The organism is Lactobacillus sp. PSON (assembly GCF_052615405.1).
Genome location: NZ_JBQXFW010000005.1, coordinates 115,344 through 173,014 on the forward strand (window position 1 = coordinate 115,344; position 57,671 = coordinate 173,014).

The 57,671-nt window shown below is 33.8% G+C and carries 59 protein-coding genes (2 of these 59 cut by a window edge); 6 read left to right on the forward strand and 53 right to left on the reverse strand.

From position 1 onward, the window contains the following. The 6 genes from clpX to rpsO form a co-directional block, all read right to left on the reverse strand. Window positions 1-483: the start of an ATP-dependent Clp protease ATP-binding subunit ClpX gene (clpX, locus tag ACTHPI_RS04480; RefSeq protein ID WP_445352981.1), read on the reverse strand. Its footprint begins 789 nt before the window's first position; the window shows 483 of its 1,272 coding nt (coding positions 1-483); the start codon lies at window positions 481-483; its stop codon lies off the left edge, out of view. A gap of 124 nt (window positions 484-607) precedes the next feature. After that, the gene (gene tig / locus ACTHPI_RS04485; RefSeq protein WP_445352982.1) at window positions 608-1,936 is read right to left on the reverse strand and encodes a trigger factor; all 1,329 of its coding nucleotides are present in this window, start codon (window positions 1,934-1,936) and stop codon (window positions 608-610) included. Window positions 1,937-2,082: 146 nt separating this feature from the next. After that, window positions 2,083-3,273 (reverse strand): elongation factor Tu, encoded by a 1,191-nt coding sequence (gene tuf / locus ACTHPI_RS04490; RefSeq protein WP_144355161.1) that lies wholly within the window; start codon window positions 3,271-3,273, stop codon window positions 2,083-2,085. A 183-nt stretch (window positions 3,274-3,456) separates the two neighbouring features. Then, on the reverse strand, window positions 3,457-4,293 hold the full coding sequence (locus ACTHPI_RS04495; RefSeq protein WP_445352983.1) for a tetratricopeptide repeat protein: 837 nt from the start codon (window positions 4,291-4,293) through the stop codon (window positions 3,457-3,459). Between the two features lie 2 nt (window positions 4,294-4,295). Then, window positions 4,296-6,056 (reverse strand): ribonuclease J, encoded by a 1,761-nt coding sequence (locus tag ACTHPI_RS04500; RefSeq protein ID WP_445352984.1) that lies wholly within the window; start codon window positions 6,054-6,056, stop codon window positions 4,296-4,298. A gap of 167 nt (window positions 6,057-6,223) precedes the next feature. Further along, window positions 6,224-6,493 carry a 30S ribosomal protein S15 gene (rpsO, locus tag ACTHPI_RS04505; protein WP_445352985.1) on the reverse strand — a complete coding sequence of 90 codons (270 nt, stop codon included), beginning with the start codon at window positions 6,491-6,493 and terminating at the stop codon, window positions 6,224-6,226. Between the two features lie 205 nt (window positions 6,494-6,698). On the opposite strand from rpsO, the gene rpsT reads away from it, so the two are divergent. Next, window positions 6,699-6,950, forward strand: a complete 252-nt coding sequence (gene rpsT / locus ACTHPI_RS04510) for a 30S ribosomal protein S20 (protein ID WP_445352986.1) — start codon at window positions 6,699-6,701, stop codon at window positions 6,948-6,950. A 41-nt stretch (window positions 6,951-6,991) separates the two neighbouring features. Here rpsT and holA read toward each other — a convergent pair whose 3' ends face one another. From holA to typA, 9 genes are all read right to left on the reverse strand, one after another. Further along, window positions 6,992-7,978 carry a DNA polymerase III subunit delta gene (gene holA, locus ACTHPI_RS04515; protein ID WP_445352987.1) on the reverse strand — a complete coding sequence of 329 codons (987 nt, stop codon included), beginning with the start codon at window positions 7,976-7,978 and terminating at the stop codon, window positions 6,992-6,994. A gap of 4 nt (window positions 7,979-7,982) precedes the next feature. Then, window positions 7,983-10,253, reverse strand: a complete 2,271-nt coding sequence (locus ACTHPI_RS04520; protein WP_445352988.1) for a DNA internalization-related competence protein ComEC/Rec2 — start codon at window positions 10,251-10,253, stop codon at window positions 7,983-7,985. Next, window positions 10,222-10,908: a helix-hairpin-helix domain-containing protein gene (locus ACTHPI_RS04525; protein WP_445352989.1), complete on the reverse strand. Its 687-nt coding sequence runs from the start codon at window positions 10,906-10,908 to the stop codon at window positions 10,222-10,224. The genes ACTHPI_RS04520 and ACTHPI_RS04525 overlap by 32 nt, the downstream gene beginning before the upstream one ends. Window positions 10,909-10,965: 57 nt before the next feature. Continuing rightward, on the reverse strand, window positions 10,966-12,003 hold the full coding sequence (locus tag ACTHPI_RS04530; RefSeq protein ID WP_445352990.1) for a SepM family pheromone-processing serine protease: 1,038 nt from the start codon (window positions 12,001-12,003) through the stop codon (window positions 10,966-10,968). Beyond that, complete coding sequence (gene coaD / locus ACTHPI_RS04535; protein WP_445352991.1) at window positions 11,996-12,487, reverse strand: pantetheine-phosphate adenylyltransferase; 492 nt, start codon at window positions 12,485-12,487, stop codon at window positions 11,996-11,998. The genes ACTHPI_RS04530 and coaD overlap by 8 nt, the downstream gene beginning before the upstream one ends. Continuing rightward, on the reverse strand, window positions 12,487-13,038 hold the full coding sequence (rsmD, locus tag ACTHPI_RS04540) for a 16S rRNA (guanine(966)-N(2))-methyltransferase RsmD (protein WP_445352992.1): 552 nt from the start codon (window positions 13,036-13,038) through the stop codon (window positions 12,487-12,489). The genes coaD and rsmD overlap by 1 nt, the downstream gene beginning before the upstream one ends. Then, entirely contained in the window at window positions 13,035-13,379 is a 345-nt protein-coding gene (locus tag ACTHPI_RS04545) for a YlbG family protein (RefSeq protein ID WP_445352993.1), read from the reverse strand. Before ACTHPI_RS04545 ends, rsmD begins: the two co-directional genes overlap by 4 nt. Further along, a complete protein-coding gene (locus ACTHPI_RS04550) occupies window positions 13,376-14,560 on the reverse strand; it encodes an FtsW/RodA/SpoVE family cell cycle protein (RefSeq protein WP_445352994.1) in 1,185 nt (394 codons plus the stop codon). Before ACTHPI_RS04550 ends, ACTHPI_RS04545 begins: the two co-directional genes overlap by 4 nt. Window positions 14,561-14,660: 100 nt before the next feature. Continuing rightward, complete coding sequence (typA, locus tag ACTHPI_RS04555) at window positions 14,661-16,505, reverse strand: translational GTPase TypA (RefSeq protein ID WP_445352995.1); 1,845 nt, start codon at window positions 16,503-16,505, stop codon at window positions 14,661-14,663. Window positions 16,506-16,754: 249 nt separating this feature from the next. Between typA and def the strand changes: the two genes are divergently transcribed. The 4 genes from def to ACTHPI_RS04575 all read left to right on the forward strand — a co-directional run bounded on the left by def (window position 16,755) and on the right by ACTHPI_RS04575 (window position 20,585). After that, complete coding sequence (def, locus tag ACTHPI_RS04560; protein ID WP_445352996.1) at window positions 16,755-17,309, forward strand: peptide deformylase; 555 nt, start codon at window positions 16,755-16,757, stop codon at window positions 17,307-17,309. Between the two features lie 394 nt (window positions 17,310-17,703). Further along, window positions 17,704-17,928, forward strand: a complete 225-nt coding sequence (locus tag ACTHPI_RS04565) for a DNA-dependent RNA polymerase subunit epsilon (protein WP_144355147.1) — start codon at window positions 17,704-17,706, stop codon at window positions 17,926-17,928. 6 nt (window positions 17,929-17,934) lie between these two features. Next, window positions 17,935-19,614 carry a ribonuclease J1 gene (gene rnjA, locus ACTHPI_RS04570; protein ID WP_445352997.1) on the forward strand — a complete coding sequence of 560 codons (1,680 nt, stop codon included), beginning with the start codon at window positions 17,935-17,937 and terminating at the stop codon, window positions 19,612-19,614. Window positions 19,615-19,649: 35 nt separating this feature from the next. Then, window positions 19,650-20,585 (forward strand): diacylglycerol/lipid kinase family protein, encoded by a 936-nt coding sequence (locus tag ACTHPI_RS04575; RefSeq protein WP_445352998.1) that lies wholly within the window; start codon window positions 19,650-19,652, stop codon window positions 20,583-20,585. 22 nt (window positions 20,586-20,607) lie between these two features. Here the strand turns inward: ACTHPI_RS04575 and ACTHPI_RS04580 are convergent, their stop codons facing one another. The 29 genes from ACTHPI_RS04580 to ACTHPI_RS04720 form a co-directional block, all read right to left on the reverse strand. Next, on the reverse strand, window positions 20,608-20,985 hold the full coding sequence (locus ACTHPI_RS04580; RefSeq protein WP_445352999.1) for a DUF1828 domain-containing protein: 378 nt from the start codon (window positions 20,983-20,985) through the stop codon (window positions 20,608-20,610). 12 nt (window positions 20,986-20,997) lie between these two features. Then, on the reverse strand, window positions 20,998-21,555 hold the full coding sequence (locus ACTHPI_RS04585; protein WP_445353000.1) for a hypothetical protein: 558 nt from the start codon (window positions 21,553-21,555) through the stop codon (window positions 20,998-21,000). 83 nt (window positions 21,556-21,638) lie between these two features. Beyond that, entirely contained in the window at window positions 21,639-21,845 is a 207-nt protein-coding gene (locus ACTHPI_RS04590) for a hypothetical protein (RefSeq protein ID WP_445353001.1), read from the reverse strand. Between the two features lie 118 nt (window positions 21,846-21,963). Next, complete coding sequence (locus ACTHPI_RS04595; protein ID WP_445353002.1) at window positions 21,964-22,590, reverse strand: TetR/AcrR family transcriptional regulator; 627 nt, start codon at window positions 22,588-22,590, stop codon at window positions 21,964-21,966. 208 nt (window positions 22,591-22,798) lie between these two features. Then, window positions 22,799-25,129 carry an SF1B family DNA helicase RecD2 gene (gene recD2 / locus ACTHPI_RS04600; protein WP_445353003.1) on the reverse strand — a complete coding sequence of 777 codons (2,331 nt, stop codon included), beginning with the start codon at window positions 25,127-25,129 and terminating at the stop codon, window positions 22,799-22,801. Then, window positions 25,122-25,769, reverse strand: coding sequence for a tetratricopeptide repeat protein (locus tag ACTHPI_RS04605; protein ID WP_445353004.1), 648 nt, complete (start codon window positions 25,767-25,769; stop codon window positions 25,122-25,124). The genes recD2 and ACTHPI_RS04605 overlap by 8 nt, the downstream gene beginning before the upstream one ends. Further along, a complete protein-coding gene (locus tag ACTHPI_RS04610; protein ID WP_445353005.1) occupies window positions 25,769-26,428 on the reverse strand; it encodes a histidine phosphatase family protein in 660 nt (219 codons plus the stop codon). Before ACTHPI_RS04610 ends, ACTHPI_RS04605 begins: the two co-directional genes overlap by 1 nt. Window positions 26,429-26,536: 108 nt before the next feature. Continuing rightward, window positions 26,537-27,664, reverse strand: coding sequence for a tRNA 2-thiouridine(34) synthase MnmA (gene mnmA / locus ACTHPI_RS04615; RefSeq protein ID WP_445353006.1), 1,128 nt, complete (start codon window positions 27,662-27,664; stop codon window positions 26,537-26,539). Window positions 27,665-27,668: 4 nt separating this feature from the next. Continuing rightward, window positions 27,669-28,010, reverse strand: coding sequence for a DUF1831 domain-containing protein (locus tag ACTHPI_RS04620; RefSeq protein WP_445353007.1), 342 nt, complete (start codon window positions 28,008-28,010; stop codon window positions 27,669-27,671). A gap of 66 nt (window positions 28,011-28,076) precedes the next feature. After that, the gene (locus tag ACTHPI_RS04625) at window positions 28,077-28,772 is read right to left on the reverse strand and encodes a 5'-methylthioadenosine/adenosylhomocysteine nucleosidase (protein WP_445353008.1); all 696 of its coding nucleotides are present in this window, start codon (window positions 28,770-28,772) and stop codon (window positions 28,077-28,079) included. A 17-nt stretch (window positions 28,773-28,789) separates the two neighbouring features. After that, window positions 28,790-29,116, reverse strand: coding sequence for a hypothetical protein (locus ACTHPI_RS04630; RefSeq protein ID WP_445353009.1), 327 nt, complete (start codon window positions 29,114-29,116; stop codon window positions 28,790-28,792). Next, window positions 29,109-29,678, reverse strand: a complete 570-nt coding sequence (locus ACTHPI_RS04635) for an NUDIX hydrolase (protein ID WP_445353010.1) — start codon at window positions 29,676-29,678, stop codon at window positions 29,109-29,111. The genes ACTHPI_RS04630 and ACTHPI_RS04635 overlap by 8 nt, the downstream gene beginning before the upstream one ends. A gap of 18 nt (window positions 29,679-29,696) precedes the next feature. Then, the gene (locus ACTHPI_RS04640; protein WP_445353011.1) at window positions 29,697-29,894 is read right to left on the reverse strand and encodes a cold-shock protein; all 198 of its coding nucleotides are present in this window, start codon (window positions 29,892-29,894) and stop codon (window positions 29,697-29,699) included. Next, window positions 29,894-32,683 carry an isoleucine--tRNA ligase gene (gene ileS / locus ACTHPI_RS04645; protein ID WP_445353012.1) on the reverse strand — a complete coding sequence of 930 codons (2,790 nt, stop codon included), beginning with the start codon at window positions 32,681-32,683 and terminating at the stop codon, window positions 29,894-29,896. Before ileS ends, ACTHPI_RS04640 begins: the two co-directional genes overlap by 1 nt. A gap of 223 nt (window positions 32,684-32,906) precedes the next feature. Next, window positions 32,907-33,689: a DivIVA domain-containing protein gene (locus tag ACTHPI_RS04650; protein ID WP_445353013.1), complete on the reverse strand. Its 783-nt coding sequence runs from the start codon at window positions 33,687-33,689 to the stop codon at window positions 32,907-32,909. Then, window positions 33,671-34,465: a YlmH family RNA-binding protein gene (locus ACTHPI_RS04655; protein WP_445353014.1), complete on the reverse strand. Its 795-nt coding sequence runs from the start codon at window positions 34,463-34,465 to the stop codon at window positions 33,671-33,673. Before ACTHPI_RS04655 ends, ACTHPI_RS04650 begins: the two co-directional genes overlap by 19 nt. Then, window positions 34,465-34,767, reverse strand: a complete 303-nt coding sequence (locus tag ACTHPI_RS04660) for a YggT family protein (protein ID WP_445353015.1) — start codon at window positions 34,765-34,767, stop codon at window positions 34,465-34,467. The genes ACTHPI_RS04655 and ACTHPI_RS04660 overlap by 1 nt, the downstream gene beginning before the upstream one ends. Beyond that, window positions 34,767-35,207, reverse strand: a complete 441-nt coding sequence (locus tag ACTHPI_RS04665; RefSeq protein WP_445353016.1) for a cell division protein SepF — start codon at window positions 35,205-35,207, stop codon at window positions 34,767-34,769. The genes ACTHPI_RS04660 and ACTHPI_RS04665 overlap by 1 nt, the downstream gene beginning before the upstream one ends. Before the next feature lie 15 nt (window positions 35,208-35,222). Beyond that, window positions 35,223-36,560 carry a cell division protein FtsZ gene (gene ftsZ / locus ACTHPI_RS04670; RefSeq protein WP_445353017.1) on the reverse strand — a complete coding sequence of 446 codons (1,338 nt, stop codon included), beginning with the start codon at window positions 36,558-36,560 and terminating at the stop codon, window positions 35,223-35,225. Window positions 36,561-36,574: 14 nt separating this feature from the next. Further along, window positions 36,575-37,933: a cell division protein FtsA gene (gene ftsA, locus ACTHPI_RS04675; protein WP_445353018.1), complete on the reverse strand. Its 1,359-nt coding sequence runs from the start codon at window positions 37,931-37,933 to the stop codon at window positions 36,575-36,577. A 63-nt stretch (window positions 37,934-37,996) separates the two neighbouring features. Further along, window positions 37,997-38,863, reverse strand: a complete 867-nt coding sequence (locus tag ACTHPI_RS04680) for a cell division protein FtsQ/DivIB (protein ID WP_445353019.1) — start codon at window positions 38,861-38,863, stop codon at window positions 37,997-37,999. 16 nt (window positions 38,864-38,879) lie between these two features. After that, a complete protein-coding gene (gene murG, locus ACTHPI_RS04685) occupies window positions 38,880-39,983 on the reverse strand; it encodes an undecaprenyldiphospho-muramoylpentapeptide beta-N-acetylglucosaminyltransferase (protein WP_445353020.1) in 1,104 nt (367 codons plus the stop codon). 1 nt (window position 39,984) lies between these two features. Continuing rightward, window positions 39,985-41,364 carry a UDP-N-acetylmuramoyl-L-alanine--D-glutamate ligase gene (gene murD, locus ACTHPI_RS04690; RefSeq protein WP_445353021.1) on the reverse strand — a complete coding sequence of 460 codons (1,380 nt, stop codon included), beginning with the start codon at window positions 41,362-41,364 and terminating at the stop codon, window positions 39,985-39,987. 9 nt (window positions 41,365-41,373) lie between these two features. Beyond that, a complete protein-coding gene (gene mraY / locus ACTHPI_RS04695; RefSeq protein ID WP_445353022.1) occupies window positions 41,374-42,333 on the reverse strand; it encodes a phospho-N-acetylmuramoyl-pentapeptide-transferase in 960 nt (319 codons plus the stop codon). Between the two features lie 7 nt (window positions 42,334-42,340). Then, window positions 42,341-44,500, reverse strand: coding sequence for a penicillin-binding transpeptidase domain-containing protein (locus tag ACTHPI_RS04700; RefSeq protein ID WP_445353023.1), 2,160 nt, complete (start codon window positions 44,498-44,500; stop codon window positions 42,341-42,343). Continuing rightward, window positions 44,500-44,862 carry a cell division protein FtsL gene (gene ftsL / locus ACTHPI_RS04705; protein WP_445353024.1) on the reverse strand — a complete coding sequence of 121 codons (363 nt, stop codon included), beginning with the start codon at window positions 44,860-44,862 and terminating at the stop codon, window positions 44,500-44,502. Before ftsL ends, ACTHPI_RS04700 begins: the two co-directional genes overlap by 1 nt. A 13-nt stretch (window positions 44,863-44,875) precedes the next feature. Further along, complete coding sequence (gene rsmH / locus ACTHPI_RS04710) at window positions 44,876-45,823, reverse strand: 16S rRNA (cytosine(1402)-N(4))-methyltransferase RsmH (protein ID WP_445353025.1); 948 nt, start codon at window positions 45,821-45,823, stop codon at window positions 44,876-44,878. A 6-nt stretch (window positions 45,824-45,829) separates the two neighbouring features. Then, a complete protein-coding gene (gene mraZ, locus ACTHPI_RS04715; protein WP_445353026.1) occupies window positions 45,830-46,261 on the reverse strand; it encodes a division/cell wall cluster transcriptional repressor MraZ in 432 nt (143 codons plus the stop codon). 157 nt (window positions 46,262-46,418) lie between these two features. Beyond that, complete coding sequence (locus ACTHPI_RS04720; protein WP_445353027.1) at window positions 46,419-46,751, reverse strand: DUF3397 family protein; 333 nt, start codon at window positions 46,749-46,751, stop codon at window positions 46,419-46,421. 100 nt (window positions 46,752-46,851) lie between these two features. Between ACTHPI_RS04720 and ACTHPI_RS04725 the strand changes: the two genes are divergently transcribed. Beyond that, complete coding sequence (locus ACTHPI_RS04725; protein WP_445353028.1) at window positions 46,852-46,968, forward strand: DUF4044 domain-containing protein; 117 nt, start codon at window positions 46,852-46,854, stop codon at window positions 46,966-46,968. A gap of 34 nt (window positions 46,969-47,002) precedes the next feature. Here the strand turns inward: ACTHPI_RS04725 and mreD are convergent, their stop codons facing one another. From mreD to ACTHPI_RS04770, 9 genes are all read right to left on the reverse strand, one after another. Continuing rightward, on the reverse strand, window positions 47,003-47,542 hold the full coding sequence (gene mreD / locus ACTHPI_RS04730) for a rod shape-determining protein MreD (protein ID WP_445353029.1): 540 nt from the start codon (window positions 47,540-47,542) through the stop codon (window positions 47,003-47,005). Beyond that, on the reverse strand, window positions 47,542-48,393 hold the full coding sequence (mreC, locus tag ACTHPI_RS04735; protein ID WP_445353030.1) for a rod shape-determining protein MreC: 852 nt from the start codon (window positions 48,391-48,393) through the stop codon (window positions 47,542-47,544). Before mreC ends, mreD begins: the two co-directional genes overlap by 1 nt. Window positions 48,394-48,438: 45 nt before the next feature. Beyond that, entirely contained in the window at window positions 48,439-49,443 is a 1,005-nt protein-coding gene (locus ACTHPI_RS04740; RefSeq protein WP_445353031.1) for a rod shape-determining protein, read from the reverse strand. 94 nt (window positions 49,444-49,537) lie between these two features. After that, window positions 49,538-50,179, reverse strand: a complete 642-nt coding sequence (locus ACTHPI_RS04745) for a JAB domain-containing protein (RefSeq protein ID WP_445353032.1) — start codon at window positions 50,177-50,179, stop codon at window positions 49,538-49,540. 22 nt (window positions 50,180-50,201) lie between these two features. Further along, on the reverse strand, window positions 50,202-50,879 hold the full coding sequence (locus ACTHPI_RS04750; RefSeq protein ID WP_445353033.1) for an HAD family hydrolase: 678 nt from the start codon (window positions 50,877-50,879) through the stop codon (window positions 50,202-50,204). Next, the gene (locus ACTHPI_RS04755) at window positions 50,879-52,138 is read right to left on the reverse strand and encodes a bifunctional folylpolyglutamate synthase/dihydrofolate synthase (protein WP_445353034.1); all 1,260 of its coding nucleotides are present in this window, start codon (window positions 52,136-52,138) and stop codon (window positions 50,879-50,881) included. Before ACTHPI_RS04755 ends, ACTHPI_RS04750 begins: the two co-directional genes overlap by 1 nt. Before the next feature lie 2 nt (window positions 52,139-52,140). Further along, entirely contained in the window at window positions 52,141-54,780 is a 2,640-nt protein-coding gene (locus tag ACTHPI_RS04760) for a valine--tRNA ligase (protein WP_445353035.1), read from the reverse strand. 363 nt (window positions 54,781-55,143) lie between these two features. Beyond that, window positions 55,144-56,688, reverse strand: a complete 1,545-nt coding sequence (locus ACTHPI_RS04765; RefSeq protein ID WP_445353036.1) for an Lreu_0056 family protein — start codon at window positions 56,686-56,688, stop codon at window positions 55,144-55,146. Between the two features lie 21 nt (window positions 56,689-56,709). Beyond that, window positions 56,710-57,671: the 3' portion of a zinc-ribbon domain-containing protein gene (locus tag ACTHPI_RS04770; protein WP_445353037.1), read on the reverse strand. 298 nt of this gene lie beyond the right edge of the window; 962 of the gene's 1,260 nt are visible here — the last part of the coding sequence; its start codon lies off the right edge, out of view; its stop codon occupies window positions 56,710-56,712.

The following is a 57,671-nucleotide window of genomic DNA, read 5'->3' on the forward strand; positions in this document are numbered from 1 at the left end:
CTTCAACAAGATATTTTCAACATCTTCACCCACATAACCAGCTTCAGTTAAAGTAGTAGCATCAGCAATTGCAAATGGAACATTTAAAATTCTAGCCAAGGTTTGAGCTAAATAAGTTTTACCTGACCCAGTAGGTCCAATCATAGCAATATTAGACTTTTGAAGTTCAGTTGATGAATCAACATCCATTTGACTAATACGTTTATAGTGATTATAAACAGCTACTGAGAGTACACGCTTTGCTCTGTCTTGTCCAATTACATATTGATCAAGTTGATTTTTAATTTCTATAGGCTTTGGTAAATCACGTGCTTTTTTAAGTGAGTCTGCACGTAATTCATCATCAATTATTCTTTTAGACAAGTCAACACATTCATTACAAATATAAGCATTATTACCTGCAATCATTTTCTTGACTTGATCTTGAGTCTTACCACAAAAAGAACATTTAATTTCTTCTTGGTCTGTAAACTGTGTTGCCATATTATTCCTCCTAGTATCTACCAAGTTTTAGATTATCATAAAATTGGCAATAATAAAGGATTTTTGCTTATATAAATAAAAAGGCGGCTGATTTACAGCTGCCTTTTATTCTGTAAAAGCAATATTACTTATCAGACTTCTTGTCGTCTTTTTCTTCTTTAAGCTTTGATTTTGCAACTTGCTTTGCGTTATCAGTTACAAGATCCATTGCCTTACGTACAGTGATGTCGTGAGTTAACATATCATCACTTAAAGTGTTGCGAACAACTTTTTCGTCCATGTTGTATTCGCTAGCTAAGTCCTTAATTTCTTTATCAATTTCGTCCTTAGTTGCTTCAAGGTTTTCAGCAGCAGCAATTGCTTCAAGAACTAAGTTAGTCTTAACACGTTCTGCAGCATCCTTAGCGAATTGTGCACGAAGTTGTTGTTCATTAGTATTAGTCAACTTGTAGTAAGTTTGTGGATCAATACCTTGGCGTTGCATATTACCTAAGTATTGGTTCAATTGAGTATCAACATCTTCTTGAATCATTGCATCTGGAATTTCATCAATCTTAGCATTCTTAACTGCGCCTTCGATTGCAGCTTGTTCAATAGCATCCTTAGATGCATTTTCCTTTTGGCTCTTCAAGTTCTTCTTGATGTTTTCTTTTAATTCATCAAGAGTTTCAACTGAATCGTCAACATCCTTGGCAAATTCATCATCTAATTCTGGAAGATGCTTTTCCTTAACTTCATGAAGCTTAGTTGCAAAGTGAGCTTCTTTACCTGCTAAGTCCTTTGCACCGTAATCTTCTGGGAAAGTTACTACAACATCAACATCATCACCAGCTTCATGACCCATTAATTGGTCCTCAAAACCAGGAATGAAAGTACCTGAACCTAATTCAAGTGAGTAGTTATCAGCTGAACCGCCGTCAAATGCTTCACCATCAATAGTACCCTTGTAGTCGATAGTAACAGTGTCGCCCTTTTCAGCTTTACCCTTCTTAAGAACAAGTTCAGCATTTTGTTGACGACGCTTTTCAAGTTCAGCATCAATGTCCTTTGCGTAAACACGAGTGTTTTGCTTTGGAACTTCAATACCCTTGTAATCACCTAATTCAACTTCTGGTTCAACTGAAACAGTAGCTTTCATAGTCCAGTCTTCACCTTTGTTCATTGAAACAGGTTCAATTCTTGGTTGACCTACAGCCTTGATGCCAGCTTCTTTAACTGCTTCTGAGTATGCTTTAGGTAATACTAAGTTTAAAGCATCTTCATATAAAGCTTCTTCACCGTAGTATTGATCAAAGATTACACGAGATACGTGACCTTTTCTAAAACCAGGAACACGTAAATTTTTCTTTACTCTTCTAAAAGCTTGATCTAAACCAGATTTAATTTCATCTTTTGAAATATCAAAAGTTAATTCACCAGTAGTTTTACCGGTTTTTTCCCATTTAACAGACATTAATAAAATACCTCCAATGTCATTTTTGAGTTTGCTTATGCATACTAAGTTATCTTACCGTAAACTAAAACAAAAAACAAATCTTAGAAGTAAAAAAAGATACACTTCCATGAAGAAGTGCATCTTTTTAACTATATCGTTAGAAATTAGTCAAGGATTTCAGTAACTTGACCGGCACCAACGGTACGACCACCTTCACGGATGGTGAACTTAGTACCCTTTTCAATGGCTGCTGGCTTAATCAAAGTAACAGTGAATTCAGTGTTATCACCAGGCATAACCATTTCAGTACCTTCTGGCAATTCAATTTCACCAGTGATATCAGTGGTGTGGAAGTAGAATTGTGGACGGTAGTCTGAGAAGAATGGGGTGTGACGACCGCCTTCTTCCTTCTTCAATACATAAACTTGAGCCTTGAACTTGTTGTGAGTTTGGATTGAACCAGGTGCAGCCAATACTTGACCACGAACGATTTCGTCACGGTCAACACCACGAAGCAATACACCAACGTTATCGCCGGCTTCACCTAAGTCAAGAGTCTTGTGGAACATTTCCAAACCAGTAACAACTGACTTCTTAACATCGTCTACCAAACCAACGATTTCAACTTCGTCACCGACCTTAACAGTACCACGGTCGATACGACCTGAAGCAACAGTACCACGACCAGTAATAGTGAATACGTCTTCAACTGGCATCAAGAATGGCTTGTCAGTTTGACGTTCTGGAGTTGGAATGTATTCATCAACGATGTCCATCAACTTCAAGATTTGTTCTTGAGCTTCCTTGTCGCCTTGTAAAGCCTTCAAAGCTGAACCACGAACAACTGGAATATCGTCACCTGGGTAATCGTATTCAGTCAACAAGTCACGAACTTCCATTTCAACCAAGTCGATAAGTTCTGGATCGTCAACTAAATCGCACTTGTTCAAGAATACAACGATGTAGTTAACACCAACTTGACGAGCAAGCAAAATGTGTTCACGAGTTTGTGGCATAGGACCATCAGTTGCAGCTACAACCAAGATAGCACCGTCCATTTGAGCAGCACCAGTAATCATGTTCTTGATGTAGTCAGCGTGACCTGGGGCATCCATGTGAGCGTAGTGACGATTTTCAGTTTCGTATTCTACGTGGGCGGTATTAATAGTAATACCACGTTCCTTTTCTTCTGGAGCAGCATCGATTTGTGAGTAATCTTCAGCTTGTGCCAATCCCTTTTCAGCCAATACAGTAGTAATAGCTGCAGTTAAAGTAGTCTTACCGTGGTCAACGTGACCAATAGTACCAATGTTTACGTGTGGCTTAGTTCTAACGTAATGTTCTTTTTCTGCCATTAAAATGACCCTCCTGTAAATTTGCAAGAAGTCCGTCGAGATAAGTTAACGGATAATTCTCTGTTGAATATTGTACTACTTTCATCGGCAAATGCCTAGTGTTTTACACGCATAGTGCCATGCCTAATGAAAATATCCTTTGCTAATTATACTAAATTCACCAAAAAAGTAAACCTTTTTTGCTTAATTATTTGGTAAATTTGAATAAATTTTTTCTAATAGCTTCTGGTCACCTTCTCCATCGCCTCTTTCAAGATACGAAGATAAGTTTTTAGCAAAACTATCAGGATTTGTTATATATTTTGAAATTTTTGGATAAAGAGTTCCTAACGCTAAATTAACTTCTCCAAGCATTATTGGCAATTGGCTTGGATTATTACGATATCTACTAGCAATACTTGAAATAACTTCTTGATATATTGGATTTTTTTCCAATAAAGTTACATTTTTAGGGACGAAATTCTCAAGTTCATCTAAAATCCAAACCTTAATCTCTTCATCTATGCCAAGTTTAACTAAATCTTCACATAAAGATAATCTAACAGCAAAGTCCTGAGTAGGATCTAACAATAAACTTTGAGCAAAATTTTTATAATTTATCAAATTCAACTTTAGTAATTGCTCATAGTCAAATTGGCTAATTTGCTTTTTACTTTTAAAATGTTCCATAATCGCTTTTTGCTTTTTTAAATCAGCAGCTTCTACCTTAATTGGTAACCTTTTCCCTAATATATTTTCTAATTGTAAAGCTTCAATTAAAAAATGATTAGCTTTTAAAATCTTAAAATATTCTTCAGAAACTTTATTATTCGAAAAAAGATCAGGCTGAGCCTTGATAAGAGCATATGCCTGATCTTCTTGCTTATTTTTTCGATACAAGCGACAAAGTTCTAAAACTATGTCCAAAGAATTAGAAATACGCAATGCTTCTTCTAGGTTTTGAATAGCTACATCAATATTTCCTTTTTCTTCATTTTGCTTAGAAAGTTTCATCAAGTTTTTTTGACTTAATGATTTCATGCTTATTTTGTATCCTTTGTTTGATTCTTTTTAACGTTTTTCTTATTTTGACTTTCTTGCTTAGTATTTCGCTTTTGTAAAGCACGATGACGATTTTGGTTTACTTCCATCACAACTGGTAAAACCACTGGTCTACGATTAGTCTTTTTATATAAAAACTTTTCAAGATCATTTCTAATATCTTGTTTTAATTCTGACCAGTCAAACTTTTTATGTTCAAAGTTAGCAGTAATTGCTTTCTTAATAACTTCAATTGAGTCACGCATTAATTGATGATTTGCCTTAATATAAACAAATCCACGACTAGTTACTTGCGGTTGAGAGATAATTTTCTTCTTTTTGCGATCAATAGTTACAACCGCAATAAAAATACCATCGTCAGACAATACTTCACGATCACGTAAAACAATATTACCAACATCTCCAACACCTGAACCATCAATCATGGTATCTTCTCCAGGTACTGGATCACTTAAATAAAAGCGTTTTTTCTTGTAATCATATTTCAAGCAATCACCATTTTTAGTGATGTAAATATCATCTTTATGCATACCTGTTTTAACAGCTAACTTTTGATGAATTTCAAGTAAACGATATTCCCCAATTACTGGGATTAAAAATTTTGGTTTTAAAGTATCTAACAATAATTGCAAATCTCTACCTGTTGCATGACCACTTGTATGCATATTTCTGCCCAATTCAATGACTCTTCCGCCAGCACGGTAAATATAGTCACTTGTTTGAGCTACCATTGTTTCAACAGCGTGAGATGGTGTAGTAGCAATAAATACTAAGTCACCTTTATGAATAGTAATCATACTGTGACGTTTTAAGGCCATTTTTTGAAGAGAATTTAATGGTTCACCCATACGACCAGTTTCTAAAATTACTGTTTTATCATCTGGTGTTGTTTTTAAGTCTTTAACACGCATTAAAAGACCTTTAGGAACCTTTAAATAACCTAATTTCATAGCAGTTCGTACAATTTTAGCGACATCTCTTCCGGTTAATAATACTCTTTTACCAGTAGCATGTGCTGCATTAAGTACTTCTTGAACACGATTTAAATTAGATGCTTTAGCAGCAACAATAATTCTACCTTTAGCATTTCTGAAGACATCAGTTACATATTCACCAATATCTTGTTCTGATGCATTAGGAAATGATGCTTCAGCATTTGAAGAATCACTAAGTAATGCTAATACACCTTTTTGAGAGATTTCTGCCAAACGATCCATATCTGTTCGATAATTTTTAGTTGCTGTAGGATCAAACTTGAAATCACCCGTATAAACAATTTCACCTTCTGGAGTATGAACATCAATTCCAAGTGAACCTGCAATTGAGTGAGTAGTGTGGAAAAATGAGATACTTGCATTCTTAAAATCAATTTCAGTATCAGCATCAATCACATGGAATAAATCCTTTTTTAATTTTTTGTTTTCACGCTTTACTTCAATTTTTGCTAATTCAATAGTTAATTCAGAACCAAAAATTGGAATATCATATTTACGCAAGATATATGGTAAGGCACCGATTGAATCAGCATGACCATGAGTTAAAAATATTCCAGCTACTTGATCTCCATATTGTTCAAAAAAATCAAGATCTGGAATAACTACATCAATTCCAAATAATGAACTATCCGGATACTTAAGTCCGGCATCAAGGACAAAAATTTCATCATTAACTTGAACGGCAAACATATCTTTCCCCTGTTCACGTACACCGCTCAAAATCATAACTTTAATTTGATCAGTCATAGTTTTTCCTTTTCTAAAATATTAATTATTCTATTTTTTATTTTTATGGATCTTATGATCACAACGTAAAAAGAATCTTAATCAATTTTAGCATAAAAGCTATAGTTATGACAAAAACAAAAAAGACTAATCCTAACGGACTAGCCCTTTTAATAATAAAAAAGAAATTAACGACGCAAACCTAACTTCTTAATCAATGCACGGTAACGTTCAATGTCGTTATTTTGTAAGTAACGAAGCAAGTTACGACGGTGACCAATCTTCTTAAGCAAACCAACGTATGAGTGGTGGTCGTGCTTGTGAGTCTTCATGTGGTCAGTCAAGTTGTTAATGTCAGCAGTCAAAACTGCAACTTGAACTTCAACTGAACCAGTGTCGCCTTCGTGAGTTGCGTATTCCTTGATAATTTCGTCTTTCTTTGCTTTTGAAATAGCCATAGTTACTTCACCTTTCAAATAAACTAATTGCCATTAACAACGTTAATCGTCAGGTGTGAGCGAATAACAGCGTTAATGGTTCACAACATTAATTATAATACCGAGATTTTTTTTAAAAAGCAAGTACAATTTACCTTGCATCCCAGCAAATTCTTAAGTATAATCAATTAAGTAAAATTACCAAGTTAATGGAGGTGAATTTCATATGCCACAAATTAAATCAGCAATCAAGCGTGTTAAAACACAAAATGCTACCAGAAAGCACAACGCTGCTCAAATGAACGAACTCAGAACTGCTGTTAAGAAGTTCAAGGCAGCTGTTGCAGCTGGTGAAGAAGACGCCTCCAAGTTGCGTTTAGAAGCTGAAAGTGCTTTGGACAAAGCTGTTTCAAGAGGTTTAATCCACAAGAACAAAGCTAGTCGTGACAAGAGTCGTTTGGCTAAGTTAGCTAAGTAATCAACTTAAAAGAGCGAGGATTTTGTATCCTCGCTCTTTTTTCATACTCTTAAAACAAACATTTTTAAGAAATTATCTTCCACATATGTTCCGTTTTTATAATTATAATCTAGTTTTATTGCTTCTTCTAACAGTTCTTCTAACTTTTCAATATTTAATCTATTTTTCAAAGCCAATTTTACTCTATAAGGATGAACTCCAAGCTCCTTAACTATTTGAGTTTCTGTCCTATGCCTTTCAGCTAAGATTTTTACCACTAAAATTAATTCAATTTGATTTTCAAAAACTGCTAACAACTGGATTGGATTAATTCCCTCTCGCAATTGATCATTTAGTCTATTAATTGCTTCAGAATAATTTTTATTAATTGCTGAATCAAGAATTGCAAAAATATTTTGTGCAAGAGATAAATCTACATTTTGGACAACTGACTTTTCAGTAATGCGATTATCTTCTGCAACCATTTTTAATTTTATATAATTACTTAAAATAGCATCCATTACTTGATCACTTCGCTCAATCAATAATTGAAGTGCAGCTTGAGAGATATTATATCCTTCTTCTTTAATAATAGACTTTGTAATTGCACTAACCTCATAAGACTTTATTTTTGGCTCAACCACATTAAAATTAGAAATAATTGTTTTTGTTAATTTTTTTCGCCGATCAATTTTTTCATATGAAGCAATTAAAATTACAATATCTTCTATTTCGTTAATATGAGCAAAAATATCCTCCAATTGTTTAGTTTGTTTTTTAAATTTTTGTGCAACTTTTGCTGTTAAAAAAAACGGATTTTTAACAATTATTAATTTTTGCTTACTAAATAAACTCGATTCTGTTAATTCAGCAATTAATTCATCTAAACCATCATTTTCGCAATCAACTATCACTTTATCAAAATCTTTAAATTTATCTTCTGCAGCATATGAACGAGCTAAATAATCATTAACAAAGTCATCTTCACTCCAAATCAAGGTTTGTGGATTTTTTAAATTTGAATTTTTAAATAATGAAAGTAATGTCATGTCTTCACTCCAAAAAAGTTTTAAATTTTGGCTGCTTCCAACCATAATACCAGCTAATCATACCACAGTCTTGGGTTGATACCCATGGTAGATGTAAAGATTCAAGTGTATTCAAAGTTTCCAAATGAGGATGACCAAAACGATTCTTTCGTCCAGCAGAAATAAAAACTAATTCTGGTTGTAATTTTGATAAAAATTCCGGATTAGATGAAGTTTTACTTCCATGATGTCCTAATTTAAAATAATTCGCCTTAATATCAAATTTGTTTAAAATTTCTCTTTCACCATCTTGACCTAAATCTCCAGTAAATAACCATCTTTTATTAGCTACTTTAAATGTTAATGATAGTGAATCTTCATTTTTACCTTCACCAGGTTTAAAAGGATAAACTATATCAAAATCAATTGCTTCTTTTACACGCATCCCCGCCAGTAGCTCAATTAATTTAGTATGAGCAATTTTTCCATAAATTCTCTTTTGAAATGATGGATTATTAATTAAACCTTTTGCCATATATAATTTATCAACTTGAATTTTTTCAAGTAATGGTCCCAAATCACCAACATGGTCTGCATCTTGGTGAGAAACAAATAAACCATCAATTTTATTAATTCCTTGAGCCTTCAATAACGGTATTGTAATTTTATTTACTTGAGGATTTATCTTTTTTCCGGAAAAATTCAATTTACCACCAGTATCAATCATATATACACGCCTATTCAACGGAGTAGTTATTAAAATACTATCTCCTTGACCAACATCAATAAATGTAACTTGGCCCCATAATGGAAAATGAATAAAGCAAAAAAATCCTGTATACAAAGCTAAAATAAAACCACTGATTTTAAAAGTCACCTTTTTATTTTCAATTTTTTCATTAAGACATACTAATAATCCCGCACTTACTATTAACAATAATAAGCATTGCCACCAATTAATTTTGCCAAACAAAAACATTCCCAATTGAGCTTCTGAAATTTGACCAATAATTTTTTCAAAATTTTCCAATAAATTCTCAAGTATGGGTGCAAATTTATTGGTTAAACCAAAAGTAAACACATTAAAAAATGTAATCGGCATCACAATATAATTAAAATAAGGTACGATTAGCATATTAAAAAATACAGTGAGAATATTTACTTGGTAAAAATAAAACAGTAATAAAGGCGTCAAAAATAAGTTCAATAAAACTGATTGCTTAAAACTTGACAAGTTACTAGTTAGCTGCAATCCTAACACCAGAACATAACTCAAAATAGCTCCAATTCCTAAAAACAACCTAGGATTAAATAATAAGTGAACCAAACAAGTTAATCCTAATAAATCTATCCCAGATATTTTCCAATTTTTAAATTTAAATAATTTCCCTAAAACATAAGTCAAACTGGCACGAACAAAACCTGCTTGTCCTCCACTCAAAAATATTTCAATTACCAAAATAACCATTGTACAAAGAAATGCCTTTTCCTGAGTGATTTTAAGAAAATAACATAAACTTGCAATTACTAAAGTATAGATACCAACATGTAATCCAGAAATACTTAATAAATGAATTACTCCTAAGTCACGATAATTATCTAAAACTTCCTGATTATCTGATGAGCTATTTTCTGCTAAAATCAATTCACTTGCAAAAAAGCCTAATAATCGCGGCATTTTAGCAAAATACTGTTGCAAACAAAAGCGATAATAATGAATTTTATCCCAATATGTAACTTTGACGCTTTTAATATTACAGCTTTTAAATTTTATTCTCTGAAAAATATTCTTAGCAGCATAATAATTTCGATAATCAAACTGTCCTAAGTTACTCGCAGGTTCTACAGCACCAATGTCTCCAGAAATTTGTGTTATATATACTGGATAGCCTTGTTTAATAATATTTTCTTGACTTTTAGCAACTTTTCCAGAAATTGAAACCTTAATATTTTTCGCATGTCCAATTCCAGATAGCCAATCATCTTTGATTTTTACTTGATCAGGATAAACTTTTATAACTGTATTTTCAGTTAATTGTAAAGTCTTAACTTTTGAAAACAAATTTATACTTATAAAGCCTAATAATAATGTTCCTACAGTAGCTATTTTTAAAGTAGAATATTTTTTTAAAATTAATAAAGTTAAATAGCCAGCAATAATAACTATTACTATTTTTTGTCTTACACTCTTCCCTTGAAAAATTCCAAAAGATAAGTCCACCATTAACAAAGCCATCAAAAATAAATATCCTGGTTGACAAATTTTAAATGGTAAGTTGATCTTTGAGAGCTGCAAAAGTTTTTTCTCCAATTCCTGAAACTTGAGTTAAGTCTTCAATCTTTTTGAATTGCCCATTTTGGTCTCGATAAGCTATAATTTGCTCAGCCTTTTTTTGACCAATACCATTTAATTTTTGTAAATCTTGCGCACTAGCGGTATTTAAGTTAACTTTATCTCCACTATTGCTCTCTCCACCTTCTGAAGATGTAGATGACGCAGACGAAGCAGAAGGATTTGCAGCAACACTATCAACTTTTTCACCTTTATATGGGATATGAATTTTATCTTGATCCTTTAATAAGATAGCCCGGTTAACAGCCTTTAATTGTGCATTTTGTTTTGCACCTCCAGCAGCATCAATTAATTCTTGCAAACGAGCTCCATTTTTCAATGTATAAACTCCTTGATGTTTAATTGCTCCTGTAATATCACAAGTTATAGTTTTAGATTGAGTAGAAGACTGAGTGGGAGACGGAGTGTTTGAACTGGACACATTTGATGTACTAGAGAAATTCTTTGATTGTTCTGTTTTTTCACTTAATAAGTTAGAATTATCAACTGGTGCAGAATTTTCTCCCTTTATCCAAAACAAAATTCCTACAACTACAATCCCAATAATAAAATATTGCTTCTTTTCTAAAATAAACTCTTTGATTTTTTCAAAATTCATTTAATCACCTCACTATTTAAATACGAAAAAAAGCCCACATTTTTTCTGGGCTTTTTATTAATAATGAGTTTTTAAATATTTAAGCGCATCATCAAACTTATCAACCGGAACTATTTTCATTTTAGTACCAATTTGTTTCGCAGTTTTCTTTGCAACTACATAATTAGTTTGAGATTTTTTAACTCCAGTCGAATCAGTTGGTGCAAAAAATACTTCTGCGCCTGCTTTATCAGCAGCTACTACCTTTTTATCAACTCCACCAATGATTCCCACTTTACCGTCAGGAGCAATGGTACCAGTCCCTGCTATTTTATGGCCTTTAGCTAAATCATGATGAGTAAAATATTCATAACTAGTTAAAGTAAACATTAAGCCAGCAGATGGGCCACCGATATCTCCAGCACTTATTTTTAATTTAGGATTAGTTTCTACACTAACTCGCTCAACCAATTGAATGCCAATACCAGATTTATTAGTTCCAGCAACTTTCACAATTTTTCCAGTAAAGTTTTGCTTTTTATTATTTCTTAAAACTGTAATTTTCACATTAGAACCAATTTTTTGCTTTTGCAAATATGACATCATCTCTTCAGTAGAATGAAAACGATGGTTATTAGCTCCTAAAACAGTATCCCCTATTTGAAGCTTATTTTTAAAGCTAGAATTTTTTTGGACATCCATTACATAAACGCCCTGATACTTCAATTTTGGATTTAAGTTTGCCTTTTTTGCAGCGTAATAAATTGCATTTTGCTGACTAGTTTCCATGTACCAATTTTGCAATTCTTCATATTGACTATTTGACTGATCACCTAACAATTCTGAACTAGAAATTCTACTATCAAATTTTTGCGTAAAACTCCACAAATACTGCAGAATTGAGGCCGGTTGTCTAGTTACACTTACAGTTACCAAATAATAATTTTGTGGTTTCTTACCTTTAGCTTCAATAAATTGACCAACAGATAAAGCCTGACCTGGTTCTTCAATATAATAATTAGTCGGCCAGATAGCTATTACTGCCAAAATCACAATAATTAGTAATCCAACTATCCATTTAAGAGCTTTATTTTGTCTTTTAGCTTTTTTACTCATGACTACTCCTCATTTTCTGAGTTAAAGCTTTTTTTGCTAAATCCGGTAGAAACTCTGAAATATCTCCACCAAATTTAGCTGCTTCTTTAATCATACTAGAAGCCACAAAACTCTGTTCAGGATCAGTAAATAGTAAAACAGTATGAATATCTGGGGCTATTTTTTCATTGATCCCTGCAATTTGCTGTTCATAACGAAAATCATCACTATTTCTCACACCGCGCACAATTGCACTAGCTCCTAATTCATGAGCTACTTTAACCGTTAACTCCTCTGGTCGTTTCAAAACTTCTACGTTAGGAATATTTTTTAAAGCATCCCTTGCAAAATCTGCCCTTTCAGAAGCAGAAAACATATAACTTTTGGAAGTATTAGTCATCACTACAACATAGACTTTATCAAAAATTTCAGCTGCCTTTTTAGCAACACTAACATGTCCATTTGTTATAGGATCATAACTCCCAGGAAAAAGTGCTGTTACCATTATTTTTCCTTTCGATAAATCCTTACAATTGTTTTACCTAAATGATGTTCCTTAATTAGTTCAAAATCAGGAATTTCATCTAAAGTAGTTTGGTCATCTGTTTCTGCAACAATAATTGCATTATCGTTTAACAAGTTCAGCTTATCCATTTTTTTCATATCCTGAACAATTCGTTGCTTAGCATATGGTGGATCTAAAAATACTAAATCAAACTTAAGGCCTTGTTCTTCAAAAAAGTTTAATGCCTTATTACTTGGCATTTTATATACGGAAAAACGTTCTTCTTCATTAGTTAGAGCAACATTTTTTCTAATTATTTCACAAGCTGCATAATTAACATCAACTATTGTTGCATGAGTATATCCTCGAGAAACAGCTTCAATACCTAAAGCTCCACTTCCACCATAAAGATCAAGTGCTTGTCCTCCATCAAAAAACTGCCCCAAAGAATTAAATAGTGATTCTTTTACCTTATCACTAGTTGGTCGAGTTTTATTGCTTTTTAAAGTAAATAAATTACGCTTAGCATACTTTCCAGAAATAATTCTCATTCTGATTTATCCTCATTTTCTGTTTGTTTTTTCAAAAGTTTCTCTTCTGCTTCTTGAGCCAAATCTGCAATTTGTCCTTCAAGATGTTGACTAGAAAGACAAATGTTTTCTTCTTGAGAAAACTCTACATGTTTCACAAAATCCAAACTTGAAATTTCATTTAATTCATGTTCTGCATCTTTAGTATCAACATAAAGAATGCAGTAGCACATTTTTTTAGAAAAATAGACAATATCACCATAACGACGCAGCTTATACTGATCACTTGCATTTTTCAAAAAAATAATCAAGCCGGTCCGTTGAACAAGGAGACTGTCTTTTAAGTCAAGATTTATACTCATGCTATAACTTCCAACTCCTCTCTTGCCATTTTTTCATTTGCAGAAATATTAAGAACTAAAGCAACCGATGCCGTTAACACAATCATCGATGAACCTCCATATGACATAAACGGCAAGGTAACACCAGTAATTGGCAAAAGGCCTAAAACTGCTCCAACATTGAAAAGCGTTTCTGTAAATAAAATAGTCGTCACGCCAAAACAAATTAACGCATTAAATTGTGAATTTGCATGCAAACCTACTTCCATAATGCTCCACATTAAATAAAATAGCAAAATTAAAATAAGCGCTGCTCCTGCTACTCCTAATTCTTCTGCGGTAATAGATAAAATAAAGTCAGTATACGGTTCAGGTAAATAACCCCTTTTTTGCATACTATTTCCTAGTCCAACACCAAAAATATTACCATTGTGAATTGCATAGTAAGAATTTACCAGTTGCGCTCCACCTTTACGCTCTAATTGAAAAGGATGAAGAAATGACATCAATCTTTGAAATTGGTAACTTTCTTGTAAAAATTTAGGATTCCAAGTAACAACAATAATAAAAATTGCAGCTACAGAAATTACAATTAATGCTAGCCATCTTAACGCTACTGCAGTAGGTACTCCAGATACTGAGAACATTACTAAAACAATCATAAACAAAATAGCAGTCCCACCAAAATCCGGCTCCACAATAACTAAAGCCATCATTACAGCAGCAATTGCCGCTGGACGTCCTAATTGTTTCCAAATTTGCCCTCTAACCAGCTGCCCATCACGTTTATCCAGCATGTAAGCTAAATATATTACTAATGCAAGTTTAGCCACTTCTAAAGGCTGTAAATTGATAAAACCTAAGTCAATCCAACCAACTGCCCCATTAACCGCAGCACTGGAACCCTTAATAATTTTCATTCCAACCAAATATACCAGCATAACTAAACTGATCATCATAAACCAGATAACAAATTTCTGCTTTTTAAATACATCTAATTTTAATGCAAAAATCGGAATTCCAAAGCCAAAAAATGCTACCGCTGCATAAATCGCCTGTCTTATTCCATAAGTAGCTGGTTTAAACCCATTTATTAATAAGATGTTTGAACTAGCTGAATAAACCATAATAATTCCCATTATTACCAAAATAATGTACGGTATAAAAACATGGTAATCAAGATAATGTATTTTTCGACGCACTAGAGCCGTCCCCTTTTAAAAAATTTTCAAATATAATAATTTTTATTATAAAACAAAAAGGTCGCCACTTCTATTGAGTGACGACCCTTTTTATAATTCATTAATTATTACGGTTACGCTTCTTGTCAAACTTTTGACGTTCTGAAGTGTTTAAAATCTTCTTACGAAGACGAATGCTTTCAGGTGTTACTTCACAGTATTCATCATCGTTTAAAAATTCAATAGCTTCTTCTAAAGTCATCTTCTTAGGAGTCTTGATTGCAGCTGCGTGGTCCTTACCAGAAGCACGAGTGTTAGTCAAGTTCTTACCCTTAGTTACGTTAACAGCAATATCACGTTCACGACTTGATTGACCAACAATCATACCTTCGTAAACTTCAACACCTGCACCAATGAACAATACACCACGTTGTTCAACTGATTGAAGTGAGTAAGTTGTTGATTGACCTTGGTTAATTGAAACCAAAGCACCGTTTCTACGTCCTGGTTCCCAGTTCTTAACTACAGGCTTGTATGAATCAAAAGTATGGTTCATAATACCGTAACCACCGGTTTGTGACATAAATTCATTGTTGTAACCGATAAGACCACGTGAAGGTACTAAGAATTCAAGACGAGTTTGGCCGTTTCCAGTAGATTCCATGTTCTTCATTTCACCTTTTCTTTGTGAAAGTGAATCAATTACAGAACCCACATATTCATCTGGAGTATCAACTTGAACAGCTTCGTATGGTTCACACATAGTACCATCAATTTCACGGTAGATAACCTTTGGACGAGAAAGTTGTAATTCAAAGCCTTCACGACGCAATTCTTCTACCAAAATTGATAAGTGAAGTTCACCACGACCAGAAACAGTCCATGCATTCAATTGATCAGTTGGTTCAACCTTAAGTGAAACGTCAGTACGAGTTTGACGAATCAAACGATCTTCAAGCTTCTTAGGAGTTACTTGATCACCTTCACGACCTGCAAATGGTGAATCGTTTGCAACGAAGTCCATTTGAAGAGTAGGTGGATCAATCTTAAGAAGTGGCAAAGCTTCAGGCTGTTCTGCAGAAGCAATAGTTTCACCTACGTAAATGTCATCAATACCACTAATAGCAACGATGTCACCAGCTTTAGCTTCCTTAATTTCATTACGCTTCAAACCAAAGTAACCAAACAACTTAGTTACACGGAAGTTTTGAGTTGAACCATCACGCTTCATAACAGTGATGTTGTCACCAACTTTAACTTGACCACGGTAAATTCTACCGACACCAATACGACCTACATAATCATCCCAATCAAGCATAGTGATTTGGAATTGTAATGGTTCATCAACGTTATCAAGTGGTGCTGGAATATTTTTAACAATAGTATCAAAAATTGGATCCATAGTTTCCTTTTGAGTGCTTGGATCTGGTTCATATGAAGAAGTACCATTCAATGCAGATGCATAAACAACTGGGAAGTCAAGTTGTTCATCATTGGCACCAAGTTCAATAAACAATTCAAGAACTTCATCCAAAACTTCCTTAGGACGAGCACCTGGGCGGTCAATCTTGTTAATAACAACAACCGGCTTAACACCAGCTTCTAATGCCTTCTTTAAAACAAAACGAGTTTGTGGCATTGTACCTTCATAAGCATCAACAAGTAAAAGCGCACCGTCAACCATGTGCATGATACGTTCAACTTCACCACCAAAGTCTGCGTGTCCTGGAGTATCCAAGATGTTGATAGTTGTATCACCATACTTAACAGCAGTATTCTTTGACAAAATAGTAATACCACGTTCACGTTCAATGGCGTTTGAGTCCATTGCACGATCTTCCAAGTTCATGTGTTCTGGTAAAGTATCTGATTGCTTAAGCAATTGGTTAACCAAAGTAGTCTTACCATGGTCAACGTGGGCAATGATTGCAATGTTTCTTACGTCTTCTCTTCTTTTATCTGACAAAAGTAATTTCCTCCCCACTCCTCAATAAAAAAACTGTGACCCTGTCACAGTTTCGGTGGCGCGAAAGGCGCGAATCGAAGTGTTTTCTATTAGTTAATTTCGTTCATAAATTTTACCACCTAAGTCATTATGGGTCAACGATTTAGCGGAACTTAACTTTTTATTTAAATTTGTACTCAAAAAATAGGCAAGATTTATCAAGTTATGGTACAAATAATATAAAGACTTTTTTAAAAGGAGAAATTAAAATTGATTTTAATGAAAGATATTACACGCGACGGAAATCCCGTATTGCGTAATGTAGCAAAGCCACTCACTTTTCCATTGAGCGATCATTACAAGCAACTTGCTGAAGATATGATGGAATACCTTATCAACTCACAAGATCCAAAAATTGCTGAAAAACACCAATTGCGTGCTGGGGTTGGTTTAGCAGCTCCTCAAGTTGGCGAAGGTGTTCAAATGGCAGCACTTCTTGTACCAGATGATGAAGGTAATATTCTTTTCAAAGAAACTTTTGTAAATCCTGAAATTTTATCAGAATCTGTTCGTCAAGTTTGTTTAAGTGAAGGCGAAGGCTGCTTAAGTGTTGATAAAGTAATTAATGGTTATGTTCCTCGCCCTGATAAATTGACTATTCATTACTTTACTGTTGATGGTGAAGAAAAAACGATTCGTTTGAAAGATTATCCTGCAATTGTTGCTTCACATGAAATTGATCACTTACATGGTCACCTTTTCTATGACCGTATCAACAAAGAAAATCCATTTTCTTTGGAAGATGACACTATTGTCATTTCTTAGTTATGTTATTTTAATAGTACAATTATGTTATAAAAAAGAAGGGTAAGAACCTACCTTTCTTTTTTATTTTATAATTAAAGATAAAAAAAGACTGCCGGGTGACTAAGCCGACAGCCTATAAAATTGGGAATTAAGAAGATTGAAGAGACTTCTTATAAGCAAATGATTTTTAAATTCCATTTACTACATGTTTATAGTAGCGCTAATGTTATTTTAAGTCAATGGAATTAGTGATTTTATTTTTAAAAGTTATATTAAAATTTATTTTTCCAATAATCATTAGGCTATACTTGACATTATAAATATGATAAAATTTTTATTAGCTGTTGAATATTTTTCAATATTCACTTATGAGAACGTTTTTAACAATTGAATAATAAAGGAGAATACAAATATGATCTACAAAGTTTTGTATCAAAAGGACAAGATTGTTAACCCACGTAGAGAAACTACTCAAACTCTTTACATGGAAGCTGACAACTATGTTCAAGCTAGAGAATTGGTTGAGGACAATACCCCCTACAACATTGAACTCATCCAAGAATTGACTGGTAACTCTTTAAAATACGAAAAAGAACACGCTGATTTTAAATTAACGACGTTCGAGGATAAGAAGTAATAAAGAGTGCGAATCAAAAATAATGAAGTAGCCGTTTTCGCAATCGGGGGTTTACACGAAATCGGTAAAAATATGTACTGTGTACAATACCAAGATGAAATTATCATCATGGATTGCGGTATTAAGTTCCCTGAGGATGATCTTTTAGGTATCAACTATGTCATTTCAGACTATTCTTACCTGATTAAAAATCGCAAAAAAATCAAGGCTTTAGTAGTCAGTCATGGTCATGAAGATCATATCGGCGGTATTCCGTTCTTACTAGAAAAGATTCCAGAAATCCCAGTTTATGCAACACCATTTGCTCTTTCTCTTATCAGAGGAAAACTTGATGAACATGGACTTTTGAAAACAACGGAATTACATGAAGAACATGAAGATACAGTTTTAAAGTTTAATAAATTAACTGTTAGCTTCTTCAGAACAACACACTCTATCCCTGATACGCTAGGAATTTCTGTACATACTCCATTAGGTGCTGTGATTTTTACTGGAGACTTTAAATTTGATTTAACTCCAGTTATGAATCAACCTGCGCCTGATTTTCAAAAAATGGCACAAATTGGTAAAGAAGGTGTTCTAGCCCTTCTTTCTGATTCAACTAATGCAGAAGTTTCACAATTCACCAAATCTGAAAGATTTGTTGCTAAGTCAATTCATGATATGATTACTGGAATTGATGGCAGAATTATCTTTGCAACTTTTGCTTCAAACCTTTATCGTGTATCTACTGCTCTTAAGGCAGCAATGGATACTGGCCGTAAAGTTGCTATTTTTGGTAGAAGTATGGAAAATGGTGTGCAAAATGGTATTGATTTAGGATATTTAGATATTCCTGATGGTTTAATCGTTGATGCAGATGAAATTAATCATACTCCACCTGAAAAAGCAATGATTCTCTGTACCGGTTCTCAAGGAGAACCACTTGCTGCTCTTTCTAGAATTGCAAATGGTACTCACCGTCAAATAAGCTTGCAACCAAATGATACAGTTATCTTTTCATCTAATCCAATTCCAGGTAATACATTAAGTGTTAACCACCTTATTAATAAATTAATGGAAGGTGGAGCTAATGTAATTCATGGTCGTGTAAACAATGTTCACACTTCAGGACATGGTGGTCAAGAAGAATTAAAGATGATGGTACGTTTAGTTAAGCCAAAATATATGATCCCAGTTCACGGTGAATATAGAATGCAGGTTGTTCATACCCAGCTTGCTCAAGAAGCTGGTGTTCCTAAAGAAAATACCTTTGTCTTAAGTAATGGTGAAGTTGTTTGCTTTAGTCCTGAAGGCTCAAGAATTGCTGGTCACGTTCCAGCTGGAGACATTTATGTAGATACTTCAGGAACGGCCGATGTTGGTAATGTAGTTGTACATGACCGTCAAATCCTTTCTGAAGAAGGATTAGTCGTTGCTGTAGCTACTGTCGATTACAAGCATAAGCGTGTTTTAGCAGGTCCTGATATTTTAAGTAGAGGTTTTGTTTACATGCGAGAATCTACAGATTTAATTAGCCAAGCTCAAAAACACGTATATCACGTTCTCAGAAATGAAATGGCTAAATCTGATCGACCTAAGGACAGCGACATTCGAAAAGCAATAGTTGAAAATCTTTCAGATTTCCTCTATTCCAAGACTGAAAGACGACCAATGATTTTACCAATGATTATTGAAAAGAAATAGAAAAAAGCCCTTTATGGGCTTTTTATTTTGAACATATGAGTATTAAAATCACAATATTAGTTAACAAAATTGCTGGAAATGGCAATGCAAAAATCGTCCTAAATGAAACTATCAATATTTTAAAGATAAAAAATATCTCCTATACTGTCATGGCAAGTACCTATCCGGGAGAATTAATTCCATTAGCAAAAAATTACGCCAATGAGCATCACTCTGAACAAGAATACTTATTAGTAATAGGCGGAGATGGATCATTTAACCAAGTTTTAAATGGTATAAAGAATTCTCATAATTCTAATACTCCTATTGCTTACATTCCAGCTGGGACTGGAAATGACTTTGCACGAGCCGCTAAGTTATCCTCTAATCCTCAAAAAGTAATAAATCACTTATCTACTCATCCTAAAATAGAACTAGTAGATTGCGGAAAATTTACTACCAATCATAATAATTGGCAATATTTTGTAAATAATTTTGGAATTGGTTTTGATGCTTATATAGTTCATAAAAGCAATGGTAGTCCTTTTAAAAAAATATTTAACAAAATTGGTTTAGGAAAATTAGTATATGTTTCATACCTTATCAGCGCTTTACATAATCAAGACAACTTTAAAATAAGTATTCAAACTTCTTCTAAAAAGCACCAATTTAATAATACTTACTTTGTCACTACTACTAATCATCCCTACTTTGGCGGAGGTATACCAATATTGCCTTCAGCCAATATTCATAATCATACTTTAAATGCTGTAGTTGTTGAAAAACCTTCTCTTAGAAAGTTCATCATTCTCTTCATTCATCTATTAAAAGATAGATCTCACATAAATGATCCCCATTTTCATAATATTGAAGCTAAAAAAATTCATATAACAACTTACAATCCTGAATATGGCCAGATAGACGGTGAAGATACAAAAAAACAGTCATTCCAGATTACTTTCCAGATAGACCATTTTAATATTATTCGATGAAAGCCAATTATGGCTTTTTTATTTATCCTAAATATGAGATTGCCACTTGCAATTGAGCTAGTCTAATAATTGCTTGAGCTAAGTTTTCTTTATCAACTTCAACAAAAATTTCACAATTTTCTTCATCAAATTCAAATCCAGCACCTAAAGCAATCTGAGTAGCCGTGCGATATAAGTCAGTATCAGTTTGTCCGGGATCAAGCTTAAACAAAATGTGGCTATCATCACTAACCTCATAATAGTTGCCTTTATCAATTACAAAACAGTATACAGTATCGCCATAAGCATCAATTTGAGTAGTTGCAACTTCAATCGTATCTTTATCAACTGCAACTAACTCTGTATTTTTAGAAATCCAATCTGCAATTCCTTGTTTAATATACTTTTGTGTATCATTCATTAAAATACTCCTTTAATCAAATAATTTTTGACGATTTTCATTGATAATACTATTAATTGTATCAAAATTTTGTGTAATTTCATTCCAATTATTAATAATTAAATTTTGCCGCAATTTTTTAAACTGTCTTCCAACTCTAATATTAATTGATGAAGGACTTATTGAGAGTTGCTTAATTAATAATTTAAAATAGCTTTGAATAATTGATTTTAAATCTGCATTATTCTGTAAAATACTAATAAATTTCTGCTCAAATTGTTGCTGTATTTTAAGAATCTCAGATAACTGTGCTTTATGAGTGATAACTTGTGCTTGAGTTTTAACTAAGTCAAGATTAAATTCATTTACATCATCAGCTAATTGATAATCAAAAGTCCTAAGAAACTTTTCAAAGTCTTTCAGATTTCCAATTTCTACATTTGCAAGATTTTGTTTTATATTTATCTTATCTTTTTTAGTATAAGCTGATAATTCATTAAGAAGTGCTTCAACGCTATTTTTAGTACCTGTTAAAATCGAATTTGGTGCAATAATTATATACTTATTTCTGGTATTGCATGAATATTCCATAAACTAACTTTCCTTTCTAAGAACAATTTATTTTCAAAACAAAAAAGAATGACATTTTTTGCGAAACGTCATCCTCTTAAAAATTATCCGAAAATTACATCATGAGCCTCACTTAATTTTTCTAAAGTTGGTTCATTGATTGTGTAAGCCATATCAAGATTCCGAGCGTACATTTCTAAAGAATCTTGTGCGATATAAGTTAAATTACTTATTCTTTCTAAATCGCCATAAGTCAAAACTTCAATGGCTTTATTAATTGAATTATCATTCGGATAAGGATCTTCGTTCATTATTATTTTACCTTTCTTTATTACTAGTTGTTGATATTGTATCTCAATTTTTCAAATAATAAAACAAATATGACTCATATTTACTAAAAAAGCACGATGTTTTTCATCGTACTTTTTATTATTCAAATTGATCATGTATAAACTGAACTGGTGAATTCACTTCAACTTTACCCACAATATGGCGAATTTGATGTGGAGATAGCTTATCATCATATTGAAGAAGATGAGTAATAACATTGATAATAGAATTTACATAGTTCTTTAATGCAATATTAAATAGAAAATTATGATTTTGTTTAATCTTCTTATCCGAACCATAAATCAACTTAATTCTGGTCAAAACTTCATATTCTGTAGTTTTATATATTTTTTGCAAGAAGCCAATATCACCATTTTCAGATAAAAGCGTTAATACCATTGATTTATTTACAATACAAAAGTCAATAGTAGCCTTAAAATTATTTTCAAAATCACGAATTACTTCTTCATTTGTAGCAAGATGACTCAGCCTTTTTACACCTGCTCTGTCTTCTTTCATAGCCTTTTTAAGTCCAGAAACTAATTCATTTTCTGTATCATTCAAAACTTCATTTTTATTTGAATAATAATGATAAAAAGTGCGTGAACTAATTTCTGCCTTTTTAATAACATCTCGACTATAGATTTCACGAAAGGGTTTTTCTTCCATACATTTTAGCAAGCCTTGTTGAATTCGATTTTTCGTATTAATTACCCGAATATCCACTACAACCAGTCCACCTTTTCTTACCTCTAAATACCTCCCATGTTAACATAGTAGTATATTTATATAACAGCGATTTTGAGATACTTCCTATGTATCGCCAATAATAAAATCTATGTTTACTATTTGAAAGTAAAATTTGAAAAAGAGACTCGAATAAGCTTATGCTTTATAAAATTAATTTTTAATCAATTTAATATATGAGGATACTTTATCTACTTTTTAATTCTACACCTTTCATCCCAATCATGGGGTCAATTTGACCTGAATAAATTAATTCAGGAGTCAAGATATGGTTAGATGATTCAATTTTTTGATTATTTTCAAAAGATGGTTTATTTATTGAAATCTTTAAAACTTGACGTAATTTTTCAGTTAAGTCAGTCTTTCTATCATTGCCAGGAGTATTCAATGCCGCTTGATAAGCTCGTGGATCTCCTATTAACACTAAATTTTTTTCAGCACGCGTAATAGCTGTATAAAGCAAATTTCTTTTGAGCATAACATAATTTTGCATAGTTAAATTTAAAACCACTAAAGGAAATTCTGAACCTTGTGATTTATGAATTGTGATTGCATACGCTCTAGTTAAATCATTTAAATCTTTCTTTGAAAAACTCACTTCTCGTTCATCAAAATTAGCAATTACACATTGTTTAGAGTTTTCTTCATCAATCCCTATAACTTTTCCAATTTGACCATTATAAATATCCTTTTCTGGATTATTTTGTAATTGTAAAACTCTATCACCAATTCTAAAAACTTCGTTATGGGCTACTATTTTTTTAGAATGATTTTGGGCAGGATTCATAATTTCTTGAATAATATCATTTAAATTATTTACACCACCATTGCCGTTATACATTGCACTTAATACTTGAATATCATCTTTTGCAAAGCCCTTTTTAATAGCCATCTCAACAATTTGACCAACGGCATCTCCTACTAAATCTGGTCGACAAGGAATAAAAGAATAATTTTTTGTCTTTTTAAAAATTTCTTCCTGATTATCGCCTTCATTAACACTGTGAGCCAAAGTAATTATAGTTGAATCATCACCTTGACGATGAATTTGCGTCAAAATAGTTGTTGGAAGTGCCTCAGACTTAATTAAATCGCTAAAGACATTTCCAGCTCCTACTGAGGGCAGTTGATCTTTATCCCCTACAAATACAATTCTTGCAGTATCATTGATACTTGAGATAAGCTTTTTAAACAAAAACATATCAACCATTGACATTTCATCAATAATTAGTATTTCTCCATTTAATTCATTAAGCTCTTCATCTTCATTATTGCCAATTCCAATTCCAAGCATTCTATGAATGGTTTTAGCTGCAATTCCCGTAATTTCTCCCATTCGTTTAGCAGCTCGACCAGTTGGAGCAGCAAGCAAAAATGGCGGATCATCACTATAAAGAGCTGCTGCTGGAATATTTGCCAATTTTCTTAAAGCAATTAAAATTCCATTAATAATAGTTGTTTTCCCGGTACCTGGACCTCCTGTTAAAATTGAAATTGGATTATTTAAAGCATTTTTTATGGCTGCTTTTTGAGTATCATCATACTTAATCTTTAATTCTCTTTCAGCTTCTTTTATTGCTGTTTGAATGTCTTTATCAGAATAAACTTCATTACCATTTCTTTTATTTACTAAATCTTTCATTGCCTGAGCAATATCAAGTTCAGTTTGAAAAATATTTTGTAAACTAGCCTTTTCATTTTCAACTACTATTTTACCAACATGTTGCAAATCATTGATATTATTAGCTATTGCGTCAAAACTATCAATTTTTAATAATTTATCTGCTTCAGTTAATAACTCTTCAAGTTCAACATAAGTATCACCATTATTTTGTAATTTATCTCTTAAAATTTGGAAAATTGCACCTTTAATTCGCCGAGAATCATCTTTTTGAATATCTAATTCTTTTCCAATTAAATCTGCAGACTTAAATCCATAACCATGCACTTCGGAAATTGCATTATAAGGATCTTTTTGCAATTTTTCAATGGCTTCTCCGTGATACATCTGATAAAGACGATTAGCCACAGGACGTCTAATTCCATATTGTGCAAGTTTTAAAGCTACTTCTGCATAAGAATCCATGGCAGTAACTCCTGCACGAAGGCTTTCTTTTTGTTTAATTGATAATGATAAAGTATTTATTTTATCTGGATTACTTTTTAAAATATCAAGAGCATTTAACCCTAATTCATCAATAATTGTATTAGCGCTTTTTTGTCCAATTCCAGGAAATTTATCTGAACTAAGATATTTAACTAGACTTCCTACCTCATGAGGCATAACTTGATGATAACTAGTAGCACGAAATTGTAAGCCAAACTTTTCATGCATTACTAACTGTCCTTCAAAACGGTAGCTACTAGAGTAATCTATTTCTCCAAAATTACCCGTAACTTTTATTTCCTGTTCATCATAACCATCTAATTTGCCTAAAATCTCAATATCTAAAATTTTAAACATATCCTGATTATTTTCAAAAACAATCCCATTAACTTTACCAGTAAACTCAACCATTTCTATTTTCCTTATCATTTATCATTTTCATGATTGCAGAATATTGATTTTTAGCTTGTTCAAAATATTTTGCATCTTGTTTTTTCGATAAAGTAAAAAATTTTTCTGCTTCATCACGATTTTTTTCTAATAAACAAATTCCAATTAAAAAATTAACCTTGCTATTACGCTCTTCTTCGGTAATCTGTCGATATGTTTTCTCTGCTTGTTTTACATCACCAAGGCTTAACCAAATATCTCCTAATAATTCTTTAGTACGATTATCTATTTTCTTTATAGTCATCGCATAAGCCAAGGCTTTTTGACTTTGTCCTAATTTTAAATATACTAAAGCTTTTTGATATAAAGACATATCATCATTAGGTATTTTTTCAAGAAGAGCTAGTGACTTATCAAAATCTCCTTGCATGTAATAGCATACTGCTAAGTTGTAATCTAATTCTTGGGGCTTTTTAACTAAATGTTTTGCCTCTTCTAAAAGTTTAGCGGCTTGATCGCTACTTCCTTGCTCCATTAAATACGTTGAAAGTTGCAAGTAATTTTCTGCTTTTTGCGGATTTTTATCAATTTTTTCAATTAACTGATGAATCGCGTCTTGTACTTTACCTGCATCATATAAATTTGCAATTTCTCTATCCATTATAATGAGTCCGTTTCTGATAATTTTCTACCTAAAAAGTCAGTTTCATTCCATACAATTGGTTTAAATGTTTTGCCTCCATCTAAAGTTTCTAAGATAGTTAAGCTAGTATTACTTAAGCCTCCACGCTTACGCACTTGTGCTAAAGGATATCCCAATAAACCACCCATAATTGCAGAAAGGGCTGCGCCATGACTAACTGCAAGCACTTTATCATCTTCATTTGGAAATCTCTTTGCCATTTCTTGAGCAAAATCTTTTCCTCTTGCCATTACATGGGGATAATCTTCTCCATGCAATTCAGTTGGATCATATAAGTCTGGATGATGCCAAAAATTATTAATTTGTTCAGGGAACTTTTCTTCAACTTCTGAGAACTTCATCCCTTCCATATCTCCCAAATTAAATTCTCTCAACCTTTCATCAATTACCACAGGTAAATTAGCGTTCATTGCAGTATCAATTCCTTGAGCCGTATTAAATGCTCGATTCAAAGGACTAGCAAAAATCCCGCGAAATTGTGTTCCTTTAAGGTGTTTTCCCAACTTTTTTATATCTTCTAAACTTTGTTTTAAAAGTGGTGAATCACCATGACCACCTTGAAAACGACTCTCTAAGTTCCATTCAGTTTTTCCATGACGAACAAAATATATTTGCATTTTTTAACCCCCTAAGTTAACAATATAAAAAGTTATTACACTTAGTGTATCATTTTCAACGCAAAAGAAAAAAGAGTTGAAAAATCAACTCTTTTTTATCAGTATAAGTTAAACTAATTGTAATTGCTTTTCGCCTTGGAAAGCTGCATCAATGTTTCCTCCGCCTAAGCATTCTTCACCATTGTAAAGAACTAAGGCTTGTCCTGGTGTAACTGCACGTGCAGGCTCATCAAAGAAAACATCAGCGGTATTATCAGCAGCATGATACTTTACAGTTACACCAACATCTGCTTGACGATAGCGGAACTTAGCTGTGCAATGAAATTCCACGTCATGGTCAGGAGCTCCTGTAAAGAATGACATACCGCTTGCTTTTAATTCAGTTGCATACAAAAGCTTGCTATCATAGCCTTGCTCAACTATTAATTCATTCTTATTTAAGTCCTTACCTACTACAAACCATGGGTCAGTTGATTCCTTAGTTGAACCAAGTCCTAATCCTTGTCTTTGACCGATAGTGTAGTACATAAGTCCAGCATGTTCACCTACAACTTTGCCAGTAGGGGTTATCATCTTACCAGACTTTGCTGGTAAAAACTCACTCAAGAATTTCTTAAAGTTTCTTTCACCAATAAAGCAAATTCCAGTTGAATCCTTCTTAGTAGCTGTAGCAAGTCCAGCTGCCTTTGCAATTTCACGAACTTGTGGCTTAGTTAAATTAGCAAGTGGAAAAATTACTTTATCAATTTGGTCTTGATCTAATTGGCTCAAGAAGTAAGTTTGATCCTTATTACCATCTTTTGGACGCATCATGTGAGTTACACCATTAGCATCTTTTACTGTCTTAGCATAGTGACCCATAGCAATATAATCAGCATCAAGATTCATTGCAAATTCAAGGAAAGACTTGAATTTAATTTCACTATTGCACATTACATCAGGATTTGGAGTTCTTCCTTTTTTGTATTCATCCAAGAAATACTCAAAAACACGATGCCAGTATTCCTTTTCAAAATTAATTGAATAATATGGAATACCAATTTTATCAGCGACCTTTTTTACATCATCGTAGTCTTCAGTGGCGGTACAAACACCAGAATCATCGGTATCATCCCAATTCTTCATAAAAACTCCGACAACATCATAGCCTTGTTGTTTAAGTAACAATGCTGACACACTAGAGTCAACTCCGCCACTCATTCCAACAACAACTCTGATTTTACTATTGTCTACCATTTAATCAATCCTTTACTGCAAGCAAAATATTACGCTCCTCAAGATCTTTTAAAATATAATCTAAAAGCTCAACAGTTGGCGCCAATTGCTTGTTCTTAAATATATTTACCTTTTGCAAACCATTCCGATCAGTAATAACCATTGTTAAACGATTTAAATCCTTATTAATAGTCATTTTAAGTTTGGTTGGTGCATTGTAAGGAGAATCGTTATACAAGGGATGTTCATAATTATAGTTTCCCTTATTAGTTTTCACAAAGCCTGCATCAATCAAAGCATAAAGTTTAATATCAGGATTTAAAGTAAATTTACGGTTATCACCATTAATCACAACTTTGTTTGCCATAGTATTCCTCGCTTACTAATAATAAGCCACTTTCTTTTTGAAAGCAACCCTTTTGTTTTAAATTACTTAATTGATTTCTTCAACATACTCACTAATTAATTTAGCAGCTTTTGCTCCAACTTTTTTTACAAAAGTATCGAAATCTTCATCTGCATTCTCATCACCATTATCACTAATTGCGCGCATCGCAATTAACGGTTTATTGAAATGATAAGCAACTTGCGCAAAAGCAGCTCCTTCCATTTCAACTCCAAGTGCATTTGCAAAGTTCTTTTTGATTTCTTCTTTTTGCTTTTCTGAAGCGATAAATGAGTCTCCAGTGACTATTAAGCCTTCTTTATAGTCAATTCCTTTTTGCTTTAAATAAGTCTTGAATTTATCACGAGCATCACTATCTAATTTAAACTCAGCTGGCTCTTGTGGAATTTGACCTTCAACATAGTTTCCAGCTGCAGTATTATGAGCATCATGGTAAGTAAAACTTGTTGGTAAAATCAAATCTTCCTTATGAATATTCTTATCCATTGATCCAGCAGAACCTGTCATAAAGATTAAATCAATATCTACATTACTTAACAAACTAGATAAGTTCATTGCAGCTTGAACTTTTCCAATTCCACTCAAACCTAGGTAAATATCATTACCATTAACAGAAAAATGTTCAAACTCAGTTGAGCCGAACATTTCCTTGGTTTCAGAGTGGAAATTATCACGATAATATGCTGCCTCAATTTCCATTGGGACAATAATTGCAATTTTCATAATTTCCCTCAATTCTTTTATAAATGAAATAATGCTAATAGAACTAAAATAATTAAAACAATTAATACTACAATCGTCTGATTTAATCTTTTTTTGAGTTTTAGTCCTTTTTCATTTTGAATTTGTTTTTTATCAAAAGTAAAGTTAGTAGTTGGCTCGTCAGCCTTACCATTACCTTCTAAACTTCGACGTTTCGGTGTTGCCGATTCTTCTTTTTTATTAGCATTATCATTAAGATTAAAATCAGAGTCTGGATCATCAATAAAAGCACTTTTAATTCTATCAAAAATACTTGCACGAGATTGTCGCTGTTTTTTTCGATAATCAGATCTTTTTTCAGTCATTATTTTCCTTTGTACTACCAGTAAGAAGCATATTTTCCCAAACTGATATTGCATACAGGGTTTTAGCGTCTACTATCTTACCTTCAGCAGTTAATTTTTTTAATTCTTCTAAACTATACCAACTAGAAGTTAAAAATTCATCAGAATCCAATTCTCTTTTATCTTCTAACTTAGTTAAAGTATCACAATAGAATAGATACATTTTTTCATCGGTAAAGCCAGGGGTAGAATAAAATTCTATAATTTTCTCCCAATACTCTGCTCGATATCCACCTTCTTCATTCAGCTCTCGCTTCATGGCATCTAAGGGGCTTGCATCAGTTGAATCAATCAATCCCGCTGGAATTTCTAAAGTTAATTGCTTAATTGGTTCACGCCATTGTTTAACAAGAAGCATTTTATTTTCATGATTAATAGCAATTACAGCAGCTGCTGGTTGATGCTTCACTACTTCACGAGTTGCAGTTTCACCATTAGGCAACTTGATAGTTCTAACAGATAAATCAACAATTCTGCCCTTAAATATCTGCTTCGAAGAAATTTCAGTTTCTTTTAAATCCATTTAGATCCTTTCTTGTGATTACGCCAAATAGACATTCACACATTGTAGGCCATTTTTCCCCTGTGCAAGTTGGTACTTAACTCTTTGACCAACTTCAAGGTTTTTATAACCATCTTCTTTTATAGCAGTATAAAATACAAAATATGATTTATGATTTAAATCATCATCAATAAAACCATAACTGCCATCGAACTGTTTTACAGTACCTAAACGCATTAGTTCTCAAATCCTTCTTGAACTGCTTCTGGATAATCCTTTTCCACAATTTCTGCACAACGTGCACAAAGTTCTGGAAGCTTTGGATCAGCACCGATATCTGTTTTAATCATGCGACAACGTGGACATACTTCGCCTTCTGCTCTTTCAACAACAATTGAAGCATTATTGAATTTTTCAGCATTTTCTGGAGCATCCCCATCAGCAATTGTTAATTTAGAAACAATTAAAATCTGTCTAAAGTCTGCATTAAGATCTTCAAGCATCTTCTTAGTTTCTTTATCCGGATAAATAGTTACAGCTGCTTCAAATGACTTACCAATAAGTTTATTGTTTCTAGCATCTTCTAATGCCTTTAAAACATCATCACGCAAGTTCATGAATTTTGCCCAGTTTTCAAGAAGTTCTTCACGATTTAAGTGAGTTTCAACTTCTGGCATATTAGTAAGTTGAACGTATTCTTCATCTTCTTTTAAGAAGCCCCAGATTTCTTCCATTGTATGTGGCAAAATTGGTGTTAAAATCTTAGCAAGTTTTACAGCTGCATCATAGATTACAGTTTGCATTGAACGACGAGCATGACTATCTTTTGATTCAATGTATAATACATCTTTAGCAAAGTCTAAGTAAAATGCTGATAAGTCATTTGAAATGAACTTAAAGATATTCTTATAAACTGTGTTAAAGTCGTATTCATTATATGCAGCTAAACTTTCCTTAATAACATCATTAAGCTTAACTTCCATATATTGATCAACTGATCTTAAATCATCATAAGCTACACGATTTTCTTTAGGATCAAAGTCACTAGTGTTTGCAAGCATGTAACGGAAAGTATTTCTAATCTTACGGTAACTTTCAGAAGCTTGACGCAAAATGTCGTATGAAACTGCTACATCTGATGTCGCATCAGCTTGTGCAACCCAAAGACGAATAATTTCAGCACCCATCTTCTTGATAACATCATTTGGTGAAATGACATTTCCAAGTGACTTACTCATCTTGTGACCCTTATCATCAAGTACAAATCCTTGTGATAAAACTTGCTTATAAGGTGCTAAACCAGTAGTAGCAACAGAAGTAATCAAACTTGAGTTGAACCAACCACGATATTGGTCACTACCTTCTAAGTAAAGGTCAGCTGGGAAGTTAAGACCATTACGCTTCTTCATTACACCTGCCCATGATGTTCCTGAGTCAAACCAAACATCTAAAATGTCAGTTTCCTTCTTAAATTCACCATGTGGTGAGTGCTCTGAAGTAAAGCCTTCTGGAAGTAATTCTTTAGCACTGTGAGTGTACCAAGCATTAGAACCTTCTTTTTCAAAGATTTGTGCAACGTGTTCAATAGTTTCTGGAGTAACAATTGGAGTATCATCTTCTGCATAGAAAATTGGAAGTGGAACACCCCAAGCACGTTGACGAGAAATTACCCAATCACCACGATCTTTAATCATATTGTAAAGACGTGTCTTACCCCATGATGGAATGAAGTTAGCTTGTTCAATTTGATCTAAAATTTGATCGCGGAATTTAGCAATAGATGCAAACCATTGAGTAGTTGCACGGTAAATTACTGGCTTCTTAGTACGCCAGTCATGTGGGTATGAGTGAGTAAAGAAACTAAGTTTTAATAATGCGCCAGATTTTTCAAGTTTTTCACTAACTACTTTGTTAGCATCATCATAAAACATTCCCACTAAATCTGGATCAGGAATTTCTTCAGTAAAGCGTCCTTGTGCATTCATTGGACTAAATACTGGCAAGTTATAGCGTTGTGCTACATTATAGTCATCTTCACCAAATCCACTAGCAGTATGAACTAATCCAGTACCATCATCTGCAGTAACGTGCATAGCATTCATTACTAAACTATCTTGATCGTAAAGTGGATGTTTAGCAACCATACGGTCCATATCACTACCCTTAAGGTGTTGTACGACTTTATAGTCTTCCCAACCCAAAGCTTCAGCAACCGCATCTAAACGAGTAGTTCCAACAACATAACGCTTACCATTTACTTCAACTACTGAGTAATCAAATTGTGGATTTACAGTAATACCTTGGTTTGAAGGGATAGTCCAAGGAGTAGTTGTCCAAATTACAAAGTAGGTATCTTTTTCATCTAAAATTCCTTTACCGTCCTTAACTGGGAAAGCAATGTAGATTGAAGGAGATTTTACATCATGATATTCAACTTCAGCTTCGGCAAGGGTTGATTCACTTGACCATGACCAGTAAACAGGTTTTTTACCCTTATAGATATAACCTTTCTTGAACATATCACCAAATACACGAATTTCTTCAGCTTCAAATTCTGGTTGAAGAGTAATGTAAGGATGATCCCAGTCTGCCATAATACCTAGACGCTTGAAATCAGCCATTTGCTTTTCAACTTGTTCTTGAGCAAATTGACGACAAAGTTCGCGATACTTAGCTCTGTCCATTGTTTTACGGTCAATTCCCTTTTTAGCTAAAGCTTGTTCTACAGGAAGTCCGTGTGTATCCCAACCAGGAACATATGGTGCATAGTAGCCATCCATATTTTTAAAACGAACAATAATATCCTTAGAGATTTTGTTAAGAGAGTGTCCCATATGGATATTACCATTAGCAAATGGAGGACCATCATGTAAATCAAAACGAGGCTTACCTTCGTTTAATTTTAATCTTTGTTCATATAAATTGTTATCTTCCCATTGCTTTTGCCATTCAGCTTCACGAACTGGAAGATTCCCACGCATTTTAAATTTAGTTTTACCTAAATTCAAAGTATCTTTGATTTTCATTCAATAATTTCCTTTCTCAATATAAAAAACCTCGTCCTGTATTAGGACGAGGCTAACCGTGGTACCACCTAAATTGAGTTAAAAACTCCACTTATGACTGCGTATCATGTAGTCAAACGCTTAGACAAATATTAACAGCTGATCAACTATTGAACATTTTTGCTAATCTTTCACCAACACTAGCTCGCTGAGTCGTCCTTTAGTTTTACTGTCAGTCTAAAAATTATAATTTTTTATGATTGTCCGGAAAGACTATAGTTGTACCAGTATGCTTTTTAGGCTTTGGCTTTTCAACATTAACTGTCTCTTGATTTGGACTATCCCCTACCATTGGATGAGGAGTATTTTCATCATCTTGAGGGTCTTGGTATGAGTTTACGTCATGAATGGGTAAATTGTCAACCTGAACATCATCAAAATCTTCATCATCTTCATCAAGTTCAGCCTCAGAATCAGTTACTGGAATAGGTTCTGACCCATCAACAGGATAAAAACGATCTGTTCCAAAATATTTATCTAATTCATGTTGCCAATTTTCATCATTCAAGCTATCAATTTGTTTTTGCAACAAATCTTGAATATGATTACGAAATTCACCAACTTGCTGTTTCAAACGCTGATAATCACTATTTAAAACTTCTTGTTGCTGTTTTTCATATTTTGTATCAACATTCGCTTGATCTTGTGCATTATTTAATAATTCACTTGCTTCTTTTTGAGCATCTGCTTTTATTTTTTGAGCAGCTTCTTGTGCAGAAATGATTGACTGATTAAGATCTGATTTTTTTCGATCATATTCTTCAGCTTTTGCTTTATAATCTTTCAATCTTTCTTTCGTAATAGTTAACTCATTATTCAAATCTGCATTTTTGTCTAAAGCATTGCCGTAGTCTTCTACAATTTGATCTAAAAACGAATCAACTTCATAACGATCATATCCACGACGTCCACGTCTAGTAAACTCCTTTTTATTAATCTCTATTGGAGTTAATTTTTTGTCCGCCAAAGTTTAAGCACCACCTTATATTTGCCTTTTCTTGTAGACGAGATATCTGTAATTTCGACTCTACCAAAATGCCGCAAACTCAAAATATCTCTTACTTTTATAATTATATTAGAATCTTGAATATCATGCCAATTTAATTTAGCTTGTTTATTCTCAATTAACTTTTTGACTTGAGTTCGACTTTGCCTACTAATACCTGCTAAAACACTATCAATTCTCAAAGAAGCAACAATTTCTGTTTTTTGTATTGAAGTATCTTCAGGAATTAAGACTTCTTTAAAAGGAATTTCACGTAACTTTACTTGAACTCTCCCTATTCGGTCAATTTGTTCCAAAAAGAAACTTTCTAGTTCATTTTTTACGAAAAATTGCCAATTTCCTTTGCCATCAGTGATAATATCACCAAAAGTATCTGTTTCCACGCCTGAATTAGCAAGTGCCCCTAAAATTGAGCCATGCCTTAATTTAGCAAATTTCATTGGATATTCAATTTTTATAGGAGTTATTTGATAATCATTAGGACGTAAATTTTCCCAATCTAAACTCAAATATACTCTCTTTTTTTCTGCGTTTTTATAGCCGCCATATTCTTGAACTAATGCATCATTACCCACAATTGTCTTAAGAATTTCCCGCTTGCCTGGGTCTAAAAAATCCGTTAAAATTGCTTCTTGCTTGAAAATTAACTGATTAAAAAGACCAACAAATTTATCAATTGTTGGCCTTTCTTCTTGTTCAAAATGTGGATAAAAGCTACTTGCCTGTCTACGCTCCATTAGGCAAACAATCTAAATAAAATATTGAAAATCCATTTTAAAACATAATCTTGGACAATATAAAGGACCAATAAAGCAATAATTGGAGAAAAGTCAATCCCGGTTGAATATGCTAAACGTGCAAGCGGTCCTTTTCTAAATAAATCCAAATATGGATTAACAATTTTATTTAGCCATTCCCCAACTACCGAATTATTCAGTATTGGTACCCAGCTAAGAATAGCATTAATTACAATGAATAAGCTATATAACCAAAAAATCCATTGGATAATCTTATATAAACTAAGTAGTATGCTTATCATTAACTTAAATTATCTTTCTTATCTACTAAATCACTTATTTTACCATCTGTAGCAAATTTTGGTGGAGTTGCCAAAAATATCTTATCACCAATACGTTGAATCTCTCCATTTAAGGCATAAACAGTTCCTGTAATGAAATCAACAATTCTTTTAGCGGAACTATCTTCCATTCTACTAAAATTGATGATAACAGCTTTATTATTAAGCAAGTTTTGTGCTACTTCCTTAGCATCCGAAAAGACACGTGGTTCATATAAAACAATTTTGCTTTTAGCTGCCTTGATTCCTGATTTTATAGAAACAATGTTGTCGCGATTGATTGTATTGAGCGGAATTTCATTATGTTCTTCTGCTTCACGATTATCAGTATATTCTTCGTCCAGTATGTCACTTTCATCATCTGAAATTCCGAAGAATCTACCAAGTTTATCAAAAGCCATGTTCCTTACCTCCTACTAGTTCTCACCACGATGCTTAAAGAATGGTATATCTTCTGTATCATCATCGCTTTGAGCACTAGTTTCAATTTGTGAAATGCTATTTTGTTCATCATCATTGTATGAATCAAAATTATCATCTTTTTGTTGTGAATCTGGTTGTGCCTGTCTTCTTTGAGATTGATCAGTATTGTTTAAACCCCAAACACTAGTTGGATCAACCATTGTTTCTTGCTTATGTGAAGGTTGTGAATCTGAATCTTTTTGTGAAGAAGTTGGATTTACACTATCTGCACCTACAACTGGATGAGTTTCTGGCTTTTTAACTTCTGGTCTAGCTGGTTGAGCCTTAACTTGATGACTTCTTCCAGGAAGTTGTTTTGAAGCAGCTTCTTCAGCAGCAGAATCAATACCTGTTGCAATTACAGTAACTACTACTTCATCTCCTAAATTAGGATTAATTGATGTACCAAAGATAATATTGACATCATCACCTGCAGCTTTTGAAACAATTTCTGAAGCATCTTGTGCTTCAAATAAAGTTAAATCAGGTCCACCTGTAATATTCAACAGAACTTGTTTTGCACCATCAATTGAAACTTCAAGAAGTGGGGATGAGATAGCAAGCTTAGTTGCCTCCACAGTTCTATTTTCACCGCTTGCACGGCCAATACCCATTAAAGCAGCGCCTTGATTTTCCATAACAGTCTTAACATCAGCAAAGTCCAAGTTTACATAGTCAGTAGAAGTAATCAAGTCAGAAATACCTTGCACACCTTGTTTCAAGACATTGTCTGCTTCCTTGAAAGCATCCATCATTGGAGTCTTCTTATCTACCATTTCAAGCAAACGATTATTTGCAATAATAACTAATGTATCAACATATTGCTTTAATTGAGTAATACCTTCTGCAGCATTCTTTGAACGCTTAGGACCTTCAAAACTGAAAGGACGTGTAACTACTCCAACAGTTAAAGCACCGGTTTCACGAGCAATTTTTGCTACTACTGGAGCAGCACCAGTTCCAGTACCACCACCCATACCAGCAGTAATAAAAATCATATCTGCACCTTTTAGTGCATCTTCGATAGTTTGTTCACTTTCTTCGGCAGCTTTTTGACCGACTTCAGGATGTGAACCGGCGCCAAGACCACGAGTTAACTTTGGTCCAAGTTGAATCTTATTTTCAGCTTTATTGCTATTCAATGCCTGTACATCGGTATTTGCCGCAATAAATGAAACGCCTTGTACACCATCGTCAATCATTCGATTGACAGCATTGCCGCCGGCGCCACCTACACCAATAACTTTAATGACAGCATTTTTATTGTCATCTGAATCGAACGTAAAATCCATGTAATTAACCACCTTTAATCAAAGAATTTCTTAAAGAAACTCTTGATGCCCTTTGTATTATTTTGATTATTGCTTTCTTTTTTATCTTCTGAAGCTTCATCGCTTTCAGACATATTATGTCTATTATAATCTTCTTTTGCCTTAGTTTCACTAGTAGAAGGCTTAGTTTTTGAAATCTTTGGCTTTTCTTGTGCAATCTCTTCACGCTTGACAGCAACATCATTGCCATAAATTGCATTTACAACCAAATAATCGATGTCTGACATCTTATCAGCATAATTAACAATTCCGTATGCAGCTGCATAAATCGGATTACGCATTCCCATTTGGTCTGGTTGATAGATGCGTGCTTTCAAGCCTAGTTTATTTGCAACTAAACCATCAATTCCTTGCAAAAGACTGCTTCCACCAGTTATAACAATACCACCGGGTAATTTCAAAGCTTCGTTTTTAGCTAAACCTTTACCCACGCGGTTTATTGTTTGAACTAAACGCGCATTAATAATCTCACTCAGGTAAACTTCGCTGACCATTTGTTGTCCATTAGAACCAACACTATTCACAGCAAATTTATCTTGTTCAGAAGCTAAACTCGGATCAGCAAAACCATAATCTAGCTTAATTTGTTCAGCGTCTTTTTTAGAAGTGCTTAAAACTACAGAAATATCATTAGTAATATCACTGCCACCTTCTAAATCAATATTTGCATATTTAATTTGTCCTTCATGAATAACAGTAGCAGTAGTATCTCCACCACCTAAGTCCAAAATAATTGAACCAAATGTGCGCTCCCCTTCATCTAAAGCTACACTCGCAATTGCAAGTGGGGTTGGAATAAAGAAGCTATTGCTATAACCAGCTCTTTCAATAGCTTTTTTAATATTATGAAGAGAACCCGATGGTGCCGTCAATAATATACCATGTACGGAAAGCGAATGTGCAATCATCTTGCGCGGATCATCTACGTCAGTTTTACCATCAATCATAAATCTACTTGGCAAAAATGAGATAGGTTCTCGCCCGTCTTTAACAGCCGACTTAACAGCTGCTTGCAATACCCTTTTAACATCTTCATCGCCAACTTCTTGACCGCCTTCACCTACATTAGTAAGTCCAGTAGCAGTCTCAAGTTGAAGCATTCCAACTGGAATCCCTGTAACAACACTATAAATTGTCGCATTAGTTTTTTCTGCAACTTCTTTTAATGCTCGCCTAATTGCGGCAGCAGTTTGATCAATATCTACAATTTTACCATGCCGCATCCCTGTATTTGGGGTAGTAACTGCTCCAATTACTTTTCCAGAATCAGAAACTACGGCTTTTATAGTTGTGGTACCGATATCAAGTCCCACTAAAAGATTTAAATTATCCAAAATTTAGCCCCCATTATTATCCGCCATGAAAAAATTTTAACATAAAAAAGCGTTAAATTCAGCCTATGATATGCCATATGTCTTCATTTCATTAGTAGTAAGAGGTCTGCTAAATGCCCCAACCTCTAAGTCAATTAGACTATGCTTGTCTGCTTTTTGTTTAATTGCATTATAATACTTAATTTTATTTTTTAGAGTAGTAATATTGCCAATAACAACATTACCATCTTTCATTACTAATACAATTTGCGAAGGTCGACGAGTATTACCACTCAATACTTTAACTTCATCTTTAAAATATTGTGGAAAATCATTAAATAATTTTAACTCATCTTTTAAACCAGAATTATGTTTATAGCCTATGAATAAAGGTTTATCTTGCTGGATTTCATTCCAAGTTAATAATTGTGTTCCGATTTTGCCATTTGATAAAATTCTTTTATATTTTGATCCGGATTTAATATAACCAAGTGTTCCATATTCATGAATCTCTAATACTAATTGATTAACATTAGAAATCTTAACATTAACGCTTTTAATTTCTGGATAGCGCTTAGTTAATCTTTGATCAAGATTCTTTTTATTAAAAATATAATCAAAAACCTTATCTCTAGCTTTAATACCAGAGTTCTTAACTATTTCTTTACTTGAAATACCAGTTGCTCCCTTTACACTCACTCCACTAATATTTGCATATGGCGATATATAATAGCCCAGACAGATAATTGCAATTAATGAAACAAGAACAATTAAACCTAAACGTTTAAATAATGACTTTCGCCGTTCTTTATGTAAACCAGACAGTGAGGCAGAAACTTTAGCCTTTTTGTTTTTACGCCTTTTACGCTTTTTAGATTGATTTGTTTGATGATTGATATATGGTGATAATTCTTTTCGTGGGTCAATCTTAGTAACTCGTTTTCTTGGCATCTGCCTCACCTCCTTACTAACGTGTGATTTCTTCCATCACTTTAATAACTTGGTCAGATGCATCAGGAACTCCTAATTCCTTCGATGCTTTGCTCATATCATTAGCATATTTTTCATCAAGCAAAATATGATCGATTGAAGAAACAAAATTATTAGGATTTAAATCATCTTCTGGAATTACTAATGCTGCACCTGACTTTTCAAGATCAAGAGCATTCTTCATTTGATGATTATGAGTAACATTAGGACTTGGAATAAGAATTGCAGGAACTCCTAATGCAGTAAATTCAGCAATACTTGTTGCACCAGATCTAGATACTACACAAGTCATTTCAGGGAGCAACGCTGGCATATCTTTAATATAAGGTAAAACCTTAATATTATTACCTAAATCAACATTTTTAAGTTTTTCTTCAACTGAATCATAATAAAGAGTACCTGTTGCCCAAATAATTTGGTATGGCTTTTCTTTGAGTTGCATAATACTCTTAAGCATAATCCTGTTGATTGCCAATGCGCCTCGTGAACCACCGAATACTAATACAGTAGGCATTTGTGGATTTAATCCCCATTGTTTTAAATCAATTGGAGTTTTATTTAATCCCAAAACTTGTTGTGAACGAGGATTTCCTGTGCGTACTAGTTTCTTTTTTTCTGGAAATTGCTTTGCAGCATCATCAAATGTATAACAAATCTTATCAACATAATGGCCCAAGAATTTATTTGCTAAACCTACAACTGAATTGGATTCATGAATCATAGTTGGAATATGCATTTTAGCAGCTTCATAAACCATAGCTCCACTTACATATCCACCAGTACCAACTACAATATCTGGCTTAAAATCACGCAAAATTTCTTTAGCTCTCTTAGTTGCTTTAATAAACAATTCAATTGTTTCAAAATTCTTCAAAGGATGTTTACGATTGAATCCTTGAATTTTAATCGTTTTAAAATTGACACCAGCAGCAGGAACGATTTTGGATTCAAGTCCCTTTTGTGTACCAACAAATAAAATTTCATCATCGGTACTAATCTTGCGTTCTTTCAATCGTTCAATAACTGCCATAATTGGATAAATGTGACCACCTGTGCCACCGCCTGTAAATATAACTCTCATTTTATTTAGTCTTTAAATCCTTTACAAATTTTACAAAATAATCGCCACGTGCTTCAAAAGTCTTAAATTGATCCCAAGATGCACATGCTGGAGAAAATAGCAATACATCACCAGGTTCAGTTAACTCATAAGCTTTTGGAACTGCTTCTTGCAGAGTATTTTCAATTACAATATTTTTAATACCTGCTTTTCTTGCGCTGTCGGCTAATAAATATTTTGTTTCACCATATAAAACAATTGCTTTAACATGCTTTTTAAAATATGGAATTAACTCATCAAAGGTAAATCCACGGTCAAGCCCACCAGCAATAAGTACTTCTGGTTCATCAAAAGATGGAATTGCAACACTTGCAGCTTCAATGTTAGTTGACTTAGAATCATTATAAATCTTACGTCCATCTAAGGTCATTACATATTGTAAACGGTGTTTTGCACCTGTAAATGTTTCTAGAACTGCTTGGATATCTTCGTTATCTACACCCATAATTTTAGAAATTGCAATCGCCACAAGAGCATTTTGTTGATTATGAATACCAGGTAATTTCATATCGCTGGTTTTCATCAATTTTTCGCTTTGACTTTGAAGATATCCATCTTTAATAAAGTAATCAGCACTATCATCCATTTCAGAAAAAGTTTGAATTTGAGCTTTTGTTAAATCCGTCTCTTTTTCAAAAATATCTTTTTGATCAAAATTAGCAATAAAATAATCATTTTCATTTTGAAAACGCGTCACGTTAAGCTTAGCCTGAACATAGTTTTCAAAAGTCTTATGATAATCAAGGTGAACATTATTGTAAATATCAACAATTGCAGCTACCTTAGGATCAATGTCAGTTACACCCATCAATTGAAAACTAGAAATTTCCACTACCAAAATATCATCTTTAGTTGCTTTAGTTACAACTTCAGAAATCGGAACCCCAATGTTTCCTACCGCATAAGCATGATGCCCATTTTTAGATAAATGATGATCTAAAATTCTTTGTGTAAGCATAACTGTGGTAGTTTTACCATTTGATCCAGTTACACAAACATATGGTGCATCACTTACACTAAGTGCAACTTCTGGTTCAGTAATAATGGGAATTTTTAATTCTTCGGCCTTTGCAACCATTGGATTTTCATAAGGGATACCAGGGTTCTTAACCAAATAATCAAAATGTTCTTCTTCTAAAATCTCAGTTGGGTGATGACCACCAATTACTCGAACACCCTTTTCTTTTAATTCCTGAGCTTTAGAATTTTTATCTAAATCAGCCTTATCATTTAAAGTAAGTTTTGCTCCTAACTTTAACAAAAGTTCACTTACCGCAAAACCACTTTTACCAAGACCTAATACTAAAACATTTTTATTTTTATATGTGTCAATCTGTTTCATTTTTTATCTTTAACCCCAGATTACTAAATACAAAATACTACCAATTAAACCAACAAGCCAAAAGACAATGTCAACTTTCCATTCAGACCAGCCAAGCATTTCAAAATGGTGATGAATAGGAGTCATTTTAAAGATTCTCTTACCAGTTGTTTGGAATGAAATAACTTGCAAAATTACACTAGCTGTTTCACACACAAAAACAATTCCAATTAAGAGAAGTGACCATGGGCGATTCAAGAAAATACTTACTGCGGCAAGTCCTCCCCCAAGTGCTAAACTACCAGCATCTCCCATAAAAATTTTCGCTGGTTTATGATTAAACACAAGAAATGCAGCTAAACCACCAATTACACTCATACAAAATACAAAAATTGGAATATTATTTTGTTGATATGCAATATAAGCATAAGTACCATAAGCTACAATTGAAAGTCCAGTTGCTAATCCATCTAATCCATCTGAAAGGTTGACTGCGTTTGAAAAACCAACAAGCCAGAAAACAATAAAAATTGTAAATAAAACAACACTATTAATATTACCAACAAATGGAATAAATAAATTAAACTTAAAGTGGTCACTTGCTGCAATCAAAACAATAATCGCTGCAATTACAATTTGAAGAGATAGCTTTTGCCAAGCGCGAAGACCTAAGTTTCGCTTAAAGTAAAGCTTAAGCCCATCATCAAGAAATCCAATAATTCCATATCCCAATAAACTGACAAGTAAAATCCAAATCGTTTTATCTAAATCATGATGCCAAAGAGTCACCCAAAGAGTGGAGATAACAGAAGCTAAAACAAAAATTGTTCCCCCCATTGTTGGAGTACCTGACTTCTTTTGGTGCCATTTAGGACCCTCATCACGAATCTCCTGACCTTCATGGTGTGAATGCATAAAGATAATCAACCATGGTAAAAAAATCGCTGTCAAAACAAGCGAGCTTACTAATGCAATAATACCAATAACCATATAATAGTTACTCCTTTAAACTGATTTTTATTGTATCTCCGGCTTTTAATACGCTACCAGCCTCAATACTTTGGCTAGTTACGCTGCCGCTTCCTTGTACACTTACTTTAATACGGGCAAGGTTGGCAAATTGATGAACATCTTCTTTGCTCCAGCCCGTCATATTAGGATAAAGAATTTTACCCGAAGTCAAAACAAAAACTTTTGAACCAGACTCTTGTTTTTGACCTTTAGAATATAACTGATTGGTAATTTTTTCACCGTCACCTATTTTAACAATATTTAAGCCAATACTTTTAGTCTTTTCTTTAGCCTTTTCATAAGTCATCCCCTTTAAATCAGGTGTTTCAACTTTAGTCGAAGCTGACTTAGCATTTTTTGACATTAAAATCACTCTACTCATAACAGGCTTAAAAATTGAAGCAAGAATTTTTTCAGCTGAATCACTCATTCGACGTGGCTGCTTCATTGTTATATAAACACAGTATCGAGGATTATCTGCTGGAGTTACACCAACTACTGAAAAAATGTAGTTAGAGTCACCTTTAAGATATCCACCACCTTTAGGATTTGCAATTTGTGCTGTACCAGTCTTTATAGCAATGCTTTCCCCTGGAATTTTATAAGCAGATCCGGTACCAATTTGTTTATTCAAGACTTTTTTCATATTATCTGTTACAACTTTACGAGCTGCAGCTGAATAAACAGGCCTACCAACTTTTTTAATTTGATAGCCTTCAATAGTTTTACCATCAGAATCAGTAATTTTATCAATAAATTGCGGCTTAACCATCTGACCATTATTACCTAAGGAACTAAAGGCTTGCATCATCTGCATTACATTAACATTCACGCCCTGACCAAATGATGTTACAGCTTGATCAACAGGACCATTAAATGATAAAATTCCCGCTTGCTCACCTGGTAAAGTTACTCCAGTTTTTTGGCCAATTCTAAAACGCTTAAGGTATTTGAGCCAAGTTTTGCCACCCATTTCACGTTCAATTTTCACAAAACCAGTATTACTTGAATGAGCAAAGGCATCAGATAAAGGAATTGTTCCCCATCCAGATGTTAACCAATCATGAATCGTTGCTCCTCCAATAGTTACAGATCCAGATCTATAATATTCATTAGGGTGATAATTTCCACTATCAGCAGCTGCTGCCAAAGTTAAAATCTTAAATACAGACCCTGGTTCATAAGTATCTTGAACTAAAATATTACGATATGAATTTGTTAATCCTTTTTTAGTTTGGGGATTAAATGTTGGCCTTTGTGAAGCTGCTAAAATTTTTCCTGTCTTCATATCTTCTACAACTGCAGTCATATGAACTGGATCATATTTATCTTGGACATAGTCCAAGCGACTTTCAAGATAAGTTTGAAGCTGAGAATCAATAGTTAAATAAACATCTTTACCATTTTGAGCAGCTTTATAGGTTTGACTACCATTAGGCATTTGAGTTTCTGAAGCATCAACTGATGAAATTCTATAACCATCTTTACCCTTTAAAGTATTATTAAGCCATGCTTCAAGTCCCATAGTTCCTACTAAGTTTTGGTTGCCGTTTTTATCATATTCCGGCTGTGCCAAACCTACTATATGAGAAGCAAAATCACCATTAGGATAAAGTCTAGATGGTGTTTCTAAGAATTTAATTCCTGGTAACTTCATCTTTTCTATTTTCTGCTTCTGGGCTTTAGTAAGACCACTACCACCACTTCCAAATTGCACCTGAAAGGCCTTTTGCTTTGGATTTAAATATTTTAAAATCTGCTTTTTCGAAAGTGGTAAAACTGTGGCTAGTTTTTTAGCAGTTTTTTCTTTGTTTACTACATATTCTGGCTTATTCTTATAATTAATTGATGACTTATCTAAAATTGCATATATCGTATATAAATGTGAATCTTCTGCAATAGCTAAGCCATCTCGATCGAAAATAGTTCCGCGATTAGCTTTCAAGACTTGATTTCGCTTATACAGCTGATGTGTTCTAGCTGATAAATCCTGTCCACTAACCTTTTTAGAAACTCCAATATATATAAATCTAGCTATAAATACAAGAAAAACCAAAGCCACGGCAAGCTGGAGAATTCTCCCCACCGTAAAGCGGTAGCCGTGGGCTCTGGTTTTTTGTAATTTTAAATTACTTTTCTTTTTCATTAACGAATTGTCCTAATATTTTTTTCAATCAATGTTAACCCTTTTTGACGTGCTACTTTATTAAGACGTGTACTTGAAGTTAACTCACCAATTTCCTGACGCAAATCAGTTATTTGATTTTGATTTTTAGTAGTTGATTGTTGAATATCCGATAGTTCGTTTTGAGCCGAGGTTGCAGAAATACTAGAAGACACTAGGAATATCATCATACAAAGTGTAATGATACTTCCTAGCACAAGTAAAGTTTTCTCTAAACCGGTCCAAGGAACCTTTCGAGGATCTACAACAATTCGTTGTCTCTGTTCAGACTTTATTTTTTTATTTGGTTCAAATTCTACTCTTCTTGCTGAACTATCAGCCATTTCACTTTCCTCTTTATATCTTCTCTGCAACCCTTAATTTTGCACTGTGTGAGCGGTTGTTGTTCTCTAATTCAGAAGAAGAAGCCACAATTGGTTTTCGATTAACCAAGCGAAGTGTCGGCTTTAGATTATCAGGGATCATAGGCATTCCGCGTGGAACTTCAACTTCCGAGTATTGCTTAAAAATCTTTTTGACGATTTTATCTTCATGAGACTGGAAAGTAATCACGCTGATTCGACCGCCAGGTCGAAGAATCTTGATGGCCTCTTTTAGGGATTCTTCTAAGACATCAAGTTCATGATTGACAGCCACTCTAAGAGCTTGAAAAGTCTTCTTAGCTGGATGTCCCCCAGTTCGTCGTGCAAATGCGGGAATTGCTTCTTTGATCACGTCTACTAATTCAAACGTAGTCTCAATCGGCTTTTTTTTCCGTTTTTCAACAATTTGACGGGCGATTTGACGAGAGAATCTTTCATCTCCATATTTATATAAAATATTCGCTAATTCTTTTTGACTAAGCGTATTAACTAATTGGTAAGCATCAAGTTCTTGACTTTGATCCATTCTCATATCTAATCGAGCATCAAAACGGTAAGAAAAACCGCGATCTGCCTGATCAAACTGAGGCGAAGATACACCTAAATCGTAGTATATTCCATCAATCCCCTCAGTATAACCCAGCTTAACTAGATTCTCTTCTAAGTGACTAAAGTTATCATGTACTAAGACCAATTTAGGATCAGCATCTTGTTTTAATAAATCAGCAAAGTTCAACTCTGCAGACTTTATTGCATATTCATCTTGGTCAAAACCAATCAACGTTCCGGAGTTAATTTTACTTAGTAAATATTTAGCGTGTCCACCTCCACCAAACGTTGCATCTACATAAAGACCATCGTTTTTCGGTTTTAAATTATCTATTGTTTCGTGTAAGAGTACACTGGTGTGTTTGAATGTCATAATTTTTTATAGTTCAATGTCGTCCAAATTTTCTGCGATGTCATCGTAGTTTGAATTTGCCTCTTCTTCAAAGCTCTCCCAATTTTTAAGTGACCAAATTTCTATCCGGTCACTTACACCTACAATGACACATTCTTTCTTAAGCTCGGCATGCTGTTTTAATGTCGTGGTCAGATTAACACGCCCTTGCTTGTCGAACTCGCTTTCCATCGCACCAGAGTAAAATAATCGCGTAAATTTACGCGCATTTCTCTTAGTCAATGGAAGGTGTGCTAATTTAGCCTGTATCTTTCGCCATGCCTCTTGGGTATAGCCAAAAATGCAGCCATCCATACCTTTTGTGAATATCATCTTATCTCCAATCTGCTTACGAAAGTCAGCCGGTATAATTAGGCGACCTTTGTCATCGAGATTGCGGTGATATTCACCCATGAACATGGTCTAGCCCTCCCTTCCGTAAATTAATTTACCACAAATCCCCATTTCCTACCATACTATCAATAAAAAAAGCTTGTATTTTTATTTTTTCTTACATTTTTTCTCAAAAAATACAAATAAAAAACCTCTAAACATATAGCTTAGAGGCAAAAATTAATTAATAGATAACCATAAAAATTAATAAACCAAAATACCAAAAAATGCTACAAAGGTCTAAATAATCCCATAGCTCTCTAATAGTCTTTCCAAGTGAAATATTTTTATTAATTATTGCAGCCTTAAGAGAAACACCAATTGCTAAAACAAAATACAATAAAAAACCATACGGTAAAAAAGACGGCAAATTTTTATTAAGAGTTATTAAACTACATGCTGCAATTAAGAAAAAAGGCAATACATCTCTGCCACTAAATTGCGCTTTAGGAAATATTTTATTAAGCAATATTGCAATTATTAAGCCAATAATTGGTAATACAAAAATCCATACCATAAAAATGTCCTCCATCTCAAAGTATAATTTTACTATTTTTTGTAATTGAAAAAAACCGCTAATAAGCATAAAATATTCATCAAGAACAGGAGGATATTTGATGGCTCGTAGAAAGAAAAAGAAATCAGGATTTCAAAAATTAACAATTGTAATGGCTATTTTAATGGCTCTTATTACATTAGCAGGTATACTTATTCCAGTACTTTTCAGAGAATAATAAAAAGAACGCGAAAAATCGCGTTCTTTTTTCTTTATTGACGATATGCTTGCATATCTACTAAAAATGGATAATCTTGTGCTAAATTGCCCCATATCCAATATGTAAGAGCAGTAAATACCAAAGTCCATACTAAATTAAATGCTAAACTAATGAGCAATACATGAAGTGAGACATTAATCAAGCCTACCATATTTAAAATTAACCAACTATAGATATCTAGTACTGTTACGCCTAGTAAAATGACTAGCAATCGTACCCAAAAGATTTCTGGTAAAAATCTTGCTATTTTTTGACAAGCCCAACAAGCAACAGGCAAAAATACAGTATATACGCCTATTATTCCTAATGAATAAATATCTGCCACAATTCCAGCGCCAAATGCTAACCAGAGCTCTTTTGAATTTATATCATCAAATAATCCAATTAACATTACCCCAATCGGCATAAGCCAAGTAGCAGAGCCGTAATCTCCATAATTCATAAACTGATGCAAATATAGCGCAAGTGACCCATCTAAAACCAATGCCACAAACAACGCAATCGCCAAAATCCATTGTCGAAATATGCGCATTAGTCTGCCACCTTTCTCCTAACAACAGTTACTACAGAAGGATCATTTATTTCACCTGCTGGATTAATTTTAATTAAATCAGATAAGCCAAAGCTATCACGGGTAGTTTCGGCAACAGTTCCAATTAAAAGTCCTTTAGGAGAATTACCTCCCATACCACTGGTATAAACACGTGTGCCTTGCTTCAATTTTCTACTGTCAACTACTTGAGTAAATGCTAAGCCGCCACTTGAAGTAACGGTTATAATTCCATGAACACTTTTACCATTAGAGGCAGTTGCTTGAACTGAAAAACGATTTGCAGAAGTATCACTTGTGGTAATTAGTTCTACTTTTGAAGAAGCAGCACTAACTTCGATAATACGTCCAATAACACCACCGCCACACATTACCGCCATATTTTTCTTAATACCTGATGTAGAACCCTTATCAATAACTAAAAGATCAGACCAAGTATCAGAAGAGCGTGAAATTACTGATGCATCTACTAAGCTATAGCCACTCAAAGTATCTTTTAACTTTAAAGCTGATCTTAATTGTTTATTTTCTGCTTCAAGTGTAGAGTTGCGAGCTTTAGTTTGACCTAAATTTGTGACCTGACTCTTTAAATGATCATTTTCACTTTGAGCATTTAAAATTTGGTTAACATTGTTAAGGCCCCCTGATACTAATCCTAATGGAATATCAACGATTCTAGAACCGATTGCAACAACATCATTTCCAAAACTCTGCACAAGAAGCGGAGCCTTACGTTTATTTCTTAAACTAACACTTCCACCAAGTACAGCCAGAATCACGATTACAATAATAAATGCTGATAATAGTTTTTTATTTTCTAGAAACTTTTTCATTCGTAAATTTACCTAAATAAAAACCGGCATTAGCCGGCTTTTTTGTTATTTGCGACTTCTACGCATTACTTCAATGTTTTTAAGTGATTCACCAGTACCAATTGCAACACAGTCGAGTGGATCTTGTGCAATAAATACTGGAACCTTGGTTGCTTCAGAAATAACTTCTGGTAAGTTCTTAAGAAGAGCTCCACCACCAGTTAACACAATTCCATGGTCAATAACATCTGCTGCAATTTCTGGAGAAGTTTGTTCTAAAGTTTCCTTAATTGCAACAATAATATCTTGAACCACATCTTGAATAGCTTCAGCAACATCTACTGCTTCAACATCAACAGACTTAGGAAGACCAGTTACTAAATCACGTCCACGAATACTAATTGATTCAATTTCCTTTGCCTTTTCAACTGATGCTGAACCAATTTGAATTTTAATATCTTCAGCTGTTCTTTCACCAATAAGCAAATTAAACTTTGAGTGAACATAATTAATAATTGAATTATTAAACTTGTCCCCTGCTTGGCGAATTGATGATGAAGATACAATACCACCAAGCGAAATAGTAGCTACATCAGTAGTACCACCACCAATATCAACAACCATTGAACCAGTAGGATCCATCACTGGAAGTCCTGCCCCAATAGCTGCTGCAAATGGTTCTTCAATTACAAAAGCTTCACGAGCACCAGCAACACGTGCAGCATCAATAACTGCACGTTTTTCAACTTCAGTAACACCACTTGGCACACAAATCATTACTGATGGTTTAGAATTACCAACGGTCTTTTCCATAAAGTACTTAAGCATTGATGCAGTAGTATCATAATCTGCAATTACACCATCTTTCATTGGGCGAATTGCTACGATAGTACCTGGAGTTCTACCAATCATTTCTTTAGCTTCTGAACCAACCGCAATAACATCCCCAGTCTGAGTATTCTTTGCTACTACTGATGGTTCTCTTAAGACAATACCCTTGCCTTCCATAAAAACAAGTGTATTGGCTGTACCTAAGTCGATACCAATATTTTTTGTACCTAATCCAAACACGAAAATCTCTCCTTAATTGTTGCAGTATCTAAATCTTGAATAATTATAGCATAAACTGAACATAAAACCGATTTTCAGTTGAACTTTAAAAAAATTAAAACAATTCATTCTCTTTCATACTCAAATAATGCCCTTTTCCCACAATAAAATGATCTAAAAAATCAATTTTCATTAAATCAGACGCCTGTTTTAATTCGCGGGTCAATTTAAAATCACTATTTGACGGTAAAAGTTTACCGCTTGGATGATTATGAACCACAAAAATTCCTGAGCATCCATATATCACAGCCCAACGAAAAATTTCTCTTGGATGTGCTACACTTCTGTCCAAAGTTCCTTGAAACAGTTTCTTTTCAGCAATAATACGATTGCTATTATCAAGATATAGGGCCCAAAATTCTTCTTGCTTTCTTCCTGCTAACTTATCAGCAAGATAAGTTCCTACTTCCTTACTTGAAGTAAAGATTGCATCTCGATTCACATTCGCTAATCGTAAGCGTTCAATTACTTCTTCAATTACAATAGCAAGTTCGCTATCACAATCTGGGCCGGAAGCATACGTTAATAACTCATTAAAACTTGTTATATCAAGTTTTTGCATTTTTTGTATTAAATTACTTAAAGTTATAACACCATATTCTTCAAGCTTTTTAAACAAATGCAATAATACCTCTTGGTCTGTATTTACTAAGTAATGATTATCTTTTGCAATTTTCAAAAAAATCGCTCCTTTCATTACTTATATACGTAAAAACAAACTATACTTTTTTCAGAAAATCAAAGAAATCAGTGCAAATCATTGTTGCATCCTGCTTTTCTTTGTTTGTTGGTTTAATAATGTCGGGAATCATAACACAATTAATACCAGCGTTTTTTGCAGCTTCAACACCAGTAGGTGAATCTTCAAAAATCAATAAATTCTTCTTATCTATGTTTAGTTTTTCTTTAGCTAACAAATAGATATCAGGAGCAGGTTTAGGTTTAATATTCCCCTTTTGAACATCAATATAGCTCAAGTGAAACTTGAAATAATTTCTAATTCCTGTATTCCATATAATATGTTCAACAACCTCTTCATAATTACTTGAAGCAATTGCCATTGGCAAACTCAATTCTTGAAATTTATCTAGTGCTGCTTGAACACCTGGTTTTAATTTTAATTTTCCTTCATCAGTCCATTGCCATACCAAATCATCAGTACGCTTGATAAAATCATCACGCTCTTTAAGTGACTTGAAATGTTGATGATAAAATTCTTCCATATCTTTAGCACTTGTACCTGCTAGTTTAAGATAAGTATCTTTTGGAAGATTTAAATGATATTCTTTGGCAGCTTGAATATTTGCTTCCCAATAAAGCTTTTCAGAATTGACAAGGAGTCCATCCATGTCAAAAATGACACCCTTGATTTCTTCATTTATACCTTGAACCTGCATTACTTTTCCTCCATATTAAGGGCAGCTCCAACAAGATAAAAAGATCCAGTTACTAATAAAATATCATCTTTTTCACTTTCTTCTTTTAACCTTATAAAAGCTTTTTGCCAATTACTTTCATATGGATAACGCTTTTGAATATCAAGCGGAAAATCCTCTAGTCTTGCAGCTCGAGGATATGGAATAGTAGTTAGTACTACTTGATCTTCATTATCAAATAATGAAAATACTTCTTCTAAATCCTTATCCTTCATCATTGTAATCAACACACGGATGATTCCTTTGCGCTTTTCTCTTTGCGCATGCATAAATTCAAGAAGATTCTTCATAGCTTGAATATTATGCGCTCCATCAAGAATAATTAGTGGCTCACTTTTTAGCAAATGATAACGCCCCGGAATCAAAGTATTATCAATTGCACTTCTTATTTTATCCGAAGAAAGCTGTAAATCAAGTAATTGAAAAGCACAAATTGCCATAGCAATATCATAACTTTCTACTCTTGGACGCACTTTAAAGCTTAATTGATAATTTCCACAAGCATAAGTAATATGCTGATCATCGGTCACAGTAAAATCACGCCACAATAAATATAAAGGCGCTTGTTCATTATGAGCTTTTTTTTCAATAATTGGTAAAACTTCTTTAGGAACATTACCTACCACAACTGGACGACCTTTTTTTATAATGCCTGATTTTTCTTGAGCAATATCTTGGATAGTAGGACCGATAATCTTTTCATGATCAAGTCCCACAGTAGTGATGATTGATACTTCTGGAATAATGACGTTGGTTTTGTCATGTTGGCCACCAATTCCAACTTCAATCACCATGTAATCACATTTTTGCCAAGCAAAATATATAAAGGCCATAACTGCCTCATATTCAAAGGTCACTAAAGCAAAATCTGGATCTTGCTTTCTAATTGTGGTAATGGCTTTTTCAACTTCATTAGCCATTTGTACTAAGTCAACATCTGGAATATTTTTACCATTAATTTGAATTCGTTCATTAAATTCATAAATATATGGTGAGACAAAAAGACCAGTCTTTTGACCGGCCTTCCTGAGAAGATTACTTAGATAATAAGAAGTAGAACCTTTACCGTTAGTTCCGGTGATATGAATTGATTTCACCTTATCTTGCGGATTATCCAAAACAGCCAAAATCTTTTTGATATACGATAAATCATTTTTGGCATGAAGATTAGGCAATGAATAAAGATGTGAAATTACTTCTTTTGCATTAGTAAACTTCAAATCTATTTGCTTTCCTTCAATTCTTGAATGCGTTCACGAACACCAGCAAGTTGGTTTTCGTAATCAGCCTTCTTTTCTTTTTCTTTGTTAACAACAGCTTCTGGAGCATGAGCAACAAAACCTTGATTTGAGAGCTTCTTTTCAGCGCGTTCAACTTCACCAACTAGTCGCTCTTCTTCTTTCTTCATCTTAGCAAGTTCTTCATCAACGTTCACAAGTTCAGTCAATGGAACAAAAATTTGAGCGCCAGTAATTACTGCAGTTTTAGCAAGCTTTGGTGCTTCGATATCACTTGAAACTGTCAAATCTTTAGGATGTAAGAAGTTTTCAACGTAGTCAACATTTTCATCCAAAATGTGTTTGTTCTTTTCATCATCAAGCTTAATCATAATGTCAATTTGACTAGACATTGGTGCATTAACTTCCATACGAATATTACGAACAGCTTTAATAACTTCAATTAAGAAGTCCATATCTTCATCTGCTGCAGTATTTTCAAATTCCTTATGTTCTACAGGATATGAAGCAGTCATAATACTTTCGCCATCATGAGGCATTGAAAGCCAAAGTTTTTCAGTAACAAATGGCATAATTGGGTGCATTAAACGTAAAATTTGATCAAGAATCCAAATCAAGTTTTCTTGTTTTCTTGCCTTTAACTCTTCATCATCACCATTTAACGCAACCTTAGAAATTTCAATGTACCAATCACAGAAATCATTCCAAATAAAGTTGTAAAGAATACGTCCAGCTTCACCAAATTGATATTCATCAAATAAACGGTTAACTTCCTTAACAGTATGGTTAAGACGGTCAAAAATCCACTTATCAGCTAAGTCAAACTTAGAAGTATCTGGCATATGAGCAGGCTTAGCATCACTTGGCAAGTTCATAATTACAAAACGACTTGCATTCCAAATCTTGTTAATAAAGTTCCAAGCTGAATCCATCTTAGTATAGCTAAAACGAGTATCTTGACCAGGAGCAGTACCATTTAATAAGAACCATCTAAGAGCATCCGCACCGTATTTGTCGATAACATCCATTGGGTCAATACCATTACCCAAAGACTTACTCATCTTACGTCCTTGTTCATCACGAATAAGACCATGCAAAACAACATCTTTAAATGGACGTTCCTTAGTAAAGTGAAGACTTTGGAAAATCATTCTAGAAACCCAGAAGAAGATAATATCATAACCAGTAACCAATGCATTAGTTGGGAAGTAACGCTTAAAGTCTGGATTATCAGTATCTGGCCAACCCATAGTTGAAAATGGCCAAAGCGCACTTGAGAACCAAGTATCTAATACATCTGGATCTTGTTCCCAGTTTTCAATATCCTTAGGAGCTTCAACACCTACATAAGTTTCACCAGTTTTTTTGTTGTACCAAGCAGGAATGCGGTGGCCCCACCATAATTGACGAGAAATTACCCAGTCATGAACATCTTCCATCCAATGGTTAAGAGTTTGTTCAAAACGTTCTGGAACAAAGTTAACTTTATCTTCGCCCTTTTGATTTTCAAGAACTTTTTCAGCAAGTGGCTTCATCTTAACAAACCATTGCTTAGAAAGACGAGGTTCAACTTGAACACCTGAACGTTCAGAGTGACCAACTGAGTGAACAATTGGTTCAACCTTAATAAGGTAGCCTTCCTTCTTAAGAGCTTCAACTAAAGCATCACGTGCTTCAAAACGATCCATACCAGCATATTTACCAGCTTCTTCGTTCATAGTACCGTCATCGTTCATAACATTGATTCTTTCAAGATTATGACGATTACCTACTTGGAAGTCATTAGGGTCATGTGCTGGGGTAATCTTAACCAGTCCAGTACCAAATTCTGGATCAACATGTTGATCTTCAATAATTGGAATATGACGACCAACAATTGGCAAAATAAGTTCTTTACCTACAAAACGCTTATAACGTTCATCTCCAGGAGCAACGGCTACTGCAGTATCACCAAACATAGTTTCTGGACGAGTAGTTGCAATTTCTACAAATCCACTACCATCTGCTAATGGATACTTAATATGGTAAAATGCACCCTTATCATCCTTGTGAATAACTTCAATGTCACTAAGTGCAGTTTCAAGCTTTGGATCCCAGTTAATAATGTATTCGCCACGATAAATAAGACCTTCATTATATAATTGTACAAAGACTTTCTTAACCGCCTTTGAAAGACCCTTATCTAAGGTAAAGCGTTCACGTGAATAATCAAGTGAAAGACCAAGCTTAGACCATTGGCTCTTGATGATATTTGCATATTCATCTTTCCAGTCCCAAACTTGTTTAACAAAAGCTTCACGACCCATTTCATGACGATCCTTACCTTGCTTGCGCAATTTTGCTTCAACTTTTGCTTGAGTTGCAATACCGGCATGGTCCATACCTGGAAGATAAAGCGTATCATAACCTTGCATACGCTTTAAACGAATCAAAGTATCTTGAATTGCTGTATCCCATGCGTGACCCAAGTGCAACTTACCTGTTACATTTGGTGGTGGAATAACAATTGAATATGGGTGAGCCTTCTTATCACCTGATGGCTTGAATAAATCTTCATCAAGCCAAGTTTTATATCTACCTTTTTCAACCTCTGTAGGGTTGTATTTAGGTGCTAAATCTGTCATTAAAATTCCTCCATAAAAAAAGCCCTAGACTTATTGTCTAGGACGATTTACTAACCGCGGTACCACCTAATTAATTAGATGCAAAAAACATCTCTCTTAATAAGACGATAACGGCGTCTGAAGTGTCCGGACTTGCTTACTTTGGTTCAACAAGTCAGCTAATCAAGCTACAAGTCTGCTTCTATTGGGCTCTTCTCAGCGCTTGAACCTTCTCTGTTAAATAACGAAGCGACTACTCTTGACTAATTGCTTTGTCTACTATTTTAGCATGATGACCTTTAAGAATAAAGTAGATTAATAAAATTATCTCAAATCAGCCTTCAACTATTCTTTTAATAGAATTAGAATAATTTAGTCAAATTATTATTCTAACTTATCCATTATTTCTTCAGTAAGATTTTTATCATTTTTGTACTTATTTGTAAACTTTTTAGCTATTTCGGAACTCTTAAAATAGATTCCAGAGGGTACACCACTAACATTAACGAGACATGGTATTCCCTCTAAATTAATCAGCTCATATCCTGTAGCATCAGTTTGTGTACCAGCCAAAGTATACGAAATATGAGTTCCACGTGGCTTTTCCAACATAATATAATCATTTTTATGCTCTTCTTTAAGTTCCTTTAGCGATTGTGAATCACTAGGAGACTTTGCCAAGTAATAAAGTTTTTTGTTGTCAATAGTACTCGTCCCCAAATTAACTTTTCCATCTAATTTTGATGATAGTAGCCCTGCTGCATACCAAGTTCCTTGCATTGCAGATGGAATTTTTACTAATGGAAGATTGTTGTACTTACCAGCTAAATTTGATTTCTTAGTTGATGAACTTTCACTATCCTCATCCTTCTCACTAGAAGAACTTGATGCTTCATCTTCATCATCAATATCATCTTCATCTGATTTTCTTACAATTAATTGCTCAGCTAAATTATCAACTTTTCGTTGTTGATCTGTAGTTGAATAATACTTGTTGATTAAGTCCGAAATAGAGTATTCAACTGTCTTTTCAGGCGCATCAGCTGCATCTTTTGCATTAGTTACATCTTGGAACTTGACAATAACTTTTTGTCCTACTTGTTTAAAGAAAATAGCTGACGGACCATCTGCACCCATCTGCAATTGATGAAAGCCATCTTCACTTTCTTCATAATAATCTGGATTATTAGTTCTTTTATTCATCTGAATTTCTTCAGTAAAATCACGGTCTCCACTATGAGCAAAACCAACCAAAATAGCTAATTGTGTGTTAGTCAAACTCACACCAGATTTGCTATTAATTTTTTTCATTGCAGAAGCAGAATTATTATCCTTCATCACGGTCCTATAAGCTTTAACAGCGTTAACTGTACCAAGATTTTTCTTACCATCAGCCAGTTCCAATGCGGCTTTGGCAGGCTCTTGTTCATTACTAATTGTGAAAGCTACTTTATCATTAATAATATAGATATTGTTTCCTCTTGCTGCCTTCACTGTATAACCATTCAGATTATATGATTTGTGTTTAGTTACTCTTATTCCGGAATTAAGTGCTTCATCATAGACCTCATTCCAAGCATTATCCTTAGGATATTTAAAATGCGCATAAGCAAGAGTCATCCCTGCTAGTTTTTTCTTAGACATGTGATTGATTGCAACTGCGGCTTCTTGATCTTGATGAAAATCATAAATGAAAATTCCGCCGATAGCTACAATTATTATAATTACAAGCCCAATAAATGTCCACATTAGACCTTTTTTATTAAAATGCTTTTTTGTTTTTTGTGGTTGCGAAAAGGAGTTATGCTTGTTAGTTGGTTGTGAAACTGGTTTGGAAGTTACTTTTTCTCCAAAATCATACCCACAATTTGGACAAAATCGGATATCTTTGGGAACTAGCTTCCCACAATTTGGACAGAATTTATTCATTAATCATCACCATAATTATTCTTAATTTTCTGCGAATTTCTTATTTAATTCATCAATTTCTGGGAACTTTGTATTTTTATATTCCTTAGCAAGTTCTGGCGACTTCCATAAGACCTCTCGAATTTCAGGATAATTTTGTACCTGGCCACTTAAAACAACTGGCTGGCCCTTTAAAGTATATGGAGCGTAATATTGATGACCTCCATCAATCTGTAACCATCCCTTTATACTAAAACCTTTAATACCACCACTACTTATAGGATAAGTAGCGCCTATGTTTTCGGTTTCTTTTCCTACTTGTTTACCCTCTTGACTGTCCACATAATCTCTAGTAACTGTATCTCGTGAATATTTAGCAGATTGTAATCGAAGCTCAGTAGTAGTTTTTCCTGAACTTACAGTATGTTTACCAAAAGTTTCCTCTACGCTGGCATTTGAGTCTTTTACTTGTAAACTCATACTATATCCATACCAAGTTCCTTGCATAGCAGTAGGTACAGTAAACATACCTTCATCTCCAGGAATTGAAGATTTCGATTCACTAGCTGTGTTTTCGTTATTATCTTCTTTCGAATCAGAATTCCCACTCTTAATATAGCTAGTCATTTTCTGAATTTGACCTTTATAAGAAGAAAAGGTATCCTCTAGCTTATCCTTATCAGTAGTTACTTCATCTCCATTATCGGCTTTGACTTTAACATCATTAGAATCGACATCAACATCAACACTACCAAACTTATTGGTTAACGTGTATGAAGTGTCTGAATTTTTATCTACTTTTAAATCACTATTAGCAATATCTTCGCCAACATCTTCTACCAAATCTGAAGTTCCACTAATATGACGACTTTCAACATAATTATCATGTGCATAAGCCATGTAACCCATAAGCATCCATTCATCAATTGAATAATTTGAATCATTTTGACTTGCTGATTGATTATCGCTTTGTGCAGCACTTTGAGCAGCATTGTTTGTTTTCT

Coding starts and splice junctions, on each gene's coding strand:
- tig (WP_445352982.1), bottom strand. CDS start 1,936: ATGTCTGTTAAATGGGAAAAAACCGGTAAAACTACTGGTGAATTAACT.
- tuf (WP_144355161.1), bottom strand. CDS start 3,273: ATGGCAGAAAAAGAACATTACGTTAGAACTAAGCCACACGTAAACATT.
- ACTHPI_RS04495 (WP_445352983.1), bottom strand. CDS start 4,293: ATGAAATCATTAAGTCAAAAAAACTTGATGAAACTTTCTAAGCAAAAT.
- ACTHPI_RS04500 (WP_445352984.1), bottom strand. CDS start 6,056: ATGACTGATCAAATTAAAGTTATGATTTTGAGCGGTGTACGTGAACAG.
- rpsO (WP_445352985.1), bottom strand. CDS start 6,493: ATGGCTATTTCAAAAGCAAAGAAAGACGAAATTATCAAGGAATACGCA.
- rpsT (WP_445352986.1), top strand. CDS start 6,699: ATGCCACAAATTAAATCAGCAATCAAGCGTGTTAAAACACAAAATGCT.
- holA (WP_445352987.1), bottom strand. CDS start 7,978: ATGACATTACTTTCATTATTTAAAAATTCAAATTTAAAAAATCCACAA.
- ACTHPI_RS04525 (WP_445352989.1), bottom strand. CDS start 10,908: ATGAATTTTGAAAAAATCAAAGAGTTTATTTTAGAAAAGAAGCAATAT.
- ACTHPI_RS04530 (WP_445352990.1), bottom strand. CDS start 12,003: ATGAGTAAAAAAGCTAAAAGACAAAATAAAGCTCTTAAATGGATAGTT.
- coaD (WP_445352991.1), bottom strand. CDS start 12,487: ATGGTAACAGCACTTTTTCCTGGGAGTTATGATCCTATAACAAATGGA.
- rsmD (WP_445352992.1), bottom strand. CDS start 13,038: ATGAGAATTATTTCTGGAAAGTATGCTAAGCGTAATTTATTTACTTTA.
- ACTHPI_RS04545 (WP_445352993.1), bottom strand. CDS start 13,379: ATGAGTATAAATCTTGACTTAAAAGACAGTCTCCTTGTTCAACGGACC.
- ACTHPI_RS04565 (WP_144355147.1), top strand. CDS start 17,704: ATGATCTACAAAGTTTTGTATCAAAAGGACAAGATTGTTAACCCACGT.
- ACTHPI_RS04575 (WP_445352998.1), top strand. CDS start 19,650: ATGAGTATTAAAATCACAATATTAGTTAACAAAATTGCTGGAAATGGC.
- ACTHPI_RS04580 (WP_445352999.1), bottom strand. CDS start 20,985: ATGAATGATACACAAAAGTATATTAAACAAGGAATTGCAGATTGGATT.
- ACTHPI_RS04585 (WP_445353000.1), bottom strand. CDS start 21,555: ATGGAATATTCATGCAATACCAGAAATAAGTATATAATTATTGCACCA.
- ACTHPI_RS04590 (WP_445353001.1), bottom strand. CDS start 21,845: ATGAACGAAGATCCTTATCCGAATGATAATTCAATTAATAAAGCCATT.
- recD2 (WP_445353003.1), bottom strand. CDS start 25,129: ATGGTTGAGTTTACTGGTAAAGTTAATGGGATTGTTTTTGAAAATAAT.
- ACTHPI_RS04605 (WP_445353004.1), bottom strand. CDS start 25,769: ATGGATAGAGAAATTGCAAATTTATATGATGCAGGTAAAGTACAAGAC.
- ACTHPI_RS04610 (WP_445353005.1), bottom strand. CDS start 26,428: ATGCAAATATATTTTGTTCGTCATGGAAAAACTGAATGGAACTTAGAG.
- mnmA (WP_445353006.1), bottom strand. CDS start 27,664: ATGGTAGACAATAGTAAAATCAGAGTTGTTGTTGGAATGAGTGGCGGA.
- ACTHPI_RS04620 (WP_445353007.1), bottom strand. CDS start 28,010: ATGGCAAACAAAGTTGTGATTAATGGTGATAACCGTAAATTTACTTTA.
- ACTHPI_RS04625 (WP_445353008.1), bottom strand. CDS start 28,772: ATGAAAATTGCAATTATTGTCCCAATGGAAATTGAGGCAGCATATTAT.
- ACTHPI_RS04630 (WP_445353009.1), bottom strand. CDS start 29,116: ATGACTGAAAAAAGATCTGATTATCGAAAAAAACAGCGACAATCTCGT.
- ACTHPI_RS04635 (WP_445353010.1), bottom strand. CDS start 29,678: ATGGATTTAAAAGAAACTGAAATTTCTTCGAAGCAGATATTTAAGGGC.
- ACTHPI_RS04640 (WP_445353011.1), bottom strand. CDS start 29,894: ATGCGTTTAGGTACTGTAAAACAGTTCGATGGCAGTTATGGTTTTATT.
- ileS (WP_445353012.1), bottom strand. CDS start 32,683: ATGAAAATCAAAGATACTTTGAATTTAGGTAAAACTAAATTTAAAATG.
- ACTHPI_RS04655 (WP_445353014.1), bottom strand. CDS start 34,465: ATGGAGCGTAGACAGGCAAGTAGCTTTTATCCACATTTTGAACAAGAA.
- ACTHPI_RS04660 (WP_445353015.1), bottom strand. CDS start 34,767: ATGATAAGCATACTACTTAGTTTATATAAGATTATCCAATGGATTTTT.
- ACTHPI_RS04665 (WP_445353016.1), bottom strand. CDS start 35,207: ATGGCTTTTGATAAACTTGGTAGATTCTTCGGAATTTCAGATGATGAA.
- ftsZ (WP_445353017.1), bottom strand. CDS start 36,560: ATGGATTTTACGTTCGATTCAGATGACAATAAAAATGCTGTCATTAAA.
- ACTHPI_RS04680 (WP_445353019.1), bottom strand. CDS start 38,863: ATGCCAAGAAAACGAGTTACTAAGATTGACCCACGAAAAGAATTATCA.
- murG (WP_445353020.1), bottom strand. CDS start 39,983: ATGAGAGTTATATTTACAGGCGGTGGCACAGGTGGTCACATTTATCCA.
- murD (WP_445353021.1), bottom strand. CDS start 41,364: ATGAAACAGATTGACACATATAAAAATAAAAATGTTTTAGTATTAGGT.
- mraY (WP_445353022.1), bottom strand. CDS start 42,333: ATGGTTATTGGTATTATTGCATTAGTAAGCTCGCTTGTTTTGACAGCG.
- ACTHPI_RS04700 (WP_445353023.1), bottom strand. CDS start 44,500: ATGAAAAAGAAAAGTAATTTAAAATTACAAAAAACCAGAGCCCACGGC.
- ftsL (WP_445353024.1), bottom strand. CDS start 44,862: ATGGCTGATAGTTCAGCAAGAAGAGTAGAATTTGAACCAAATAAAAAA.
- rsmH (WP_445353025.1), bottom strand. CDS start 45,823: ATGACATTCAAACACACCAGTGTACTCTTACACGAAACAATAGATAAT.
- mraZ (WP_445353026.1), bottom strand. CDS start 46,261: ATGTTCATGGGTGAATATCACCGCAATCTCGATGACAAAGGTCGCCTA.
- ACTHPI_RS04720 (WP_445353027.1), bottom strand. CDS start 46,751: ATGGTATGGATTTTTGTATTACCAATTATTGGCTTAATAATTGCAATA.
- ACTHPI_RS04725 (WP_445353028.1), top strand. CDS start 46,852: ATGGCTCGTAGAAAGAAAAAGAAATCAGGATTTCAAAAATTAACAATT.
- mreD (WP_445353029.1), bottom strand. CDS start 47,542: ATGCGCATATTTCGACAATGGATTTTGGCGATTGCGTTGTTTGTGGCA.
- mreC (WP_445353030.1), bottom strand. CDS start 48,393: ATGAAAAAGTTTCTAGAAAATAAAAAACTATTATCAGCATTTATTATT.
- ACTHPI_RS04745 (WP_445353032.1), bottom strand. CDS start 50,179: ATGAAAGGAGCGATTTTTTTGAAAATTGCAAAAGATAATCATTACTTA.
- ACTHPI_RS04750 (WP_445353033.1), bottom strand. CDS start 50,879: ATGCAGGTTCAAGGTATAAATGAAGAAATCAAGGGTGTCATTTTTGAC.
- ACTHPI_RS04760 (WP_445353035.1), bottom strand. CDS start 54,780: ATGACAGATTTAGCACCTAAATACAACCCTACAGAGGTTGAAAAAGGT.
- ACTHPI_RS04765 (WP_445353036.1), bottom strand. CDS start 56,688: ATGAATAAATTCTGTCCAAATTGTGGGAAGCTAGTTCCCAAAGATATC.